Source organism: Kitasatospora sp. NPDC002543 (assembly GCF_053594915.1).
The window spans coordinates 1-52,721 of record NZ_JBSFWR010000054.1; the positions used below are offsets into that span (position 1 = coordinate 1).

Sequence of the window (52,721 nt, forward strand, 5' to 3'; positions counted from 1 at the left end):
CACCCCCCCCCCCCGGGGGGGGGGGGGGGGCCCCCCCCCCCCCCCCCGGCCCGGTGCTCCGCCTGGCCTGCCCGCACCGCCCGTCCGCACCGCCCGTCCGCACCGCCCGTCCGCACCGCCCGTCCGCACCGCCCGTCCGCGGCACCCGTCCGCACCGCCCGTCCGCGGCACCCGTCCGCGGCGCCTGCCCGCGCCGGCCGGCCGCCCGCCCGCCCCGTCCGGGCAGACGGGCATCGGCTCGGTGACGGCACCGGTGATCAGAACCGTCGAACAGGCCGGGAACCGGATTTAGGGAGCGTTTTGCCGTTCCATTGCCAGTTCATGGGTGGCAGCTGTTTTCGGCTGGAGTAAAAGACGCTGATGAAACGGCGTACCGGATATTCCTGAAGCTCCGTCGGACGCCCGTCCGTCCGGCAGCTCGGTGGAATTCCCGCTCGAATCCTTCGCCGGGCGTGTACGTTGTTCGACGTCCGTAAGACTTGGACGCCGGTTCGTGGCATGCGCGGTCGCCGTGCCGCGCTCGTCCGCGATCCGTCAGCACTACCGGCACCGTCAGTACCACGGCATCCGCACCACGCCGGACCTGTTTCCGATGGACGAGGAATCGATCTGATGCGTATCGCTCGATGGACCGTCGCGGCGGCCACCGCCGCCCTGTTCGCCGCCGCTCCGGCCACCGCCCTCGCGGCACCGGCCGAAGGGGCGTCCGCCGTCGCCCCGACGATCACCGCCACCACGGTGGCCTGGGCCGCCTCCTACGGCACCGAGGCCTCGGCCTCCGGGACCCGCTGGGCCGAGCAGAAGCCGTCCGGCTTCGGCACCGACCTGGTGCTCACCGGCACGCTCACCACCACGGGCACCGGCTGCTACGCGGTGTGGACCCAGTTCACCAACGACTTCAGTGCGGGCCCCACCAAGAAGCAGGCCGAGGTCTGCGGCGCGGGCACGGTGGCCGTCAACGCCCGCCAGTCCTACTCGCTGACCACCACCGGCAGCATCGCCATCTGCAAGGCCGGTACCACCTACCCGTCGGACTGCGGTGAGTGGAAGAGCATCACCCACTGGCCCATCGGGGGCTGACCCTCCCGATTCGTTCCGGCGCGTGACGGCCGATCGTTTTTCGGCTGGAACGAAAGATACTGATGAAACGCCTCGGCGAAATACTCCCGGAGCCACGTCGGCTGCCGGTCCGTCCGGCAGCTCGGTGGAATTCCCGCTCGAATCCTTCGCCGGGCGTGTACGTTGTTCGACGTCCGTAAGAATTGGACGCCGGTTCGCGGTACGTGCGGTCGTCATCGCCGCGCTCGTCCGCGATCCGGCAGCACTATCGGCACCGCCAGTACCACGGCATCCGCACCACGCCGGACCTGTTCCCCCATGGACAAGGAATCGATCTGATGCGTACCGCCCGATGGACCGCCGCGGCGGCCACCGCCGCCCTGTTCGCCGCCGTTCCGGCCACCGCCACCGCCGTCGCGGCACCGGCCGAGGCGGCCTCCGCCGCCCCCACGACGGCCGCCACCACGGTGGCCTGGTCCGCCTCCTACGGCACCGCGGCCTCGGCCTCCGGGACCCGCTGGACCGAGACCAGCTCCGGCGGCTTCGGCACCGACCTGGTGCTCACCGGGACCCTCACCAACACGGGCACCGGCTGCTACGCGGTGTGGACCAGGTACACCTTCGACTTCACCCCGGGCCCCACCACCAAGCAGGCGGAGATCTGCGGCGCGGGCAGCGTGGCCGTCAACGCCCGCCAGTACTACAAGTACACCACCACCGGCAGCATCGCCGTCTGCAAGGGCGGCACCACCTCGCCCACGGACTGCGGCACGTGGCAGAGCATCACCCACTGGCCCATCTGAGCCCGACCCTCTCGATCCGGCCGTACCAGGCCCCCGGACCGGCGCACCTCGCCCGGCCCGGGGGCCCGTCCGTGTCCTCGGACTGCCGGACCGGCCGGCCTGCTCAGAGGACCGGACCCGGCGCCCCGAGGACGCGCCAGGAGGGTTCGAGGGGGAGCAGGTGGCCCGTCAGCGCGCGGACGTCGGTGGCGACGGCGGCGCGGGCGAGCAGGGCGGGGAGGTGGTCGGTGGTGTAGGCGTGGTGGGCGGCGGCGGTGGTCCACAGGGTGGTGACGAGGCAGCGGTCGGCGGCGAGCCGGGTGACGGTGCCGCCCAGCATGCCGTCCGCGGCGGCCATGCCCGGTGCCCAGACCTCGCGCTGGACGTCGAGGAAGTGCTCGGCGCGGCCGGGGTGGAGGCGGCAGTCGGCGGCGCGCAGGACGGTGGCCCGGCCTAGGGCCGCGGGCAGGGAGGGGGCCGCGCCCGGCATGGTGAGCACCACCGGGCCGGTGGAGACCTCGATCTCCAGGGAGGAGGAGCGCTGGTCGGCCAGGTCGGCGATCCGGTCGTGGCGCTCGCGCAGGAAACGGGCGTAGGCGGGTTCGTCGGCCCACAGGGCGAGCAGCAGGGCCCGGTCCGCGTCGGGCTGCCAGCCGCCGGTCTGGCCCACCAGGCCCGGCTGGTCGGAGAGCGCCGACCAGTGCCGCTGGCCGGCGGCGAACGCCTCACGTGCTCCGGGCCGCACCCGGCAGTCGATCCATTTGCCGAACATGCGGGCCATCATGCTGCGCCGGGGCGGTGGGGCGTCCATCGGACCTTGGTCCCGGGGCCGCTCGGGCCGGAGGCGTAGGCCGTGGGCGGTGGCCGGATGTTGCAGAGTCCCGTCATTGCCGCCATGGGTGCCGCCGGGCGAGGGTAGGGGCATGAACGACGCACCCCGTGGGCCGGAGAACGCGCACCGTGGCACGGACGACGCGCCCCGCCTGCCGCACCTGGTCGTGATCCCGGTGTTCCCCGGGGTGAACGCGCTGGACGTGACCGGGCCCGCCGAGATCCTCGCGCTGGCCGGGCGGCTGCTGCCGCCCGGGCGGCCCGGGTACGAGGTGCGGGTGTGCGCGGAGCGGGCCGGGCCGGTGGCGACGTTCTCGGGCGTGCCGCTGCACGTGACCGGGACGCTGGCCGGGGCGCGGGTGCGGGCGGACACGGTGCTGGTGCCGGGGCGGGTGGACCCGGGGCCGGACGGGCCGGTGCCGCGGGTGGACCCGGCGGTGGTCGCCTGGCTGCGGGAGGCCGGGCCGCGGGCCGGGCGGGTCGCCTCGGTGTGCGCGGGCGCGCACGTGACGGCCGCGGCCGGGCTGCTGGACGGGCACCGCGCGACCACCCACTGGGCGACCGCCGAGCGGCTGGCCGCCGACCACCCGGCCGTCGAGGTGGACGCCGACCCGGTGTTCATCCGCTCCGGGCGGATGTGGACCAGCGCGGGCCTGACCACCTCGATGGACCTCACCCTCGCCCTGGTCGCCGAGGACCACGGCGACGACCTGGCGCTGGAGATCGCCCGGATCATGGTGATGTACCTCCAACGCCCGGGAGGGCAGAGCCAGTTCAGTGTCCCGCTGGCCCACCGCACGGGCGGCCGGGCGGACCTGCGCGGCCTGCGCCGCTGGGCCGGCGAGCACCTGGCCGCCGATCTGTCGGTGTCCGCGCTCGCCGGGCGACTCGCCATGAGCGAGCGGCACTTCGCGAGGGTCTTCCGCGCCGAGACCGGCACCACCCCGGGGGCGTACGTCGAGGAGCTGCGCCTGGAGGCCGCCCGCCGGCTGCTGGAGCGCAGCGACCACCCGTTGCCGGGCGTGGCCCGGGCCTGCGGTTTCGGCTCGGTGGAGACCCTGCACCGGGTGTTCCGGGACCGGCTCTCCACCACCCCGGCGGACTACCGGCGCCGGTTCCGGATCCCGGACGCGCGAACGACTGACTGATCGTCAATCCTGTGAAAACCAAGGAGAGTTGTGAAGATCAAGGCCATGCACGTCGGAACCGCGACCGTCCTGCTGGAGGTCGGCGGCCTGCGGCTGCTCACCGATCCGGTCTTCGATCCGGCCCCCGCCGAGTACCGGCACGATCCGGTGGTCCTGCGCAGCACCGGTGGCCCGGCCATGGGCCCGGACGAGCTGCCGCCGGTGGACGCCGTACTGCTCAGCCACGACGAGCACCCCGACAACCTGGACGCCACCGGCCGGACCCTGCTCGCCGGCCGCCCGGTGCTGACCACGGTCAGCGGTGCGGCCCGGCTCGGCGGCGGGGCGCTGGGGCTGGCCCCGTGGCAGACCCGCGAGCTCACCGTGGACGGCCGCACCCTGCGGGTGACCGGCACGCCCGGGGTGCACGGACCGGTCGGGGACGTCACCGGGTTCGTGGTCGAGGCGCCCGGCGAGGAGGAGGCGCTGTACGTCTCGGGTGACACCGTCCACACCCCCGAACTGGACGAGGTGGGGCGGAGGTTCAGGATCGGTACGGCCGTGCTGCACCTCGGGGCGGCCCGGATCGAGGCCTTCGGCGGCGGCGGGCTGATCACCATGGACGCGGCGCAGGCCGCCGCGCTGACCGCCTCGCTCGGCGCCCGCCGGGTCGTCCCCGTCCACTACACCTCGTGGGAGCACTTCACCGAGGGGCGGGCGGAGACCACCGAGCGGTTCGCGGCGGCGGGCCTGGCGGACCGGCTGCACTGGCTGACCCCGGGCGTCGCCGAGCTGCTGGACTGACGGGTGGGCGGGCGGCCCCGGCCGGGTCACGGCCGTCCGCGTCCGGCCCGGGTCAGACCGCGGCGACCGGGGGCAGGCGGTCCAGGATGCGCTCCATGCCGCTGGTCCAGTTGGCCTCCAGCGCGGTGACGGCCTGGTCGACGTCGCCGTCCAGCAGGCACTGGGCGATCCGCTCGTGCTCCTCGGCGGCGCGTTCCAGGATCTCGTGGTCGCCGACCACCACCCGTTCGTAGCGGTGCAGGGTGAGCTTCAGCGACTCGATCATCTCGCGCAGCCGGGCGTTGGCACAGCCGGAGAGCAGCAGGGCGTGCCAGGCGTCGTCGTAGCGCTCTATCGTGCCGTGCGGGGCCTGGGGGGCGGAGAAGGCGCGGGCCTCGGCGAGCAGCCGGGGGGCGATCTCGGCCAGGTGTGCCGGGTCGGAGGTGCGCAGGGCCAGTGACTCCAGGGCGATCACGATCGCGGTGAGGTCGAGGAACTCCTGTTTGCCGGTGGGCGCGAAGCGGAAGCCCTTGCCGCGTTCGCTGGTGATGATGCCCTCGCGCTCCAGGCTGATCAGGGCCTCGCGCAGGGGGGTCCGGCTGACGCCCAGTTCCTCGGCGAGCTGGACCTCGTTGATCGACTCGCCGGGGGTGAACCGGCCGTGGCCGAGCTGCTCCAGGAGTTCGTCCTTCACCTGCTCGCGCAGCGGTCGCCGCTCGATCGCCATCGGGCTTCCCTTCTTCCTCGGTCCGTAGCGTACCGGCCGGGCGACGCACGTCGTCGCCCGGCCGCCGTACGGGGGTGCGGTCCGGTACGGTGCGCGGGCGTCAGGCGGTTCCGGCGCCGTCGACGGCGATGACCGCGCCGCTGACGAAGGCGGCGGCGTCGCTGGCCAGGAAGGCCACGGTCTGGGCGATGTCCCGGGGTTGGCCGATGCGGCCGAGCGGGCGGTCGGCGGCGTCGGTGTAGAAGGCTGCCGGGTTCTCGCCGAGCTGGCGGGCCTCCTCGGCGAGCATGCCGGTGTCGGTGTCGCCCGGGCAGACGCAGTTGACCCGGATGTTGTCGGGGCCGTGGTCGATGGCCATCGCCCGGGTCATGTTGACGACGGCGCCCTTGGAGGCGCAGTAGGAGATCGCCCGGCCGCCGCCCTTGATGCCCCAGCCGGAGCCGGTGTTGACGATGCTGCCGCCGCCGTTCGCGGCCATCAGCGGCACCACCAGTCCGCTGAGCAGCATGATCGAGCGGACGTTGACGGCCATCACCAGGTCCCAGTCCTCGTCGGTGATCTCGGTGACGGTGGAGCGGCGGATGATGCCGGCGTTGTTGAACAGCACGTCCACGCCGCCGTGTCGGCCGACGGCGGTGGCCACGGCGTGCTCGCAGTCGGCGCGCCGGGAGACGTCGCAGCGGACGTAGGTGGCGCCGATCTCCTTGGCGGCCCGTTCGCCGCGGTCGGCGTCGAGGTCGAGGAGGACGACGGCGGCGCCGAGTTCGGCGAGCAGGGCGGCGGTGGCCCGGCCGATGCCGGAGGCGGCGCCGGTGACGATCGCGCGCTTGCCGTGCAGGTCGATCATGGTGGCTCCTTCAACTGGCCCGGGGGAGTGGGGCGGTGGGATCGTCAGGAGGGACGGTGGGATCGTCGGGTGGGGCGGTGGGTTCAGCAGGAGAGGCGGTACACGGCGCCGGAGCGGCGGCCGGTGATCACCCGGACGTGGCCGGAGAGGGCGTCGTCCAGGTCGGGGTCGCCGGTGTCCAGCAGCAGGGGCCGCCCGGCCAGCGCGGCGAGCTTCGCCTCGGTGGCGAGCACCAGCAGCCTCTCCCGGCCCGCGGCGCGCAGCAGTTCGGGGGTGAGCTGCTGGTTGCCGCGGCCGAGCAGGAAGCCCTGGCCGCCGATCGGGGAGAGCACGATGTGGGGGGTAGCGGGCAGGGTGCGCAGCTGGTCGGCCCGGGCGTCGCGGATCAGGACCCGGGCGGCGGTGGCGAGGCCGTCGGCGCGGCCGGGTCCGAGCGCGGAGCCGGGGCCGAGCCGCAGCAGGTCGACCCCGGTGAGGCTGGCGCCGCGCGCGCCGAGCGCGGTGGCCACCGCGTAGGTGGTGCTGCCGGGGCCGAGGAGCAGCAGCCCGCCGGGGCCGACCCGTTCGGCGACCTCGGCGGCGATGCCGGCCGGGGTGCCCGGGTCGGGCCCGGAGCTGCCGGTCTTGCGCTGCTGCACGCGGGCGGGCAGCACCGGCACGGTCAGCCGGCCGTACAGCCGGGCGGAGACCCGGCCGGCCCGCAGGGCGGCCTCGTCGCGGTCGACCACCTCGGCGGTCTCCAGCCGTACCCCCCGGCCGGCCGCCCAGGCCGCGGCGACCTCGGCGGCGGCCCGGGGGTGGACGGCGAACACGGCGGAGTGCATCTTGACGCCGGCCGGGATGCCGAGCACCGGCAGGCGGGGTTCGGGGCCGAGGGCGTCGAGCACGTCGCGGGCGGTGCCGTCGCCGCCGCAGAACAGCAGCAGCCCGGCGCCGGCGGTGACGAGGGCGCGGACCGCCGCCCGGGTGTCCGCGGCGCCGGTCCGTGCCGCGGCGGGCCGGTGGACGACCCGCGCGGGCCGGCCGGCCGCCCGTGCGGCGTCGGCGCCCATCGGGCCGTCGGCCGTGATCAGCTCCACGTCCGCGGGGAGGTGGCGCAGCGTCAGCGCGGCCCGGGCGGCGGCCCGCGGCCGGGCCCCGAGCGCCAGGGCCCGCCGCTGGACCTCGGCGCCGTCGCTGCCCTTGAGGCCGACCCGGCCGCCGAGACCGGCGACCGGGTTGACCACGAGCCCGATGCGGGCGCCCGGGGCGGACGTCACGGCCGCTCGCCCAGGACCTTGCGGCGGTACGCGCGCCAGCTGACCGACCAGTGCGCCGGGTCGTCCAGCGGCTCGTGCCGGATCCGGTGCACGGTGGAGTTGTGCGGCGCGGTGCGGACGGTCTCCGGGTCCTCGTACGCCTCGCGGGCGACCTCGGCGAGGATCGCCGCGTACTCGTCCAGGTCGGCCCGGGAGTAGGACTCGGTGGGCTCAAGCGTCATCGGCTCGGGGACGACGTACGGGTGGTGGCTGGTCCAGTAGTGGGTGCCGAAGTCGGCGGCGCGGTAGCCGAGGTCCTCGCTGTGCAGGCCGGTGTCCTCGTTGAGCTGCTGCCAGCTGTAGCGGACCTGTTCGACCCGGGGGCGGCCCTCGGCGTACGGGACGGAGACGCCGCGGATCCGCCGCACCCGGTGCAGCAGGTAGTTGTTGTTGAGTACGGCGGTCTCGGCGGCCTCGCGCAGGCCCTCGGCGCCCAGCGCCATGATCCAGGCGTAGGCGCGCACCAGGTTCGGCACGACGCCCAGGTACGGGCGGATCTTGCCGACGGAGTCCGGCCGGTCGTCGTCCAGGCGGTACCGCTCGCCGTCGAACTCGACGGTGGGGCGCGGCAGGTAGGGCGCGAGTTCGGCGGTGACGCCGCAGGCGCCGGCCGCCGGGCCGCCGCAGGCGTGCGGGGTGGAGAAGGTCTTGTGGAGGTTGAAGTGGCACAGGTCGAAGCCGGCCTCGCGGGCCCGGGTGATGCCGAGGATGCCGTTGGCGTTGGCCTGGTCGTAGGCGCACAGGCCGCCGGCCTCGTGGACGATCCGGACGAACTCGGCGATCCGGGGGTTGTAGATGCCGGTGTCCTCGGGGTTGGTGATGAGCAGCGCGGCGGTGCGCGGGCCGACGGCGGCACGCAGCGCCTCGATGCCGGGGTAGCCGTCGGCGTCGGGGTGCAGGGTGATCACCCGGAAGCCGGCGGTCTTGGCGCAGGCGGCGTTGGAGGGGTGGGAGAAGGCGGTGGTGATGATCTCGTCGCGCTGCTCCAGCTCGCCGCGGGCGGCGTGGTGGGCGCGGATCACCGAGACGTTGGTCCAGATCGCCGCCGAGCCCGCGCCGGGCTGGAGGCTGACCCGGTCCATGCCGGAGATCTCCTTGAGCAACTGCTCCAGGCGGTGGACGAGTTCGAGCACGCCCTGGACGGTGGAGGGGTCCTGCGCCGGGTGCAGGGCGGCGATCCGGGGGTCGCGGACGAAGGTGTCGTTGACCTTGGGGCTGTACTTCATGGTGCAGGTGCCCTGGCCGACGTCCACGTTGAGGTCGGCGCCGAGGTTCTCCTGGGAGAGCCGCAGGTAGTGCCGGAGCACCTGCTGCTGGCCGAGTTCGGGCAGGCCGGGCGGCGTGGTGCGGCGCAGCGCGGCGGGCAGCCGTTCGGCCGGGTCGCCCACGGCGGCGGTGACGGCGGGCTCGGGCAGCGGGGGCAGGACGCCGCGTTCGCCGGGGGTGCCCAGCTCGAAGACGAGCTTCTCGTCCCAGCGGGCCTGGTGGAAGCGGCGCAGGGCGGGCTTGGGGGCGATCCGCGGGTCCACCGCGCCGGTGTTCTGACGGTTCGTCATTTGACGGTCTCCTCAAGCGCTTCGGCGAGGCGGTCGATGTCGGCCGCGGTGTGCAGCTCGGTGACGCAGTAGCGGCCCTCGTGCGACCCGGCCGGGGTGCCGCCGTGCAGGCCGAGGGCGAGCAGCGCCTCGGCGATCTCGGCGGCGGTGCGCTCGCCGGTGTAGCGGACGGTGAAGTCGGCGAAGTGCACGGCCTCGGGGTCGGCGAGCTCCACACCGGGCACGAGCGCGAGGCGCTGCCGGGCGTAGGCGGTGTTGGCGAGGATCGTGGCGCCGATCTCCCGCATGCCGTGCGGTCCCATCAGCGCGAGGTAGACCCCGGCGGCGATGCCGTGCAGGGCGGCGGCGGTGCCGACCCACTCCTTGCCCTCCTCGCGGACCGCGAAGGAGGTGCGCTCGTAGGCGACGTCGCCGAAGCCGTACTCGCCGGGGACGTCGGTGGGGGCGAGGCCGAAGAGCCGGCTCGGGTACTCGGCGACGAGGCGCTCGTCGTCGGCGCTGCCGATGAACCCCGCGTTGCCGCCGCCGAAGCTCGGGTGGATGCCGAGCGGCTGGAGGTCGCCGCAGGTGAGGTCGGCGCCGAGCTCGGCGGGCGGGGTGAGCACGCCGAGGCTCAGCGGGTTGGCGTGGGCGACCGCCAGGGCCCCGGCCCGGTGGGCGAGTTCGACGTACCGGGGCAGGGCGGTGTCCACCCGGCCGCGGTGGTCGGTGAGCTGGGCGTAGACGGCGGCGACGTCGCCCTCGGCGAGCGCGGCCTCGACGGCGGCCGGGTCGGCGGGGACGGACACCAGCTCGTGGACGCCGCGCACGTAGTCGCGGATCCGGGAGAGCCGGTCCGGGTCGATCGCGCCGACCAGCACCAGCCGGCGCCGCCCGGTGGCCCGCCCGGCCATCCGCAGCGCCGTCGCGGCGGCCTGGAATCCGTCGTACGTCGGCACGTTGACGACCTCGACGGCGAGCAGCTCGGCCATCAGGGACTGGTACTCCCACAGCGCCTGGAACCGGCCGTGGTCCTCGTACGGCTCGCCCGCGTAGGCGGTGAGGAACTCGCTGCGGTTGACGATCTCGTCCACCACGGCGGGCACGTGGTGGCGGTAGCAGCCGGCGCCGAGGAAGCTGCGGCCCGGCGGCACGGCCGTGTTGCGGGAGAGCAGTTCCTCCATGTGGGCGACCAGCCGGGCCTCGGAGCCGAGCGGCTCGGGCAGCCGCAGCGGGCGGTCCAGCCGCAGGGCGGCGGGGATGTCGGCGTAGAACTCCTCGACGTCCTGGGCGCCGACCGCCGCCAGCATCGCTTTCCTCACCTGGGGCGCGGAGTTGGGGATGTACGGGTGGGTTCGGGGGACGCGTGTGCTCATCCTGGCACCTTCCGCGATTTCAGTCACAAGCCTTGACGGGGTTGTGAATGCTGAGTTCTGTATACAGCATTCGGCATTCACCAGTCGGGAGGCAAGATGTCCGCAGAAACCCGGCACGAAAAACATCCCCAACTACCCGGCGACCAGGGAGGATTCACCGACGGCCCGTCCCGCCGCCGGTTCCTCTCCGCCGGACTCGCGGGCGGCGCACTGCTGTTGGCCGGCGCCACCGGGTGCGCGACCGGAGGAGCCGGCGGCAGCGGCGGCACCGGCGCCAAGCAGCTCGCCGGCAGCCCGGGCGCCGCCCTCACGGGAAAGGTCACCATCTGGTCCTGGGACGTCGCCGCCAAGGCGATGCAGCGGCTCGGCAAGGCCTTCGAACAGGCCCACCCCGGCACGACCGTCGACGTGGTGGACATCGGCTACGACAACGCCTACGACAAGATCACCGTCGGATTCGGCGCCGGCAGCGGACTGCCCGACATCCTCACCGTCGAGGGCCACAAACTGCCCACCTACATCGGCAACTTCCCCAACGGCCTGGTCGACCTCACCAGCCGGGCCGGGAACCTTAAGGAGCAGTACGCCGAGTCCGCCTGGCGCACCGTCACGGACACCAAGGGCAAGGTCTTCGCCCTGCCCTGGGACAGCGGACCGTGCGCCCTGTTCTACCGGCGCGACCTCTTCCAACAGGCCGGGATCGACCCGGCGGGCCTGAACACCTGGGACGACTACCTCACCGCCGGAACCACCCTCAAGGCTGCCACCGGCAAGAGGCTGATCACCCTGGACACCAAGCGGGACAGCTTCTTCGCCCTGCTGCTCCAGCAACAGGGCCAGCGCTGGTTCACCGGCGGCAAGGTGGCCGTCGCCACCCCCGCCGCCGAACGCGCGCTCACCCTGATGAAACAGCTCGTCGACCGCGACCTGGTGGACTTCGAGAGCGGCTGGGACGGCCTGGTCTCCGCCACCCACGACGGCAAGAGCGCCACCAACCCCACCGCCGCCTGGTGGGACGGCACCCTCACCACCGACCTGGCCGACCTCGGCGGCAAGTTCGGTGTCGTCCCGCTGCCCGCCTTCACCCCCGGCGGCACCCGCACCTCCAACAGCGGCGGCTCCGCCCTGTGCGTCACCGCGCAGAGCCGCAACCCGGAGACGGCCTGGGCCTTCCTCTCCTTCCTGCTCGCCGACAAGGCCAACCAGGCCTCGATGATGCGGCACGAAGGCCTCTTCCCCGCCTACCTGCCCGCCCTGGACGACCCCTACTTCCAGCAGCCCGCGCCCTACTACGACGGCCAGCCCGCCATGCGGCTGTTCGCCGACCTCACCCGGAGCATCCCCACCGTCGAGTTCACCTCCGAGGACTCCAAGGCCGGCGACATCGTCACCACCGCCGTCAACCAGGTGCTGCACAACGGCGCCGACCCGGGCACCGTGCTGCGCTCCGCCGCCCGCCAGATCGCCACCGCCACCGGCCGCCAAGCGGTCGGGTAGGGGCCGGCCCGATGACCAGTCCTCCGGCGTCCCTGCGCAAACCGGCGGCCGCCGCCCAGGCCGCCCCCGCCCGCCGCAGGCGCTCCCCACGCACCGCCGCCTGGCTGTTCGCCGGGCCCACCACCGCCCTCTTCGTCGCCTTCTTCGCCTACCCGCTCGGCGCCAGCCTCTTCCAGAGCTTCACCGCCCGCCGGGACGGCGCCGACGTCTGGGTCGGCCTGGACCAGTACCGCCGGATGCTCCACGACCCGGCCTTCCTGCACTCCCTGGTCAACACCGGCCTGATCCTCGCCGTCCAGGTGCCCGTGATGATCGGCCTCGCCCTGGTGCTCGCCGTCCTGCTCAACCAGTCCTGGCTGCGCTTCCGGGCCGGCTGGCGGGCGGTCTTCTTCCTGCCCGCCGTCACCACCCTGGTCGCCTACGCCGTGGTCTTCCAGGTCCTGCTGCGCACCGACGGCGGCCTCGCCAACCAGCTCCTCCAGGCCCTCGGCCTCGGCCCCGTCGACTGGCTCAACTCGCCCACCTGGGCCAGGATCTCGCTGATCGGCTCGGTCACCTGGCGGTGGACCGGCTACAACGCCGTGATCCTGCTCGCCGGACTGCACGCCATCGGCCGCGACCAGTACGAGGCCGCCGCCCTGGACGGCGCCGGCGCCGTCCGCACCTACACCGGCGTGATCCTGCCGCAGCTGCGCCCGGTGGTGCTGTTCTGTGTCATCACCTCCACCATCGGCACCCTGCAACTCTTCGACGAGAACTACGTGCTGACCCGCGGCGGCCCCGGCGACGCCACGCTCACCCCGGTGGTCTACCTCTACAAGGTCGGCTTCCAGCAGCTCGACTTCGGCTACGCGGCCGCCATCGCCTGGGTGGTCGTCCTGATCATCGCGGCGATCTCGCTGCTCCAGTTCCGCCTCTACGGAAGGGACCGCCGCCGATGACCGCCACCGTGCCGCTCCGGCGCGGCCGCACCCCGCTGCCCGCCCGGCTCGGGCGCCTCGCCGCCCTCGCCGCCCTCGTCCTCGGCGCCGTGATCAGCCTGGTGCCCTTCGCCTGGATGCTGATCGCCAGCACCCACAGCAGCTCCGAACTGTTCCACTCCCCACCGCCGTTCCTGCCCGGTGGCAACCTGCTGCGCAACCTCGCGCACCTCCAGGAGACCATCGGCTTCGGCCGGGTGCTGCTCAACAGCCTGGGCACCGCCGTCGTCTACACCGCGCTCAGCTCGCTGCTCTCCGCGATGTGCGGCTACGGCCTGGCCAAGTACCGCTTCCGGGGCCGCGGACTGCTGCTCGGCCTGGTGCTGGCGACCATGATGATCCCGCTGCAGGTGCTGCTGGTCCCGCTGTTCCAGATGATGGCCAGCCTCGGCTGGATCGACACCTACCAGGCCGTGATCGTGCCCTTCCTGGCCAACTCCTTCGGCATCCTGCTGATGCGCCAGGGCTTCCTGGACTTCCCCGACGAACTGCTGGAGTCGGCCCGGATCGACGGCTCCGGCGAGCTGCGCACCTTTTACCGGGTCGTCCTGCCGTGCGTGCGGCCGCAGTTGGGCGCACTGGTGATCTTCACCTTCATGGGCCAGTGGAACGGCTTCATCTGGCCGCTGCTGATGCTCAACACCGAGGACAAGTACACCGTGCCGGTGGCGCTCAACACGCTGACCGGACTGACCCACGTCGACTACTCCGGCCTGATGCTCGGCTCCTTCCTGGCCACGCTCCCGCTGATGGTGCTCTTCCTGCTCTTCCAGCGGCAGTTCGTGGCCGGCCTGCTGGGCGGAGCCCTGAAAGGATGACGATGGACCGCCTCACCCGGGTGCCCGGCCTGCTGTACGGCGGGGACTGGAACCCCGAGCAGTGGCCCGAACAGGTGTGGGCCGAGGACGTGAAACTGATGGCCGAGGCCGGGGTCAACCTGGTCACCGTCGGCGTCTTCTCCTGGGCCCGGCTCCAACCCGACGCCGAGAGCTGGGACTTCGGCTGGCTGGACCGCCTGCTCGACCTCGTCCACCGGCACGGCGTCGCCGTCGACCTGGCCACCGCCACCGCCTCCCCGCCCGCCTGGCTGGTACGCGCCCACCCCGAACTGCTGCCCGTCACCGCCGACGGCGTACGGCTGGAGTTCGGCTCCCGCCAGCACTACTGCCCCTCCTCGCCGGCCTACCGGCAGGCCGCCGTCCGGCTCACCCGGGCCCTGGCCGAACGCTACCGCCACCACCCGGCACTCGCCCTGTGGCACATCCACAACGAGTACGGCGACCACGTCCAGGAGTGCTTCTGCCCCGCCTCGGCCGCCGACTTCCGCCACTGGCTGCGCGAACGCCACGGCGGCATCGAGGAGTTGAACCGATCCTGGGGCACCGCCTTCTGGTCCCAGCACTACAACTCCTTCGAGCAGATCGAACCGCCGCGCACCGCGCCCGGGCCCGTCAACCCCACCCAACTGCTCGACTGGCGCCGGTTCTGCTCGGACGCGCTGCTCGCCCTGCACCACGCCGAGAAGGCCGTCCTGGACGAGGTCTCACCCGGCGTGCCGGTCACCACCAACTTCATGTCGATGCTCAAGGCACTGGACTACTGGGAGTGGAGCCGGCACGAGGACCTCGTCTCCGACGACGCCTACCCCGACCCGGCCGACCCCCGCGCCCACGTCAACGCCGCGATGAACTACGACCTGATGCGCTCGCTCAAGGGCGGCCGGCCCTGGCTGCTGATGGAACAGGCCCCCTCCGCGGTCAGCTGGCGCCCGGTCAACGTGCCCAAACGCCCCGGCCTGCACCGCCTCTGGTCGCTCCAGGCCCTGGCCCGCGGCGCCGACGGCGTCCTGCACTTCCAGTGGCGCGCCTCGGTGGCCGGAGCCGAGAAGTTCCACAGCGCGATGCTCCCGCACCGGGGCACCGCCTCGCGCGGCTGGCAGGACACCCTGCGCCTCGGCACCGACCTGCGCCGCCTCGGCGCGATCGCCGGCAGCCGGCTGCGCGCGCGGGCCGCCGTCCTGCTCGACTGGGACAGCTGGTGGGCGCTCGAACTGGACGACCACCCCTCCGCCCGGATGCGCTGGCTCGACCTGCTCCGCCCCTGGTACGCGGCCCTGTACGAGCGCGGCGTCACCGTCGACTTCCTCCCGCCCGGCGCCGAACCCGACGGCTACCCGCTGCTGCTCGCCCCCAACCTCTACCTGCTCGACACCGCCACCGCCGACCGGCTCACCGCGTACGTGCGGAACGGCGGCCGGCTCGTCTGCGGCCCCTTCAGCGGCATCGTCGACCGGCACGACCACATCCACCCCGGCGGCCACCCCGGCCCGCTGCGCGAACTGCTCGGCATCGTGGTCGACGAGCACTGGCCGATCCCGGACGGCGAGACCACCGGCCTCGCCCTGGACACCACCGGCCCGGTCCCCGACGCCACCGGCCTCGCCCCGGACGCCACCGGCCTCGCCCTGGACGCCGCCGCGCTGCGCGCCGAACGCTGGAGCGAGTGGATCGAGACCGAGGGCGCCGCCGAGACCCTCGCCCGCTACACCTCCGGCCCGCTGGCCGGCCGGCCCGCCGTCACCCGCAACCCCCTGGGCGCCGGCAGCGCCTGGTACCTGAGCGCCCACCTCGGCGCCGACACCGGCCCGGTGCTCGACCTCGCGCTCGCCGAGGCCGGCGTGGGCGCCGAACTGCCCGGCCTGCCGGAGGGGGTCGAGGCCACCCGCCGCCACGCCGCCGACGGCAGCCAGTACCTCTTCCTGCTCAACCACGGCCCCGTCGAACGCCGGGTGCCACTCGACACGCCCGGCACCGGCCTGCTCACCGCCACCGACCTGCTCACCGGCACCGCCCCCGGCGACACCCTCATCCTCGCGCCGCTCGGCGCCGCCGTCCTCCGACTCCCCGCCACCGAGGAGCGCGCATGAACCCGCTGACCCGCCGCCACGTCCTGGCCGGCTCCGCCGCCCTCGCCGCCGGAGCCCTCGCCGGGGCCCCGGCCGCCGCCGCGCCGCCTCCGGACCCGGCAGGCCCCCTGGACCGCTACGCCGACCTCCTCGACCTGCACGGCACCCCCGCCCAGGCCTACCCCGGCGACGCCCGCGGCAACAACCCGATCAACGTCTTCGCCGACCTCGGCGCCTGGCACGCCTACGCCCTGCCCCGCCCCACCGACCCGCAGGGCGGCTTCACCGGCCCGCTGCACCTTGCCCAGGAGTACCCCTGGTGGCTCAGCGACGGCCTGACCCGCCTCGCACTCACCGAACGGGGCCGCCCCCTCGACCTCACCGCCGGCGCCCCCGCGCGCGCCACCTCGCTGCCCGGCCTGCTGAGGCTCACCCACGACCTCGGCGGCGGCCTCGCCCTCACCCTCGAACTGCGCTTCGCCGGCGACCGCACCGCCCTGCTCCGGGCCCGGCTCACCAACACCGGCCCCGCCGTACGGATCCTCGCCGCCGCGTGGACCGGCCGGCTGCTGCGCCCCGCCACCGGACCGCAGCACGACGCACCGCGACTGGCCGCCGCCGAACGCGGCGTGGAGGTGCGCTTCGCGAAGGTCCGGCAGACCTGGGACTACCTCACCGACGGCACCGAGCGCTTCGCCGTCCGCCACGCCCGGCCCGTCCGGGTCGTACTGAGCGCCGACGGCGAGAGCCACCGCACCGAGCTCGCCGAGCCCGTACGGCTGGCACCGGGGGAGAGCCGCGGCCTGGACTGGACCGAGAGCTACACCTTCACCGAGGCCGAGTACGCCCGCGCCGCGCAGGACGCCGACGCCGCGCTGCGCGCCCCCGAGCGGGTCGCGGCCGAGGGCACCGCCCGCTGGCACGGGTACCTGACCCGGGCCACCGAGGGCGTCCCGGCCGCCCGCCGCCGCACCGCCGCCAAGTGCGTGCAGACCCTGGTCACCAACTGGCGCAGCCCGGCCGGCCGGATCCGGCACGACGCCGTCACCCCCACGCTCTCCTACAAGTGGTTCAGCGGCGTCTGGGCCTGGGACACCTGGAAGCAGGCCGTCGGCACCGCCGCCTTCGCCCCCGGCCTCGCCGCCGACCAGATCCGGGCCGTGTTCGACCACCAGGTCCCGCCCGGCTCCGCCGAGCGCCCGCAGGACGCCGGGATGGTCCCGGACTGCGTCTTCTACAACGACCCGACGACCGGCGGCGGCAACTGGAACGAACGCAACTCCAAGCCCCCGCTGGCCTCCTGGGCGGTCTGGGAGGTGTACCGGCGCAGCGGCGACCGGGCCTTCCTGCGCGAGCTGCTGCCCCGGCTGACCGCCTACCAGGACTGGTGGTACCGCACCCGGGACCACCACGGCGAGGGCCTGTGCGAGTACGGCGCCACCGTGGACCCGGCCAACGCCACCGCCCAGGACCGCGTCGAGGCGGCCGCCTGGGAGTCCGGCATGGACAACGCCCCGCGCTTCGACACCGCCGGCGTGGTCCCCAACCGGGACGCGAACGGGACGCTGCTCGGCTGGTCGCTCGACCAGCGCTCGGTCGACCTCAACGCCTACCTCGCCGCCGACCACCGCCACCTGGCGCTGATCGCCGCCGAACTCGGCGACCGGCCCGCCGCCGAACGCCTGCGGGCCCGCGCCGACCGGATCGACACCGCCGTGCGCGACACCATGTACGACCCGGCCGACGGCTGGTTCCACGACACCGACCTGGCCACCGGAGCCCGGCTCACCGACCGGGGCCGCGGCATCGAGGGCGCGATCCCGCTCTGGTCCGGCACCGCCACCGCCGCCCAGGCCCGCACCGTCCGCCGGCTGCTGCTCGACCCGGCGGAGTTCGGCACCGCCATGCCGTTCCCGACGGTCGCCCGCAGCTCGCCCGCCTTCGACCCGGCCGGATACTGGCGCGGCCTGGCCTGGCTCGACCAGACCTACTTCGCGATCGAGGGCCTGCGCCGGTACGGCTGGGAGCAGGACGCCCGGCGCACGGTCGAGCGGCTGCTGGCCACCGCCGCGGGGCTGGCCGGGGACGGCCCGGTCCGGGAGAACTACCACCCGCTGACCGGGGAGGGGCACAGCTCGACCAACTTCAGCTGGTCGGCGGCGCTGCTGCTGCCCCTGCTGCGCGTCTGAGCGGCTTTGGCTCCAAGGCCCCCGACCAGGCATGATCGGGGCATGGTCGAACGAGTCATTGCAGCGTGTGACGGAGCAGCCAAGGGCAACCCCGGTCCGGCGGGCTGGGCGTACGTGGTCGCGGACGCCGCCGGGGCGCCCCAGCGCTGGCAGGCCGGCGCGCTCGGGCACAGCACCAACAACGTGGGCGAGCTGACGGCGCTGCGGGAGCTGCTCGCCTCCACGGACCCGGCGGTGCCGCTGGAGGTGCGGCTGGACAGCACCTACACCCGCGACTCGGTGACCAAGTGGCTCAAGGGCTGGAAGCGCAACGGCTGGAAGACGGCCGCGGGCAAGCCGGTCGCCAACCAGGAGCTGATCCAGGCGATCGACGCCCTGCTGGAGGGCCGGGACGTCACCTTCGTGTACGTGCCGGCCCACCAGGTCGATGGGGACCCGCTCAACGCCATCGCCGACAAGGCCGCCAGCGATGCCGCCCGCACCCAGCAGGACGCCTCCGGCACCGCCGCCGACCTGCCCGTGCCCGACCCGGCCGCCGCCACCAAGGCCCCCAGGGCGCGCGCCGGCCGGCCCGCCGCCGGTGCCGGCACCGGTTCTGGTACCGGCTCTGGCACCGCCGCCAAGCGGAGCGGCGGCTCGCGCACTCTGAACGCCCGCTTCCCCGGCACCTGCCCGTGCAGCCGCCCGTACGCCAAGGGCGACAAGATCACCAAGGTGGGCGGCTCCTGGGGCCACCCGGAGTGCGCCGCCGCCCACGCCTGACCCGGGGACGGGTACGCCGAGCGCAAGCCGACGGATACGCCGACGGATACGCCGACGGATACGCCGTCGGGTACGCCGACGCCGCCGGGTGAGCAGCTCTGCTCACCCGGCGGCGCAGGTCGGTCACCGGTGCCGGCCCGGGACCGGGGTCAGGTATCGGGCCGGGGCGGAGGTCAGACCTTGGACGGGGTGGCCCGCTGGGCGACCCGCTTGATGTCCTCGAAGGACAGGCCCATCTCGTTGTAGGCGCGCGCCATGCTCTCCGGGACGCCGAGGGCGGCGAGCTCCTTGAGCTGGGGGTCGTTCAGCGGCACCGTGGTCGGGACCAGGTCCCCCTCCGAGTCCTCGAGGTCGACGCCGCCCGCGCCGCGCGCGGTGGCCAGGCCCGCGACCGCGCCCACCAGCTGGTCGCCGGTCAGCTTGACGGCGTCGGCCGGGGCCTGGACGTTCGGGGCGGCCTGGTCGAAGGCGAGCTTCACCGGGAACTCGACGCCCGGCTCCACCGTCTCGGCCAGCTGGGCGAGGTCGAAGGTGGCGGAGGAGAAGGCGCCGTTCTTCAGGTAGAGGTCGACGCCGATCCGGCGGTCCGGCACGTCGCTCGGGGCCTGGTCCGGGAAGTCGCCCAACTGCTTGGGGAACTTGGCGGACAGCGGCTTGACGGCCTTGTACATCTCGTCCACCAGCTGCCGGGCCGGGGCACTGACCCAGAGGTGCTCGGCGCCGTCCTTCTTGCCCTTGTCCTCGTACGTGACGGTGCGGCCGAGCGCGTCCTTGATCGAGCCGAGCAGCTGGTCGGTGAACTCCGGGTCGGCGGTGGGCGCGGCGCTCGGGTCGGCCTTCCCGGCGTCGGACTGCTTCGCCTGGTCGGCGAGCGCCTGGAGGTCGAAGGAGACCCACTTGCCGTCCAGCACGTCGCCGAGCGGCTTCAGCTCGGCCGGCAGCCCGTTGCGGAGCCGGTCCACCTCGGACGGGTCCTGGCCGAGCAGCTTCACCAGGCCCTTGGTGTCGGCGTGCAGGTACCCCGTGGCCTCGACCTGGCGGTACTCCAGCAGCGCGGTGCCGCTGCGGTCGGTGAGCCGGTAGGAGACGCGCAGCGACTTGTCCAGCGCCAGGTCGGTGTTCTTGTCGCCCTTGCCGGCGTTCTTGCCGGCGTTCTTGAAGGCCTCGACCTCCTTGAGCGGCTTGTCGGCGGAGACCGCGACCGACACGGAGAGGCCGGAGACCGCCTTCGCGGTCGCCTCGTCCATCTCGTGCTCCCGGGCCGAGCCGACCAGGCCCTTGCCGACGCCGTTCTCGGTGGACCTGGCGAACGCGGCGACCTGCTCGGGAGTGGCGGCGATGGAGAGGGTGAAGCCGGCCGACTTGCCGTCACCGACCTTGTCGAAGGCCTTGGACACCTTCTGCGCGGCGGACAGCTGCTCGACGGTTCCGCAGGCGGTGAGGCCCGCGGCGAGCACGGAGGCGGTGACGGCGACGGGCATCGCCCCGCGGGCGGCCCTGCGGATGGTGGTGTTGATGGCGCGACTCCCCTTGATCGGGCCCGCTCGGTGAAGCGGGCCGGTCCCTCCCCTGCGACGCGCAACGCCACAGTGCCTATACATGTGATCACATTATCGGCAAGAGGTCACCCGGGTTTTTGGCCGGGGCTTTAGACAGATCGGCCAAAACCACGACCAACGGCCGTACCCCGCCCGGTGCGCGCTGGTCTGCCCTGCCCTGCCCTGCTCTGCCCCGCCATCTCCTGTCTTCCCGGCGGCCCGGCGTCGGCTGCTCTGCCGACGGCGAAGTCCGGCCCGCACGGGGCCCGGTCCTCACTACAGTCCGTCCCATGACGACGGTGACCACACGTACGGTCGAGTACCCGGCCGACGGACTCACGATGATCGGGCACCTCGCCCTGCCCGCAGGAACCGGCCGCCGACCGGCCGTCCTGGTCGGCCCCGAGGGGCCGGGCCTGAACGACTTCCAGCGCAGCCTGGCCGACGCCCTCGCCGAACTCGGCTACGTCGCCCTGGCCTTCGACCTCCACGGCGGACACTGGTTCACCGACCCCCAGGAGATGCTGGCCCGGGTGATGCCGCTGCTCGCCGACCCCGACCGGATGCGGGACATCGGCCACGCGGCCCTCGACGTGCTGCGCGCCGAACCCCGGACCGACCCCGAGCGGATCGCCGCCATCGGCTACGGCACCGGAGGCGCGATCGCCGTGGAACTCGGGCGCGCCGGCGTCGACCTGCGGGCGATCGGCACGGTCAACGGCCTGATCACGGGCCGCCCCGGCGAGGCGGCCCGGATCCGCTGCCCCGTCTGGGCCGGCGTCGGGTCGGAGGACCCGATCATGTCCGCCGCCCAGCGGGACGCCTTCACCGCCGAGATGCAGGCCGGCGGCGTCGACTGGCGCCTGGTGGTCTACGGCGGGGCCCAACACGCCTTCCACCACCCGACGATCGACGACCCCCGGCAGACGCTGCTCCCCGGCGTCGCCCACCACCCACGGCATGCCCGGCGCGCCTGGCAGGACGTCCTCGCCCTCCTCGCCGAGTGCCTCCCCACGTCCGGCAACCCGGCGCCGGCACCAGCCGCCGAGCCCCGCTGGGAGGCCTGACCGACCCGCGCCGACCGCCGACCCGCGCCGACCGCCGACCCGCGCGTCCGTCAGGAGGCCGGGCCGGGGGTCGAAGCGGGTGCGGCTGACGACCTGGCAGCCGTAGTGCCGACCCGCGGGCGATCACCCGCTGGCACTTGAGCCTGATCAACAGGACGTCGTCGGAAGGCGCGTCCAGGTGCCCGCCGATGCGGTGTCGGTAGTGCCACCCGTCATCACCAGGAGGGCAGGTCTCCCGGTCCTCGCGGAGAGCGTGGACCGGCGTGGTTCCGCCCTCGATCCACCAGCCGTCGAGCGTGAGAAGGCCGGGTTGCCGCGAGCTACCGTCGGCCGTGCCCGTCAGGGGCCGCGGCGAGGCGGCCGAGCATCGCCATGACGGTGATCCGCGCGTCCTTGTCGTTCGTCACCGCACAGTGGGCATCGACGACTCGCTCGTCCGGTTCCTCGTCGGGGTCGGTCAAGCCCAGGCCGATCAGGTCGACGGCGTACTCACGGCACTGGGAGTAGCCCGCAGCGGCGGTCATCGCTTCGACGTGGTCGATCCCGCCGGGATCCGTGGCCCGCAGCCGTGCCGGGGTGGGGAGCGGGCCCTCCGTCTCCTCGACCCACGCCGAGACGGCCTCTCGGGAGCAGCCCTGCTCCAGCTTCGAATCGCTTGCCGCGGTGAGCGCCAGGTGGATGATGAGCGACCCGAACCAGGCGGTGGCCTCGGCCGGAGGCGTTTCCGTGCCCGCCGGCGGCATCACGGCCCGGTACAGCCCGGCCAGGTCCCCGGTGTGCGCGGCGGCGATGACCGCCTTCACCGCGCCGCCGAGGGCGGCCTGATCGATCGTCATGTCGGTCAACCTCTCCAGAGTTGGCAGCCGCCAACCTATCGCTCCGGAGCGGAGCGCGCCTCCGTCACGAGCGGCCCGGAGGCGTCTGGCCGCAGGTCGGACCGATTTCCTGCCCCCGTTGTCCGACCACGGCGGAACGCGTTCCGGGAACCGCCCACTTCTGGCCGGATCTGCGCGGGCCCGTCGGGCGACAAGGCCGCCACGACGTTCTCCACACGGCGACTTGGACGACGAGCGCGGGGCAGGGATCCACGGTCGGAGTCGGATCGACGTCGGATCCGGCACCGACCGTGGATTCGCAGGCCGGCACGGAGATCCTCTGTGCCGCACGCCTGCCGGGTGGGCCCCGGCGGAGTCGCCGCACGGAGTGTGAGCTGCCGGGCCGTGCGACCGCGTCGGAAGCGGCTCAGATGACCAGGACTCGGCGCCCGCGCGTGTGACCGGCGTGGCTGTCGATGTGGGCTGCCGCGGCCTCGGCGAGCGGGTACGACTTCTCGACCGGGATGCGGAGCTCGCCCCGCGAGATGAGGTCGACGGCTGTGGCGAGCGCGTCCGGCACGCTCCGCTGCGCCGCGAGATCCACGCCTTGGTGCGGCATTGCACGGCCGACGGCGTCGCCCCGATCTGGCGCATGATCGACGAGTCGCCCGCCCTGCGGGAGTACGAGCAGTCGATGCGGCTGCGCCACGCGGAGTCGTTGGCGGCGGTCCTCCTCGCCGCCCCCGACCTGCCGCAGAGCGCGACGGCCTGCCGCGCGGTCGCGAGGTTCGTGGTCGACGCCTATTCGGTGGCCCGAGAGTCGGCCGATCTGCAGGCCGCGGTGGACGAGATCTTCCACATGATCGAGGCGGCCTGGAAGGCCACCTGACCGACCAGCCGGGGCCACCCCCCGTACGGGCGGAGCACAGCCGTCGTGGTCGTTTCGCGCGGTCCCGGCCCGACCACCCGTCGGACGGCCGGAGGTCCCGAATTTCCCGTACACCCCGGCTTGTACGCTTGCTCGCCTGGAAGGTCCGCGGTTCCTGGTAGGAGGTCCGGTGCGCGTCCGTCGGTGGATATGTGGGGTCGCGGGAGCAGTCGCGCTGAGCAGCCCGACGGTCGCCCATGCCCGCGGCGGGGGCGGCGGTCACGGGTTCGGGGGCGGCGGAGGCGGCGGTGGCAGCCATGGCGGTGGTGGCGGCTTCCACGGGTCGACCGGCGGCGGCTTCGGAACCGGTTTCGTGGCCGGTAGCGGTGGGCTCGTCGCCCTGCTGGTGATCGTGGCCGTGGTCCTGCTGATCCTGTGGCTCAGATCCCGGCGCCGCAAGGCGGCGATGGCGGGCGAGCTGAACACGGTCTCGGACCGCACCGCGCACCGCGCGGACGCACAGGCCCGCGAGCGCTCCGCCCAGGTCTCCGCCCGGGTCGATGCCATCGCCGACACCGACGCGACCTTCGACCGCGCGGCGCTCGAGCGCCGCGCCGTGTGGCTGTACGAGACCGCCCAGCGGGCCTGGACCGGCCACGACCACGCCACGCTGCGGCAGATCCTGTCCCCGGTGCTGTACGGCAAGTGGGCCGAGGAACTGCGCGACTACGAGTCGCGCGGCGAGGTCAACGTCGTGGAGATCGTCGAGGGTCCGGTGGTCGAGCTGGTCGACGTCGCCAACCGGGCCGGTGAGGTGAACGACACCGTCACCTTCCGGATCACCGCGACGCTCCGTGACTACGTTCGCGGCGGAGACGGCGGGCAGGCCGTGCGCAAGGACGGCTCGACGCGCCCGGTCGAGTACTGGACGCTGCGCAAGAGCGCGGCCGGCGAATGGATCGTTTCCTCGCTCGAACAGGCCGCCGAGGGCGCGCACCACCTGAGCAACGCCATCGAGACCGACGGCTGGGACCAGAAGGAGGTCGCCCGGGACGCGGTCCTCGAGGTCGCGCACAAGAGCACGGTCACCGGGGCGAGCGACGTCCTCTCCCTCACCAACATCTCGTGGAGCACGGACGCCGACACCGCGGCGGGCGATCTGAGCGTCCTCGACGGCCGGTTCGACAGGGCGGTTCTCGAGGTCGCCGTCGAGCGGTTCCTCGAGGAGTGGATCATGAACGACGGCAGCCTCGACTTCACCCCCGTCCGCACGCCCCGCCGGACCGTCCTGCGCCAGGCCGCCGTCACGTCGGTCACGGTGCGCTCGCTGGTCTCACGCGACCCGGTCGTCTTCCGCGTCGCGGTCGACGCGCAGGGCGTCTACTACGAAGTCGACCGCCGCACCGAACAGGTACTCCGCGGCGACCCGCGCAAGCGCAGGCCGCTCGCCTTCACCTTCGACCTGCGGCTGGACGACACCTCCACCAAGGCCTGGACCGTGATCGCCACCGACACGCGATAACCACACCTCCCCACCACCAGGACCACCTCCCGCGCCGACGACCCACCCCCACCCCGACCTACGGGCCACCCCCCGCACGGGCAAGGCGCACCCCTTCCCGACCTGCGCCGCAGCAACGCCTTTGCCGTTTCCTACGGATGCTTGACCTCGGGAGGGCTCTGGGACAGCTGCGTCTCGTCATGGCGGGCCTGTATGCGAGCGATGACGCGCTCCCGTCCCAGCCTCTTCGCCTGGCGGAGCTTGGCTTCGGCGACAAGCAAGGGAGCCCAGAACAACCAGCCCCACAGGCTGAAGTCCAGCACTCCACTCCACACCAGCGCCTTGTTCGTGCCGAACGATGCCGCGAACGTCAGCACGTACGCTTCGACCCGGTGTGCGAGAAGCAGGCGCAGTGGTGCGTTCCGGGCCCCCTGCAACAGCTCGACCGCCGCGGCGAGTTCAGCGGCCTGGAGGTCTTCGCCCGTGTCCTCACCGGACTCGCCACGAGCGGCTCGCTGCAGCGCGTCGGTCACCAGCACGCTCTGCGCCGCCCTGGCCGTCTGCTGAGCCTGCCCTTGAACAGCGGCCGCCTTCAGGTCGTCCCAATAGCCCCGTCCGGCCCAGCCCGTCGCATCGTCGACCTGCCGGCGCTCGGCCGACCCGGGCGGGGCCAGCTCTTCGATCCTGTCCCGCAGAGCCGCAGCACGGCGCGCCCGCCCCGGGTATTCGAAGGAGTCCGATCGAAGGCACAGCTCCAGGTACGACACCAGGAGTCCGAGGTCATCTGCTGCCAGCGCGAGGCCATCGCGATATGCGGCCTCGGCCTCGCGGTCATGGTCGTCCTCGTCTTCTGCGGCATGTGCCTGTCCGAGCCAGCGGAAGAGGACCGGATCGGGTCCGCATTCCTTGAGCCCCGCCTGTGCCGCAGCTCTCACAGCCTCATAGCCACCCACGGCGAAGAGCTCCGAGCATCTCTCCAGGTACTGCTGCCGTTCCACGTTCCCACCCCAGCCGTCCGAAGCCATCACCTTCTGATGTGATCGGTAGGCTACTCGTCGCCGACAGGGCTACTCGACGCGGAGACCGCCCGGAGCGCTCTCCGGTGGCGTCGGCGGTCACCGGCCGGGCCGGGCGGGGTGATCACGCATGGGGCAGGTGGTGGGGCGGTCCGCAGGGTGGGGATCCCCAAGGGATGGAGAGGGAGATGGCGGGTAGTCAGATAGCGCACACCGTGGTGTCCGGCCTGCTGGCGGACGGTGAGCCACCGCCTCCAGGGGAGAACCCCGGCGGGGACGGGCTGGTAGGGCTGATCATCACGGTGATGGAGTGGGTGGGCCGGCCCGCCGGCATGGTAGTGCTGGGAGTGCTGGCCTTCCTCGCCGGGGGCGCGTGGATGTGGGGCCGGGTGCCGAAGGCCGTTGGACAGGAGAGGCGCCGGGTCCGCTAGAACTCGTTGTAGCCCCGTGCGTCCATTGCCCGCTCCAGGAATCGTTCGGACAACTTGTCCACCACGTTTCCGGTGAACGGGTCGAAGGAGGCGAGGAGAATCTCCGGCAGGTTGCCGAGGACCTGGTGATCGGTGGCCATGATGTGCAGGTGGATTTGATTCGCGAAAGGACCCCGCGGCGCGGGGTCTATGGAGAATCTCGCCTGGAAGTGGTGCGGATCCTGCTGCGCCCACTGAAGGATCCGGTTCTCCCACGGGATCATCGCCGAGTTCGCGGCGTAGACGCCCGCCACGAGGTTGCCGCCCTCGGTCCGTCCGCCCAGCTGCGCGCCCCGGATGTGCAGCCACTCCCAGTTGCTCGTCAGCGGAAGGCTGGCGTTGAGGAACTTATTGGTGTACGCGGCTGCGGCCAGCGCGTTCCAGTTCCCCATCGCGGAGTCCTGGCCGTTGCCGCGGTCCACGGCCGCGATGTTCGTTCCAAGGATCCAGCCGGTCGACTCCGTCGGGCGCGTCAGGGCGCTGAACTGCCGGTGGAGGTCCTCGGCCTGGGGGCTGTTCGGGTCGATGGCAGCGAACTGCTCGTCCGACCATGTGACGTTGCCGGTCCGGACGCGGTGCGACTGCGCGTTTCGGACTTGTTCGACCAGTGAGGCGTAGAAGAGCTGCTCGCCGCCGGGAGCGGTGTAGTTGTAGTGGTTTGGTGTTTCGTTCGACATCACGCCCACGAAATGCTGATACCGGCTCTCGGTCGCGAACTGCTGGAATTGGACGTTCTCGTAGCTCCCTTGTTCCGCCGGCGGGATGCCGAGTATTTCGAACGACCTCTCCCGGCTCAGCCCGAAACTGAACATGATGCCGTTGGGGTCCGGCAGCCGTGACCCGCCTCCGGTTTGGTAGAGCTGCGGTCCGGTACGGAGAGCGGAACCGAGGAGCCCTCGGTAGGCGCGGCCCATTTCCGCTGGTTCCAGGATGTTCAGCTGCTGTTGTTGAGTGTCGTAGGCGTAGAAGGCCCCGAGCAGCGCGGCGTTCCCGGTCTGGCGGTAGGTCTCCAGTTTGTTGAAATCGACGTAGATCGCGCCCAGGTCCGGTTGGAGGCTGAGGAAGGCGTACGAGCTGTCCGGATCACCTTCGTTCTTGTAGATGCGCCTGTCGTGGTTATCCAGATACATCGCCCGCTGGATCGCGGCGCCGGGTCCAGCGGGCTCCAGGTCGGCCCTCGGCTGGTCTGTCGGTTCGGTGGTCATAAGTCGGGCCGGCGCCGGCCCGGCGAGTGCATGGGTAGCGTTCGCCTCGGCCTCGCGCTCGAACCGGTCGGAGGGGTCCGAGACGCGCGGTCCGTCGCCGTTGTCGGTGCCGGCGATGGGGCCCTGGCGCTGCTGGATGACGTGGGTGAGCTCGTGGGCGAGGGTGTGCCGGTCGTGGCCGCCGTCGCCGATGACGACGTGGCTGCCGCTGGTGTAGGCACGGGCGCCCAACTCGGCGGCGGACCTCCGGGCGGCGCTGTCGTCGTGAACCCGTACGTCGGAGAAGTCCGCGCCGAGGCGGGACTCCATGTCGGCCCGAGTGGCGCTGTTGAGGGGGCGGCCGCCTGAACGCAGGACGTCCGGCACGGCGGTGCGCTGCACAGCCGGGCCTCCTGGTTGCGGGTGCCCGTGGCCGGCACCGTGCCGGTGCGGCGCCTCGAGGTGCCCGGTCCGACGCAGGAGCCGCACCACGGCCGCGTTGCCCGCGCTCCTTTGCAGAGCGAGCAGACCCTGCGCGCCCAACAGTGGCCCTGCGGCGGGCCTTTCGCTGTGGGAGGTGGGCTGCTTCGGGTGGTCCGCAACCCTCTGCTGGTCATGGTCCTGCGCTCGCACGGGTGCTCCCGTAGTCGTGAGGCGGATCCGTGCCAAGCAAGCCACGGCCTTCTTCCGATCACACTCGCTGGGGCCACTGTGTGCCACGGTATGAACGGAACCATGCCCTTTCGGGTATAGAACTCTGCCCAATACGACGTGGGGAAGCCGAACTGGGGGCACAGCCGGGTACTGTGCGGCGTCGGCGAGGGCCGGGCGTGGCGGGGGAAGCGAGTAGGACGGTAGTAGGCGATGAGTGATGGCGGGCCTACTGGCCGGTGCCGGCACTGTCCTGCGGGTGGTAGAGCTCCTGGGCGCGAGCCAGGTTGATGGGCCCGTCCTGGTGCAGGTGCAGGAAGAAGCCCAGTTGCCACGCCTGCGTACGGCTGGCCTGGCGGTTGGTAGGAGTCGCCCAGGGCGGGTAGACGCGAAAGGCTCGCTTCCCACCTGAACCGTTCGCCGATACGACGCCGTGCCGGCGGAGCGTGTCCATGGGAAAGACGAACTGGCCGAAGTTGTGATCGTCGCGGGTGCTGATGACGAAGAGGTCGACGGGGTCTGTGGCATCGAAGGGCTGGATGGGCCCGGCCGGGGACCTCTTCCAGACGGTGACGAACTGGCCGGCCTTGGTGGGGGTCGTCCTGGCGGCGCGAAACCGAACGGCGAGGCCGTTGAGGGTGAACTCGTAGGCGGCGTACTCGGCGCTCTCGGCTTCGGGGACTGGCCGAGAGCAGGCAAATCCGCAGCGGTCGTAGACGAGCGCCTTCGCCGCGATGAGGTCTCCGTAGACCTGGGCGGTGCCCAGCCAAGGGTCCGGGTAGAGATCGGCCGAGTGGTCGCGGTTCGTTGCCATATGTCCACTCTGTCATGCCGCCCCAGCCGTCGGAGGACCCTGCCCCGCTCACCACGACTCGCGGCCGAGCCGGGGCACCTCCACGTTGGTGGAGCGGACTTGACCACGGGCCACCGCGTCGGGTTTCGGCTCGTCAGCCGTCGCCGAGCACCGTGTGTGTGCGTGTCGGGTGGCGGGTGCTCGGCGACGGCTGGGGTTGTCGATCAGTCGATGCCTTCGATGATGCGGAAGTCGCGCTGGAAGCCGTCGGGGAGGGCCGTCAGCGCTTTCTGGTAGGCCTCGCTCTCGTAGGCGGCGACCGCCTGTTCGAGGCTGTCGAACTCGATCAGGACGGCGCGGTGCGTGGTTCCGGCCTCGCGGGCGACGACTCGGGTGCCGCGGGACAGGAGGCGCCCGCCCGCGGCGCGGACGGCCTGGCCTGCCAGCTGGTCGTAGGCGGTCAGCTTCTCGAGGTCGGTGGTGGCGGGGTAGACACTGACCCAGTAGCCCTTGGCCATGGGAAACCTCCTGAGTTCGGCCGGACATGTCCGGCGTCGAATGGGTGCTCGGATCGATCGATGCCTCGATCCTTGCCGTTCGGGTCGGCCCCGGCCATGGCGGGAAGGTCAGTCTTCGATACATTCGCGCCATGTCCGTTCACCATGCCGCCCCTGGTGCGTCCGGATCCCGTGATGTGGCCGGTCGTGCCGCCGAAGCGGATCGCGTGGTACGTCCCGAACCGCGGCCCGGCGTCCACAAGGTGGTCGTCCTGGTGCTCGACGGGATCTATCCCTTCGAACTGGGCATACCTCAGCACGTCCTGGGCGCCGCCGGTGGCCGCTACGAGGTGGTGACCGCGGGCGTGGACGGGAAGCCGGTGCGCACCGTCGCGGACCTGACGGTCACCCCCGGGCACGGGCCCGAGGTGCTGGCCGAGGCGGACACCGTGATCGTCCCCGGGTACGCGATACCCCGGGGATCGGCCGCCACGACGAACGCGAAGGCCCTGGATGCGCTTTCCGGTCTGCGGCCCGGCACCCGGCTGGTGTCGATCTGCAGCGGTGCCTTCCTGCTGGCCGGTGCCGGTCTCCTCGACGGGCGTCGGGCCACCACCCACTGGGCGCTCGGCGACCGCTTCCGGGAGCAGTTCCCCCGGGTCGAGCTCGACGCCGGCGTTCTCTTCGTCGACCACGGTGACGTGTTGACCTCGGCGGGGGCGGCCAGCGGCTTCGACGTCTGCCTGCACCTGCTGCGCCAGGACCACGGCATCGAGGTCGCCAACCAGGCCGCCCGCTTCTGCGTCATGCCGCCGTACCGGGACGGTGGGCAGGCCCAGTACATCGAGCGGCCACTGCCGCCGACGGGCGCGACCGGCACCGGGCCGACCCGTGACTGGGCCCTGCTGCGGCTCGAACTTCCGCTGACGCTGGATGAGTTGGCCGAGCACGCGGCGATGAGCACCCGTACCTTCGCCCGGCGCTTCAAGGAGGAGACCGGTCTGAGCCCCGGCCGGTGGCTGACCTCGCAGCGGGTGCGGCGGGCCCGGCACCTGCTGGAGTCCAGCGATCTGCCGGTGGAACGTGTCGCCCACGAGGTCGGGTTCGCCACCGCCACCTCGTTGCGGCGGCACCTCGCGGCGGAGGCGGGAGTCGCGCCGTCGGCGTACCGCCGCACCTTCCGTGCCCCGGATCCGGCCGCCGGCGGTGCGGGCTCCGGTCCCTCCTGTAGCTTGTCGCGGAAGGTCGGGTGACAGTGGCCCGGTGTCCGTTCCGACCTGCGGGCCACCCCACCCACGACGGCCCGCACCGGACCTTCCGCGACGAGCTTCACCCCTTGGAGGAGCCCGAGTTGGCGCCGCGGACGAAGTGGCGCTGGAAGCAGAAGAACAGCACGGCCACCGGGACGGTGGAGACGAGGGCCGCCGCCAGTTTGAGCGGGTACTGGGTGCCGGAGCCGAGGCCGCCGGCGACGAAGTGGGCGAGGCCGGTGGTGAGGGTGTCGTGGTCGCTGGACTGGGTGGAGACGAGGAAGTGGGTGAACTCGTTCCAGGAGCCCTGGAAGGAGAGCACCGTGAGGGTGATCAGCGAGGGCCGGGACATGGGCAGCACGACGGACCAGAAGATCCGGAAGGTTCCGGCGCCGTCGATCCGCGCGGCCTCCTCGATCTCGCGCGGCACCGACTCGAAGAACTGCTTCATGATGAAGATCCCGGCGGCGTCGACCAGCAGGGGCAGGACCATTCCGCTGTAGGTGTCGAACATGCCGAAGCTCTTCAGCACCAGGAACTTCGGGATCAGCAGCACCACGCCGGGCACGGCCATCACGGCCAGGACGAAGGCGAAGAGCAGCCGGCGGCCGGGGAACCTGATCCGGGCCAGCGCGTAGCCCGCCATCGAGTCGAACAGCACCCGGCCGGCCGTGACCAGGACGGTCACCACCACGCTGTTGCCCAGCCAGCGCAGGAACGGGACGTTCTCCACGCCGTCGGCCAGGCCGAACAGCCGCCGGTAGGAGGCGAGGGTGCCGCCGTCCGGCAGCAGGGACATCGGGTGGGCGGCCGCGTCCGGGTCGGTCTTGACGCTGTTCACCAGCTGCAGCAGGAACGGCAGCAGGTAGAGCAGCGCGAAGCCGGCCAGCGCCGCGTAGCCGAGGTACCGCAGCGGTCGGGGGAAGCGGCCGAGGACCGGCCGCTCCTCGGCCCGCGGGCCGGCAGCACGCGGGGCATCGGTACCCGGGGCATCGGCACGCGGGGTGTCAGTGCGCGGCACGGCGGGCTCCCTTCCGGCCGCCTCGCGGCTTGCCGTCCCGTTCCCGCAGCACCCACCGCTGGGCGGCGGTGAGCAGCAGGATCAGGCCGAGCAGGACGAACGCGATGGCGGCGCCCTGCCCGTAGTCGGCGTTGTCGAAGCCGGCCGAGTAGGACAGGTAGGCGGGGGTGAGGGTGGTGTTGCCGGGGGCGCCCTTGCCCATCACGTAGATCTGGTCGAAGACCTGCCAGGTGGAGATCAGCCCGAGGGTGAGGACCAGGAACAGGACGGGCCGCAGCGCGGGCAGGGTGACGTAGCGCAGCAGTTGGCGGCGGTTGACGCCGTCCAGGGCGGCGGCTTCCTCCAGTTCGCGCGGGATGTCCTGGAGGGCGGCGAGGAAGATCAGCATGAAGGTGCCGGAGGTGGTCCAGACCGCCATCAGGATCAGGGTGCACATGGCGACGGAGGGGCCGGCGAACCACTCGGACCACGAGAGTCCGAGCGGCCCGCCCGGGCCGGGGGCGGGCTGGTCGACGCCGAGCCGGCCGAGGACCAGCCAGACCAGTCCGCGTGGGTCGGCGAACCAGTTCGGCCCCTGGACGCCGAGCCGGCCGAGTATCCGGTTGACGGCGCCGCTGCCCTGGAAGAGGAACAGGAAGACCGTGGAGACGGCGATCGAGCTGGTGACGGACGGGAAGTAGAACACCGTGCGCAGGGCGCCGCGGCCGCGCAGCAGCCGCTGGTTGACGGTGATGGCGAGGACGAGGGCCAGCGCCGTCTGGAGCGGGACGGTCAGCAGGACGTAGTAGAGGGTGTTGCGCATCGAGGTGGCGAAGAGCGTGCGGTCCAGGCCGTCCTCGGCGAACAGCCGCCGGTAGTTGTCCAGGCCGACGAAGTCCGCGCTGCCGCTGAAGGGGTCGGACTGCCCGTCCCAGTGCAGCAGGCTGACCCACAGGGCCATCGCGATGGGCAGGACCAGGAAGAGGCCGAGGACGAGGACCATGGGGCCGGTGAACAGCCAGCCCCAGGCCCCTTCGCGCAGGCCGCGCCCGGTGCGGGTGCGGGTGGTGAGTGTGCGGGTGGCCCGTATGGCCCGTATGGTGCCCATGGTGCGCCTACCTGGCATTCTTCAGGGCCTGCTCGCCGTTGCGCTGGAGGGTGCCCAGGATGGTGGCCGGGTCCCCGGTCCTCAGCGACTGGAGGTCGGTGTTGAACTGGGTGAGGACCTGGTTGAAGCCGGCGATGGTGACCGGCGGCTGGGAGGTGGCGACGCCGTCCACCCACGCCTTGGAGTCCGGGTACTGCTGGGCGTACGTGGCGAGCGCGCTGGTGCGCGAGGGCATGACGCCGAAGGCCTTGGAGAACTCCAGCTGCTGCTCGGCGGAGGTGAGGTGCTTGACGAGGTCGACTCCGGCGGCCTGGTGGGTGCTCCTGGCGGCGATGCCCCAGCAGTTGCTGAAGGCGAGGGTGCCGGGGCCGGCCGGGCCGGCGGGCAGCGGGAGCACCTTGTAGCCGACGTCCGGGTAGTCCTTGGCCATCGCGCCCTTCAGCCAGTTGCCCTCGATGGTCATCGCGGCCCTGCCCTTGCCGAGCGCCTCGCCGCCCCAGCCGGCGTCCACCTCGGCGACGTACTTGGCGGACCCGGCCTTCATCATGGTCTGGAGGTACTCCAGGGCCTGCTTGTTGGCCGGGTTGTCGGCGGTCATCGCGTTCTGCTCGGGGTTGGTGATCCAGCCGCCGGCCTCCTTCATCAGGGCGCCCAGCCGCTGGTAGTCGGGGGCGGTGACCAGGCCGGTGACGCCGTCTTTGGTGAGCTTGGCGGCGTCGTCGGAGAGCTGCTGCCAGGTGGTGGGGTAGTCGGCCTCGGTGAGGCCGGCCTGCTGCCACATGGCGGTGTTGATCGCCAGGCCCAGGGTGGAGCTGTCCTTGGGCAGGCAGGTGAGCTTGCCGTCGTGGCTGAAGGCCCTGCGCAGCTGCTCGGAGAAGTCCGCGGCGTCCGGGACCAGGTCCCCGTACGCGTAGAGGGAGCCGCCCTTGGCGTAGTTGGCGAACTGGTCGGAGTTGACGTAGAAGAGGTCCGGCGGGTTGCCGCCGGCGAAGGCCTGGCCGAGCTGCTGGTTGATGTTGCTCGCGATCTGCACGGTGACGGTGTTTCCGGTCTTCTGCGCCCAGGCGGCGGTGGCCGCCTTGACCGCCGCGGTCTCGGCCTCGCCGGAGGTGGCGATCAGCACCGTCAGGTCCTGCTTGCCGCCGGAGGCCTGCTTGGCCGTCGAGTCGCCGAAGCCGCCGGAGGAGGAGCAGCCGGTGACGGCGCCGAGGGCGACGGCCGCGCAGACGGCGGCCGCGGCGAGGGTGCGGGAGGTGGCCATGCGGATCTCCTTGCGAGGGTTGGTGCGGTGGGCGCAGATGGCTCGGGGGAGTGGCGTCACACGCTTTCGCGGAGCACCAACTCGGGTTTCAGGAGGACGTGTTCGGTCGGCCGCCGGCGGTCGCCGAGGCGTTCCAGCAGCAGCCGCATGCAGGCGCGGCCGACGGCGTCGAGCGGCTGGGAGAGGCTGGACAGCGAGGGGTGCAGGAGCGGGGCGATCGGGGAGTCGTCGAAGCCGATGACGGCGGCGTCCGGCCCCGGGGTGCGCCCGGCCCGGCGCAGCGCCTGGTACCAGCCGAGGGCGAGGGTGTCGCTGGCGGCGACGACGGCGGTGGCGCCGGCGGCGAGGAGCCGCTCGGCGGCCTCGGTGGCGTGTGCGGGGTCGTCGGGGCTCTCGGCCCGGCGGCCCCGGGTGGTCAGTCCGAGCTCGCGCATCGTGCTCTGCCAGCCGCGGGCGCGGTCGTCGCCGACGCCGGAGCCCTTGGGCCAGCCGAGGAAACCGATCTTGCGGTGGCCGAGCCCGGCCAGGTGCCGGACGGCGGCCGACGTCCCGGCGGCGCCGTCGACGTCGACCCAGTCGCCGACGTCCCGGCCGGTCCAGGTGCGGCCGAAGGCGACGTAGGGGACGCCCTGTTCGTGCAGCCAGCCCTGGCGGCGGTCGCCGCGGTCGGTGCCGCTGAGCACGAAGCCGTCCGCGCCGTGTTCGTCGAGCAGTTGGCGGTAGCTGGTGAGTTCGTCGTCCCCGGGGGCGACGGCGAACAGCACCACCCGGTAGCCGGCCCGGTCGGCGGCCTCGGAGAGCGAGTGCAGGAACTGGTCGAGGACGGGGGTGGGGACGCCGGTGCTGCTGGAGCGGAGGCCGTAGCCGATCAGTCGGCTGGCCCTGGTCTTCAGCGCCTGGGCGGCCCGGTGGGGCCGGTAGCCGAGTTCGTCGATGGCGCGCCGGACCCGTTCCAGGGTCTGCGGGCGCAGCAGGTCGGGCGAGTTGAGCGCGTTGGACACCGTCTGACGGCCCACGCCGGCCCGGGCGGCGACCATTTCGAGGGTCACGGCGGACCCTGCCCGGGGCCGGGGCGATGAGTGTGCATTCATGACGGCGATCCTAGGTTCTGTCCTCGTCGACCAGGTGTTGGAGCGTTCCAATCGGGGGTTCCATCATCCCCACCAGCGGGGTTAATGTCTTGGAACGCTCCAACGGCAGAAAGGTTGCGCCCGGGTGGAAGCAACTGTCAAGCCCCCAGCAGAGGATGAAGACACCATGTCAGCGACAGAGCTGCAGCCGTTCCTCCACGACACCCGGCTCTCCGTGGCCGCCCCGAGCTTCTGCGCCTCGCGCCCAGACGGCCGGATCGGCGAAGGCGCGGACGGATTCTTCCACGGGGACCGGCGGATCCTCTCCCGCCTGGAGGCCATCGTCGCCGGCATCCCCGACGCGCACGTCGCCACCGCCGAAGCCCCGGACGGCACCACCACCTTCGTCACCGTGCTGCGCGGCCTCGCCGAGGCCACCGCCGACCCCGCCGTCACCCTGGAGCGCCGCCGCGAACTGCGGCCCGGCCGCCTCGTCGAACACCTCACCGTCCGCAACGCCGGCGACCTCACCGCCCGGCTGCGCCTGGACCTGCGCGCCGAGAGCGACTTCGCCGCCATGGACGCCGTCAAGGCCGGCCGCACCGGCACCCCCCGCACCCCCGGCGCCGAACCCGACGGGCTGCGCTGGAACGACGGCCCGCTCACCGCCGTCCTCGCCCTCGACCCGGCCCCCGACCACCTCGACGCCGCCACCGGCACCCTCGGCTACGACCTGGAACTCGCCCCCGGCCAGGCCTGGCAGGCCGTCCTGGAGTGCACCGCCGAACACCGCGAGGGCGACCTCTTCCCAGCCCCGCCCGCCGACGCCGCCCCCTGGCGCACCCCCGCCGTCACCGGCCGCGACCACGACCTCGGCCACTGGCTCGCCCGCTCCCACCAGGACCTGCGCGGCCTGCTGCTCACCGACCCGCTCAGCCCCGCCGACACCTTCCTCGGCGCCGGCGCGCCCTGGTTCCTCACCCTGTTCGGCCGCGACTCGCTCTGGGCGGCCCGGATGCTGCTCCCGCTCGGCACCGAGCTCGCCGCCGGCACCCTGCGCACCCTCGCCCGCCGCCAGGGCCGCACCACCGACCCGGCCACCGAGGAGCAGCCCGGCAAGATCCTCCACGAGGTCCGCCGCGCCGAACAGCACCTCGACACCGGATCCCACCTGCCGCCCCGCTACTTCGGCACCGCCGACGCCACCCCGCTCTGGCTCGTCCTGCTGCACGACGCCTGGCGCTGGGGCCTGCCCGCCGACCGGGTCGAGGAGCTCCTCCCGCACGCCGAGGCCGCCCTCGGCTGGCTGGAACGGTACGCCGACGCCGACGGCGACGGCTTCCTGGAGTACCTGGACAGCACCGGCCGCGGCCTGTCCAACCAGGGCTGGAAGGACTCCTCCGACAGCATCCGGTTCCGCGACGGCCGGATCGCCGACGCCCCGATCGCCCTCAGCGAGGTCCAGGCGTACGCCCACGAGGCCGCGCTCGCCGCGGCCGAGCTGCTGGAGGCCTTCGACCGCCCCGGCGCCGAGCACTGGCGGGAGTGGGCCGAGCGGCTGCGCGAACGCTTCCGGGCCCACTTCTGGACCGAGGACGAGGACGGCCGCTACCCGGTGGTGGCCCTCGACGGCGCCAAGCGGAGGGTGGACTCGATCGCCTCCAACATGGGCCACCTGCTCGGCACCGGGCTGCTGGACGCCGAGGAGAGCGCACTCGTGGCCCGCCGGCTCACCGGCCCCGGCATGGCGAGCGGCTTCGGGCTGCGCACCCTGGACGCGACCGCCGCCGGCTTCAACCCGCTCGGCTACCACACGGGTTCGGTATGGCCGCACGACAGCGCCATCGCCGTCCACGGCCTCGCCCGGGCCGGGCTGCACGAGGCGGCCGCCCCGCTGGCCGCCGGGCTGGTGCGGGCCGCCGCGGCCTTCGACCACCGTCTGCCCGAACTGTTCGGCGGCCACCCGCGCGAGCACTACGCCCGGCCCGTTCCGTACCCGGCGTCCTGCCGGCCGCAGGCCTGGTCCGCGGCCTCCGCCGTCACCGTCCTCCAGTCGGTGCTCGGCCTGGCGGCGGACGCGCCGGGCCGCCGGCTGACGGTCCGGGCCCGGGTGCCCGCCGGGTACGAGTCGCTGCGGTTCGACGGGCTGACCGTGGCCGGACTGCCGATCGGGGTGACGACCGACCACACGGGCCGGGTCGAGCTGCGGGCGCCGGAGGGGTTCACCGTCACGGTGGCCGACTGACCGGCACCGTACGTCCGGTGATCAGCCGTCAGCAGGTCCGGACGCACGTCGGCCCCGACTCCCACCCGGGAGCCGGGGCCGATCCGACGCGGCGGCGGCCGGTGCTACCGCATCACGGAGACGATGACGACGACCAGCGGAAGCGTGACGAGGCCGAGCCCCAGCCCGACCGCCACGGGCGTCACCCGGTCGCGGAACCGCCGCCGCGGCAGGACACGCTGCTCCGGCGGCGTGCTGTACTCCCACCAGTTGACGACCCGGCGGTAGTCCGTGTCGAAGCCCTTGTTGGGGAACCTCGTGCTGGAGCCGAGGCCCGGCAGCGAGCGGCGCCGGCCGGAGGCGAGGTGGATCCGGGCCGAACGCGTGCTCATGCCGTTGCCGTTGAACTCCCGGACGTCCAGCCAGCGCACCTCCTCCCAGGCGTAGGTGCGGCCGCCGCCGATGCCCCAGCAGACGGTGATGCCGTCGGCGCCGACCCGGCTCCAGGATCGGAGCGTCAGGATCCAGGCCGGGACGGCGACCAGGACGGTCGCGGCTGTCAACAGGCCGGTGCCGAGGGCGCCGAGCTCCCGGAAACCGAGGACGGCGAGCGCCGCGAGGGCGAGCAGCGGGACCGCGAAGGTGGACCAGGAGGGGCGGAACAGGTCTTTCCCCCGGAAGATCAGTTCGTTCACGGGGCGCACACTACGCCCCGGGCGGCCGGGCCCCGACAGGGGGTCGCGTGAGCCCGGGGCGCAGCGCCTCACGGCAGGTAGTACGTCAACAGGTCCGCCGTCAGCGGCGGGAACAGCGCCCGGTACGCCTCGTCCTCCCCGCGGACGTACACGTCCGGCCGCAGCCGGCTCAACCCCTCGATCCCGTACGGCCCGAAGAGCAGCGCCGCCAGCTGGTCCGGGGCCACGCACAGGCAGTCCTCCTCGCCCGGGCCCCGCATCGTGGCGCCCGTGACCACCTCGCCCGGCCCCTGCTCGCCGACCGGGATCCGGTAGTGCGCGCGGTAGGTGGAGAGCAGCAGGTCGCGGCCGGTGCGGTCCACGCCGGCGGCGGTGAGGCGCTGCCCCAGCAGTGGGCGCAGCCGGTCGAGCAGCGCGGCCGGATCGGGGATGCGGACGTAGTACTGCTCCGCACCGGGGCGCGGCGTGTGGTCGAGGAGGTCGTGCCAGACGGTGGCCGGCAGGGTGCCGGGCCGGTGCACCACGTGGAGCCGTGCGCCGGGTTCCGACGCGGCCACGCCGGCCAGGAGTTCGCGTGCCGCCCGGTCGTCCGCGGCGGCCGCCTCGGCGAGGTGGAACTCCCCGTCGTCCACCGGGGTGGTGCGTCCCACGGCCACCGCCTCGCCGGCGCGCTCGATCACCCGCAGCGTGCTCGCGTCGTGCGCCAGCAGCCAGCGCCAGCGGGCGGGGGAGTGGGCCATCGTGAGGTCGAAGCCGCGCTGCGTCCGCTCCTGGAGCGCGGCCAGGGCGGGCAGGTCCGCGGCCCGGGCGGTGCGCAGGGCGGGCTCCCCGCCCTCGAAGGCCGGGGTGCCGTGCACGGGCCGCGAGACCGGGATGTCGATCGCGTACTCGTAGCCGAACTGCCGGTAGAAGTACGGGATTCCGATCATCACCTGGACCACGTGCCCGCGGGCGGCGGAGCGGGCGTGCGCCCACCGCAGCAGTGCCCGGACCAGGCCGCGGCCCTCGTACTCCTCGTCGGTGGCGACCAGTTCGACCTGCCCGGCGGGCAGCCGGACGTCGCCGAGGCGCAGTTCCTCGTCGAGCAGGGTGGCGGTGGACACCACCCGGTCGCCGTCGACCACCACGGCGCAGGCCGACCAGCCGGCGTCCGGGTCCTCGACCACCAGGCGGTGGTCGAGCGCGTCCTGCGGCGCGAGGCGCTCCGCGAGCAGCGCGCCGATCTGCTCCAGGTCGGCCGGTCCGGGCTCGCGCAGCAGCAGGCCGCCGGGCAGGGGGAGGGGAAGGGCGAATGGTTCGTCGACGGTCATGACCGGACCCTCGCACCGGCGGCCGGCCGTGTCCAGGGGGTTTCGCCGCTCCGGCAAACGACGGCTGGGGGCGGGGCCGGCTCCCGGGCAGGGCCCCTGCGGCCCGGGCCGCAAGGGCCCCCGGGCCTACACGGTGCTCGCGATCCAGCCGACCGTCTCGGAGGTGTGCGGCCCGTCGGACAACGCCCGCCCGCTGCCCACGAGTTCGTTCATGCGGATCTTGAAGCCGGTGCTGGTGACGTCGGCGATCCGCAGCCCCGGGGTGTCCGGGCCGTTGAACGTCTGGACGAACGGGACGACGACCACCGTCGCGGTGTCGGGGAACGGCGAGGGGAAGGTGACCTGGGTGAAGGTCGACGTGGCTCCGCCGGTCAGCTCCGTGGCACTGCTGGAGCTCAACTGCAGCTTGCCGGTCTGGATCATGCTCATCGCTTCTGCCTTTCGTTCGACGGCGCGGGCGTTGCCTCGGCGAGCAACGCATGGGTGAAATGCCCGCGTTGCTTCGGGTTTAGCGCGAGTGTCGCCGGTTCGGGGCATCTCCCGGCTCGGCCGGTGTGGGCGGTGCGTGCCCACTGTGTACGGGACTTGGCGAAATCGTGCCCATCGCGGGGAGGTCCGGGTTGACCGCGGCCACGACGGACGGTTGGCTCGGCCGGAGCCAGGGGCCAGGCCCTGAGGGAGGGGAACCCATGAGGACGACGACGCTGCGGGTGGCCTGCGGGCTGGCGGCCGCGCTGCTCGCGGGCACCGGGGCACCGGCGGCGCACGCCCGCCCCGCGCCCGCGAACGCACCCGTGTCCACGCCCGGGTTCGCGCCCGCGCCCGCGGCACCGGGCGGGGTCCCGGTGCGGGTGAACGTGAGCCCCGACGGCGCCGCCGCCGACGACTGGTCCGAGCCGCTCGGGCTGAGCGCCGACGGCCGGTACGCCCTGTTCACCTCGCTGGCCTCGAACCTGGTGCCCGGCGACACCAACCGCCTCTACGACGTCTTCGTCCGCGACCTGTGGACGCGGCACACCGAGCGGGTCAGCCTCGCCGATGGCGGCGGCCAGCTGGACGGCTCCAGCAGCCAGGCGGCGATCAGCGCCGACGGCCGGTATGTCGCCTTCAGCAGCGACGCCTCCGACGCCGTCCCTGGGCACGGCGGCGAGCGCACCGACGTGTACGTCCGCGACCGCGCCACCGGGCACACCGAGCTGGTCACCGCCGGCACCGGCGTGGGGAACTCCGTCACCCCCGCGATCAGCGCCGACGGCCGCTTCGTCGCCTACTCCTCGGACCGCGCCGACCTCGCCCCCGGAGCGCGGCCGGGCACCGCCAACATCTACCTGACGGACCGCCGGACCGGCACCACCCGGCTGGTGACCACCGGGCAGGGCGGAGCCCCCGCCGACGGCGGTTCGGTGGAGCCCTCGCTCAGCGCCGACGGCCGCACCGTCGCCTTCCGTTCGAAGGCGGCCAACCTGCTCGCCCCCGCCGCGAAGACCCTGAAGCCGCCGCCCGCCCGGCAGCTGTTCCCGCTCTACGTCTTCGACGCGGGCACCGGCCGGATCGAGGGCGCGAGCGTCGACGCGGCCGGCACCCTGCGCGACGCCGCCCGCGAGGGCCGGCTGAGCCCCGACGGCCACTACGCGCTGTTCCGGGTGTTCGAGCCGGTGCCGGACGGCAGCCGGGTCGCGCTCCACGCCCGCGACCTGCGCACCGGGACGGTCACGGAGGTGGCGCCGGTCGGCACCCACCCGGCCGTCATGACGGCGGACGACCGCTGGGTCTACTTCGCCTCGGACGACGCGGGCTTGGTCCCCGGCGGCACCGGCGCGGTTCCGGCCGTCTTCCGGCGGGAGCTGCGGACGGGCCTGGTCGAGCGGGTCGCCGACGGGGCCGGCCCGGCCTCGGCGACCGCCGTGGACGCGCTCGGCACCACCCTGCTGTACGGCGCCCTGGACGGCACCCGCGCCGACGTCCTGGTGCGCCACCCGCTCGCCTTCTGAGCGGCCGCGGCGCCCGCCTCCCGCGGGTGCGCCGCGCCGCGGCCCGGGCGATCGGGCCCCGCGTCAGTTCCGTCCGAGGGCGGCCTGTTCCAGGTCGAGGTCACGCTGCAGCACCCGCAGCGTGGTGTCGCTGATCCGGTGCTCCTCGTAGAGCCGGCGCAGCCGGTCGTTCTGCACCGCGATCACCTCCTGGCGCAACTGGCGGTAGGCGGCGTCGGCGGTGCTGCCGCCGGGGGTCTCGGGGGTGCGGTCGAGGCGGGCGGTGAGAGCGCGGCGGACCCGGTCGAGGGCGGTGTCGGGGACGGCCTCCAGCTCGCTCAGGCCCTCGACGTGGTCGAGCGCGGCACGGTTGAGCTCGTCGCGGGCCCCGTCCTCCTCGCGGGCGGTGTGCTCGGGCTCCAGGGCGAGCCCGGAGCGGTGGACCACGGCGGCGAGGGTGAGGCCCTGGACGACCAGGGTGAGCACCACGACCGAGGTGGTGAGCACCAGCACCAGCGGCCGCCCGGTGAGCGGTCCGCCGTCGTGGCCGGGCAGCGGGATGGACAGCGCGGCGGCGAGCGGCATCACGCCCCGGGTGCCGGCCCAGGTGACCACCCCGGCGACCCGCCAGGACAGCCTTCCCCGGCTGGGCTTGACGGCGCGGGTCAGCGGCAGCGTCCAGAGCACCCGGACGGCGATCAGCACCGCCGCCAGCGCGAGCGCCTGGAGCGGCCACCAGCCGGTGCCGGCCGGCAGCTCGCGGACCAGGGCGGGCAGTTCGAGGCCGACGATCGCGAACACGACGCTCTCCAGCAGGAACACCACGACCGCGGAGACGGCGTGCAGCTGGAGCCGGATGCGGGCGTCGGTGAGCCGGTGGCCGGAGCGGCCGAGCAGCACCCCGGCGACGACCACCGAGGTGACGCCGGAGGCCTGCGCGGACTCCGCCAGGACGTACGCCGCGTACGGGGTGACCAGGGCGATCACCGTCTCCAGCACCGGGTCGGTGGTGCGTCGGCGCAGCAGGGCGGCCAGCGCGGCGACGAGGACGCCGACCAGGCTGCCGCCCCCGCCGAGCAGCAGCAGCCGGCCGCCGGCCCCCGGGAGGTCGACGGTGCCGCCGACGCCGACGGCTATCCCGACGGCGACCTTGAACAGCACCAGTGAGGTCGCGTCGTTGAACAGGCTCTCCGCCTGCACCAGCGCCTGGACCCGCCCGGGCAGCGCCAGGCGGCGGCCGAGCGCGGTGACGGCCACCGGGTCGGTGCTGGAGAGCACCGCGCCGAGCACGAAGGCCATCGCGGGCGGCAGTCCGGCCACGCTGACGGCGACGAAGCCGACCGCGGCGGCGGAGGCGAAGACCAGCCCGAAGGACAGGATCGTGACCGGCCGCCAGACCGCGCGCAGGTCGCGCAGCGAGAGCTCCTCGGCGGAGGAGTGGAGCAGCGGCGGCAGCACCACCGTGCCGATCAGCTCCGGGGGCACGTGCAGCGCGGGCACCCCGGGGACGAGGGCGACGGCGAGCCCGGCGAGGACCAGCAGGGAGGGCGCGGGCACCCGCCACCGCCGGGCGAAGGTGGCCACCCCGGTGGCCAGGACGACGAGGACGAGAACGATCCCCACGGCGTGCATCTGCCTCAAGACCCATCGCGACAGCGGGGTCGCGCGGCACGGACCGCCGCGTCGTCCCCCGAGCCGACCAGACTTCCCGGCACACCGGCGGTCATCTTATCGGCCCTTTTGCGGGCTTCGGCAGGGTGCCTTTGCCGTGCCGGGGCGGTGACCGCCCGTCAGGCTCGCGCCGACGGTGTTACCGATGAGTTCACCGATTGCTCGCCCGATGTCTTGCGCGTCGTGCGGAGGGCCAAGTTGGATACACAACATCCCTCGACCCGACGGGTCCACGACAACGCCCCCACGGAGGCCCGATGCCCCTGTCGTCCGTCCGCCGCGCCCTCGCCGCCGGCGCCGCCGCCACCGTCCTCGCCGTGCTCGGCGCCGCCCCGGCCTCGGCCGAGACCGCCCCGGCGAGCGCACCGCCGCTCGACGTGCTGACCTACAACACGTTCCTGATGAGCACCAACCTCTACCCCAACTGGGGCCAGCAGTACCGGGCGCAGGCCATCGCCTCGGCGGACTTCTTCCAGGGCCACGACGTGGTCGTCCTGGAGGAGGCCTTCGACAACGCGGCCTCCGACGCGCTGACCGCCAAGGCCTCGGCCGCCTACCCATACCACACGCCGGTGGTCGGCCGCTCCACCGCCGGCTGGGACGCCACCTCCGGCAGCTTCAGCTCCGCCACCCCCGAGGACGGCGGCGTCACCCTGCTCAGCAAGTGGCCGATCCTGCGCAAGGAGCAGTACGTCTACAAGGACGCCTGCGGCTCGGACTGGTTCTCCAACAAGGGCTTCGTCTACGCGGTGCTGGACGTCGGCGGCCGCCGCACCCACGTGGTCGGCACCCACCTGCAGTCCACCGACTCGGGCTGCGCGAGCGGTCAGGCGGCGGACATCCGGGCCAAGCAGCTCACCGCGATGCGCTCCTTCCTGGACGCCAAGCGGATCCCGGCCGACGAGCCGGTCCTGCTCGCGGGCGACCTCAACATCGACTCGCACGGCTCCGAGTACCAGGCGCTGCTGACCAACGGCAACCTCGCCCCGGCCTCCGCCCGCACCGGCTGGCCGTACTCCTTCGACACCGTCGACAACTCCGTCGCCGCCTACCGCTACCCGGGCGAGCCCAAGGAGGACCTCGACTACGTCCTCTACCGGGCCGACCACGCGCGCCCGCAGCAGTACACCAACCAGGTGGTCCGGGTGCACAGCGCGCCCTGGACGGTGAGCAGTTGGGGCAAGAGCTACACCTACACCGACCTCTCCGACCACTACCCGCTCGTCGCGCACTGACGGTCCGGCTCCTGCGGCGGTGTGGGATGCGTCACGCGTGACGCCGCACGGGCGGTTCGGCCCCTTACGATCCTGAACGCCGAGGTCGGGCGCCGTCGCACCACGGCGGCGCCCTCCCGGCAGCCAGCGATCCGGCCCGAGGAGAAGCGCACGTGACCACCCCCACCGCCGCGCCCGACAGCTACTACCAGCGCACCGGCGAGCACAGCTACAAGCCCACCGCGCACGCGCAGGGCGCCTGGCACGCGGACGAGCAGCACTTCAGCCCGCTCGGCGGCCTGATCGTGCACGCCATCGACCGCCACCGGGCCGACCGCCCCGCCGACGGCCTGGCGCTGGCCCGGATCAGCTACGACATACTCGGCCTGATCGCCCTCGAGGAGTTCGAGATCACGGTGGAGACCGTCCGGCCCGGGCGCACCATCGAGCTGGTCGAGGCCACCGTGGTGATCGGCGGGCGCGCCGTGGTCCGGGCCCGCGCCTGGTTCCTCGCCGAGCTGGACACCGCCGCCGTCGCCGGCACCCACGACGCGCCGCTGCCCGCGCCCGCGGAGTTCGAGCCCTGGACGATGGCCGGGGTGTGGGGCGGCGGCTACATCGCCTCGATCGACGTCCGCCGCCGGGAGACCGCCCCGGGCCGCGCCGCCGCCTGGCTGGCGAGCCCGGTCGAGCTGGTCGCGGGGGAGCCCAGCGGCCCGCACGCCTCCTTCGTCAGGCTGGTGGACACCGCCAACGGCATCGCCGTGCGGCAGGACCCCACCGCGTGGATGTTCCCCAACACGGACCTGACGATCCACTTCCACCGCCGTCCCGAGGGCCCCTGGACGGGCCTGGACACCAGCGTCAGCTTCGGCCCGGCCGGGCACGGCGTCACCAGCACCGTGCTGCACGACGTCCACGGGCCGCTGGGCCGGGCCGAGCAGATCCTCACCGTCCGCCCGATGCCGTCGGCGGGCCGAACGGCCTGAGCGGCCTGAGCGGCCTGAACGGCTCGACCGCCTGCACGGAAGCGGGCGGATCCCGGTGGCGCCGGCCCTCCCGGCCGGCGCCACCGGGCGGCCTCAGCCGGTCAGCGAGTCCATGAAGGAGCTCACCGAGAACACCGCGCGGCCCGGTCCGGCCGGGCCGTAGCCGGGCGGGGAGGAGAGGCCGAACTCCTCCAGGGTCGCCCGGTAGGTCCGCAGCAGCCGGATGTGGTACTCCAGCGGCGCGCCCTGCGGGTTGGCCTTGCCGAGCGGGGTGGTGGGCTCGGGGCACCAGGTGGTGAAGCGCGGCACCACGCCGTGGGACATGAAGAAGCGCAGGCCCTCCTCGGTGGAGGCGATCGCCTCGTCCACCGTGGTGAAGCCGAACGGCTCGGCCATCTCCACGCCGGCGACGAAGTTGGGGATCACGTTCTCCGCGCCGAACACCTCGGTGGAGTCGAGGATCCGGCGGTGCCACTCGTCCCGGCCGACGTAGCGCTCCTTGCCGGGGCAGTAGAGCTCGAACAGCCGCTTGTCCCAGACCTCGAAGTTGGGGTGGTAGATCTTCACGCCGTAGTCGTGGAAGCGCTGGACGTCGTCGCGCGGCAGCGCCTGGGCGACCACCTTGCCGATCCAGCGGTCGGGGAAGCGCTCCTCGATGGCCTTGGCGTACTGCCCGTAGAAGTCGGCCTCGTCCCGGCCGCCGATGTGCGAGGTGATCGCCCCGCCGGTGAGGGTGTACGCCTGCGAGGCGCGGGCGGTGTCGTGCTCGTCGATCAGCGCCAGCGCCTCCAGCACCTCCTCGACCGGCTTGACCCCGGTGTACGGGCGGCCGGCGGCCTTGTGCTGGCGCCAGTTGTGGTTGATGTCGCAGTACTGGCACTCCTCCTTGGCGCCGAAGTACTGGCAGACCCGGAACACCGTGAGGTAGATCAGGTAGCCCCACTGGATGGTCGGGGCGACCTCCATCACCGACTTTCCGTTGGCCAGCGTGTGCCGGTAGTAGTCGGGCATCGGCGGCAGGCCGACGTCGGCGATCCGCGTGCCGTCCAGGTAGAGGCCGAGGGCGCCGTCCTCCCCGGCGCCGACCCGGTACGGCGAGTCCGGGTTCACCCGCACCGACACCACCGTGCGGCGCAGCCCGTACGGCCCGCCGGTCAGCACGATCTCCTCCGGCGGCCGGTTGAGCGCGGCGGCGCCGAGCTCGGGCAGGGTGCGGTGGTCGAAGGAGAAGATGAAGTACGACTTCGGCTTGACCTCGCCGCCCCCGTCGGCACCGGCACTGCCGCTGAGCGCCGACTCGTCGAAGGCCATGCCGCCGCGCAGCAGGTCCTCCTTGATCACCGCCTCCCGGGGCACGTCGGGATAGCGCTCCATGAGCTCCTCAACAAGTGCGGTGCGGCTGCGTGCCTGGCTCTCCATGCGGTGGTCTTCCTTCCTGGCCCCCGTCCTCACGGGCGCCCCGCCCATTCTGGTCCCCCTTACGGACCGGGCCGCGCACCGGGCCCGGCCGGAGGCGCCCGACCGCCCCGCGGGGCGGTCGGGGCCGGCGCGCCCCGGGCCGGCGTCCCGGGCCGCGGAGAACGCGGAGAACGCGGCGGACGTCGCCTGGGGCAAGGTGCCGAAGCACTGGGGCCGGCCGTCGGCCGGGGCCGCCGGTGCTCCGGCGGGGCCCCGGGGGAGCGGCGTCCGCTCCTCCGGTGCGACCGGTACGGGCAGGCGGGCGGCCGTCCGTCGTTCGTTTCGTAGTCGAATGGCCCCTGTGGCGAGCGGCGCCACGCGGTCGGGCGGCCCGGGACGCGCGCTGACGTCAGCGGGTTGACGCGGGGGCGGGGCGTGGGCCCGGTGAGTACGGGCGTGATCGATGCACGACCGGGCGCGCTCAAACGCCATCAGCACAAACGTTCACCCTATCGGGTGAGGAAGATCGTCCGTTGCGATGCGGAACGCGCCTTCGCGCCTACGGTGGTGAACCGAGCGGGACGGGGGCGGAAGTCGGAGTTCCCGTTCGAGGCAGGCGGGCTGATGGCCCGTCATATTGTGCGACCCCTTTCCCAGAGGAGGCTCCATGCCCCTGCGTGCCAGACCGGAGACACCATCCGGGCCCGTCACCGCCCCGGCGGTGGGCCCATGAGCTCCCCGGCGATCGAACGGATCCTGCGGGGGCCCAGCGGACTGGGCACCTCCGGGCTGCAGTTCCGGCCGCAGGTGCCGGCACCCGAGGCCGAGGCGCCTTCGGCCCGGGTGTCCGAGGCCGGGGTGCCCGCCGCGGAGGTGCCCGCGGTCTCGGCTGCGGAGACCGCCGTCCCCGACGCTCCCGTGGTCGAGGTGCCGGCCCCCGAGGCCCCCGCGGCCGGGGCGGCGGCGACCCCCGGGTTCCAGCTGCCCTCCGTCCACGTCCTGCCCGTCCCCCCGGCCCTGGCCGCGGCCGTCGCGGCCCCGGCCGCCGCCGGCTCCGCCGCCCAGGCGCCGACCGGCGGCAAGCCCAGCCCCGGCGACCCGATCCCCGGCCTCTACCACCACCCGATCGCCGAACCCGACCCGGTGCGGGTGGAGGCGCTCAGCGCCGCGCTCAAGGTCTGGGCGATGGAGGAGATCGAGCTCTACCCGCCGGAGTGGGAGAAGGACTTCGACGGGTTCTCCACCGGGCGCTACATGGTGGCCTGCCACCCGGACGCGCCGAGCGTCGACCACCTGATGCTCGCGGCCCGCCTGATGGTGGCCGAGAACGCGGTCGACGACTGCTACTGCGAGGACCTCGGCGGCTCGCCGATCGGCCTGGGCAGCCGCCTGCTGCTCGCGCACACCGCGCTCGACCCGCTGCACACCACGCCGGAGTACCACCCGGCGTGGGAGGAGTCGCTGTCCTCGGACGCGCCCCGGCGCTCCTACCACTCCGCGATGGAGTACTTCACCCGGGCCGCCACGCCCTCCCAGTCGGACCGGTTCCGGCACGACATGGCGCGGCTGCACCTCGGGTACCTGGCCGAGGCCTCCTGGGACCAGGCGGACCACGTCCCGGAGGTGTGGGAGTACCTGGCCATGCGCCAGTTCAACAACTTCCGCCCTTGCCCGACGATCACGGACACCGTCGGCGGCTACGAGCTGCCCGCCGAGCTGCACGCGCTGCCCGCCATGCAGCGGGTGATCGCCCTGGCCTCCAACGCGACCACCATCGTCAACGACCTGTACTCGTACATGAAGGAGCTGAACAGCCCCGGACTGCACCTGAACCTGCCGGTGGTGATCTCCGAGCGCGAGGGCGTCTCCCGCAAGGAGGGCTACCTGAAGGCGGTCGAGGTGCACAACGAGCTGATGCTGGCCTTCGAGGCGGAGGCGGCGGCCCTGGCGGTGTCCTGCCCGGTGCCCACGCTCGTACGGTTCCTGCGCGGTGTGGCCGCGTGGGTCGACGGCAACCACTACTGGCACCAGACCAACACCTACCGCTACACCCTGCCCGACTTCTGGTGACGCCGTCCGCCGCGGTGGAACCGGCCGTCTTGGTGGAACCGGCTGTCTTGGTGGAACCGGCCGCCGCCGGCGGTGTTCGCCCCTGTCGGGCACCCATTGACCAACTCTGATCATTCCTGACCAGACCTGACCATTCCGTTGACATCCGCTAGGAGCTGTCCCATGTCCGTGACCGACGACATCACCACCCCCGGCAACACCATCCCCGGCCCGGCGACTCCGTACCAGGGCGACATCGCACGCTACTGGGACCACGAGGCCCGCCCGGTCAACCTTCGCCTGGGTGACGTCGACGGCCTCTACCACCACCACTACGGCATCGGCGAGATCGACCACGCCGCGATCGGCGACCCGACCGACAGCGAGCGCGAGAAGAAGGTGATCGCCGAGCTGCACCGGCTGGAGTCCGCCCAGACCGACCTGCTGCTCGACAACCTCGGCGAGATCCGTGCCGACCACACCCTGGTCGACGCCGGCTGCGGCCGCGGCGGCTCGATGGTGATGGCCCACCAGCGCTTCGGCTGCCGGGTCGAGGGCCTGACCCTCTCCACCCAGCAGGCCGACTTCGGCAACAAGCGCGCCGCCGAGCTGGGCATCGGCGAGTACGTCCGCTCCCGGGTCGCCAACATGCTGGACATGCCCGTCGCGACCGGTTCGGCCGCGGGCTCCTGGAACAACGAGTCCAGCATGTACGTCGACCTGCACGACCTGTTCGCCGAGCACTCCCGGGTGCTGAGCGTCGGCGGCCGGTACGTGACCATCACCGGCTGCTGGAACCCGCGCTACGGCCAGCCGTCGAAGTGGGTCTCGCAGATCAACGCCCACTTCGAGTGCAACATCCACTCGCGCCGCGAGTACCTGCGGGCGATGGCCGACAACCGCCTGGTGCCCCAGGCCGTGATCGACCTGACCCCGGACACCCTGCCCTACTGGGAGCTGCGGAACACCACCTCGCTGGTGACCGGCATCGAGGAGGCGTTCATCGAGTCCTACAAGGACGGCTCCTTCCAGTACGTGCTGATCGCGGCCGACCGCGTCTGATCCGCAGGCCCCGATCCGACCGGCCCTGATCCGGTAGCCGTCCGGCACCGGCGGGCAGCAGGACACGACGGCGGCCTCCCCGCACCCGCGGGGAGGCCGCCGTCGTCCGTACCGGTCCCGGCCCTCGGACTCCGGGGCGGCGGCTACGGCCGGGTGAGGGTGAGGTGGGTGACGCCGCTCGGACTGGACACCGCCTCGGTGCGGAAGCGCTGCTCCAGCCCTTCCAGCCCGTCCCAGAGCCGCTCGCCCCGGCCGAGCACGATCGGCACCACGACCAGGTGCAGGTGGTCGACCAGATCGGCCTCCAGGAAGGCCCGGACGGTGCTCGGACCGCCGCCGATCCGCACGTCCAGGCCGCCGGCCGCCTCCCGGGCCCGGCGCAGCGCCTCCTCGGGGGAGGCGTCGAGGAAGTGGAAGACCGTCCCGCCCTCCATCTCCAGCGAGGGGCGAGGGTGGTGGGTGAGCACGAAGACCGGGGTGTGGAACGGCGGGTTGGGTCCCCACCAGCCGCGCCAGTCCTCGTCCTGCCAGGGGCCGCGCTGCGGGCCGAACTTGTTGCGGCCCATGATCTCCGCGCCGATGCCGTCGCTCCAGGTGCGGGCCATCGCGTCGTCCACGCCGGTGGCACCGCCCTCCTTGCCGCTCATCCGACGGAACGTCCGGGTGCCGAAGAACCATTCGTGCAGCCGGTGGGCGGCATGGCCGAAGGGCTCGTCGAGGCTCTGCCCCTCGCCCGTGCCGTAGCCGTCCAGGGAGATCGAGAAGTTGTGGACCCGGACCAGGGACATCGGCTTCCTCCGCTGCTGGCGCCTCGGTACGGGCCGGCCGCCCGCACCCCGTCGCGGGCCACGCTAACCCAGGGCTCCGGCGCCCTGACGCTCCGTCAACGCCCCGGGCGTGGCGGCTGCGACGGGTGTGGGGCGGGTGGAGGAAGGGGAGGGGAGTCGGGGAGAAGCGGTGCAGCCGTCACGCTATTGTCGTGCCTTCTTCATCCTGAGCACGCCCGGGCGGGCGATGCTTCGTCAGGCTGCCCGGGAACAGGGCGGCCGGCATCCCACGACTTGGGGGGACCGTTCCGATGACCGTACGCCGCACCCTGACCGGATTCCTGGCCGCCGGACTGATCGCCGCCGCGGCGGCGCTGGTCCCGACCTCCCCGGCGGACGCGACCCCGGGCGGGCCGGGCGACCTGCCGTTCGGCTCCGCGACCACCGTCGGCCTCCACAACACCTACGACCCGGCCGCCTTCCCGTACCTCGCCCAGGGCCTGGACACCGGCACCGGGATGATCGAGCTGGACCTCTGGCCGAACATCGTGACCAAGCAGTGGCAGGTCAGCCACTCCAACCCGTTCGGCAACTCCAACAACTGCACGGCCGCCACCACCCCCGCCCAGCTCTACGCCGGCAGCACCGACCAGAACCTGGAGAGCTGCCTGGACGACGTCCGGGTCTGGCTCGCCGCGCACCCGGGTGCCGGGCCGCTGGTGATCAAGCTGGAGCTCAAGCCGGGCTACTCGGCCAACCTCGGGATGGGCCCGGACCAGCTGGACGCGCTGATCGCCCAGCACCTGGGCCCCGCCGTGCTGCGCCCCGCCGACCTGCTGGCCAAGCCCGGCGGCGGCACGTACGCGAGCGTGGACGAGGCGGTGCGGGCGGGCAACTGGCCGAGCCGCTCGGCGCTGGCCGGCAGGGTGCTGCTGTACGCGATCCCGGGCACCGTCGAGCTCGGCAACCCCTTCGACACCCTGCACACCGACGTCGAGCAGGGCCGGCACCTGCGGGACCTGGCGGCGGCCGGCCGGATCGGCCAGGCGCAGGTCTTCCCGTCCGTGCTCGGCGCGGCCACCGGCGACCCGCGCGGGCAGTACACCGGCGCGGACGCCTCGATCCGGCCCTGGTTCGTGGTCTTCGACGGCGACGCCTCGACCTACGTCAGGACCATCGACACCGCCTGGTACGACAGCGCCCACTACCTGCTGGTGATGACGGACTCCCACCTGGTCGCCCCGGAGATCAGCGCCACCGACCCGACGGCCGACCAGGCGCGGGCCCGCACCGAGCAGTTGGCGAAGGCGCACGCGAGCATCGTCTCCAGCGACTGGCGCAGGCTCCCGTCGGTGCAGTCGCTGGTGCTGTCCCGCGGCTGAGCCCGGGTGGGCCGCTGACCAGGTCAAGGCACCCGAGGGTACGTCGAGTTGACCGGAGGTGAAGAGTTGGAACGGGGCTTCCGGTGGCACCCGGGGGCGGCCATCCTGGTTGTCATGACCCGAACTCTACGCGCGTGGAAGACCCGCGTCGCCGCCACCGCCGCCGTCGCCCTGGTGACCCTCGCGCCGATCGCCGTCGCCACCGAGGCGCACGCCGCGGTGAGCGGCTCGGTGTGCCTCTCGGCCCTGCCCTCCCAGGCCCACACCACCCTCGACCTGATCGCCTCCGGCGGTCCCTTCCCGTACAGCCAGGACGGCGTCGTCTTCCAGAACAGGGAGCGCGTGCTGCCCGCGCAGTCGACCGGTTACTACCACGAGTACACCGTGGTCACCCCGGGCTCGCCGACCCGCGGCGCCCGGCGGGTCGTCACCGGCAAGCAGTACCACGAGGACTACTACACCGCCGACCACTACGCGACCTTCCGCAAGATCGACTTCGGCTGCTGACCCGGCCACCCGTTCCCTCGGAACCCCCGGGGCCCCGGCGCCGCACCCCGCGCCGGGGCCCCGGGCGCGTCCGGGAGCGCCGGCGGCGTCCGGTAGCGTCGGGGGGTCCGGTAGCGTCGGGGGGTCCGACGACACTCTCCCGGAGGTTCCCGTGCCGCAGATCCTGGTCGACCACTCGGCCGAACTCGACTTCGACCGCTCGGCCCTGGCCGCCGAGGTCCACCGGGCGATCACCGAGGTGATCGACACCACGGTGGCGGACTGCAAGACCGTCTTCCGCGCGGCCGACCACCACCGCGTCGGCGACGGGGCGAGCGGCGAGGCCGCGGTGCTGGTGGAGGTGAAGATCCTGGCGGGCCGCAGCGTCGAGCAGCGCGCCGCGCTGAGCGACCGGGTGCTCGCCGCGCTGCGCGCCCGGATCGCCGGGCCCGCCGCGATCGGCGTCCAGGTCACCGAACTCGACCGGGACACCTACCGGTTCGTCCACCACGTCGGCCAGTAGGGGCCTGCCGTCCCGCGCGGCAGCGGGGCCGAACGGCGAGGCGGGTCGAACGGCGAGCCGCAGCGAACGGCGAGCCGCACCGAACGGAGAGGCGGGGGGGGGCGGCGCGGGCCCGCCCCGCCCCCCCCCGCCCCCCCCCCCCTCGCCCGAGGGGGCGGTGGTGAGCGCCCAAAAAAAAGTGAAGTCACCAAAAA

At 73.1% G+C, this 52,721-nt stretch carries 45 protein-coding genes and 2 pseudogenes; 24 read left to right on the forward strand and 23 right to left on the reverse strand.

All coding sequences use genetic code 11. The features are described 5' to 3' along the window. The first annotated feature begins 612 nt into the window (after window positions 1-612). Together ACWD4P_RS22415 and ACWD4P_RS22420 are read left to right on the forward strand one after the other, a co-directional pair. Window positions 613-1,080 carry a hypothetical protein gene (locus ACWD4P_RS22415; RefSeq protein ID WP_449780774.1) on the forward strand — a complete coding sequence of 156 codons (468 nt, stop codon included), beginning with the start codon at window positions 613-615 and terminating at the stop codon, window positions 1,078-1,080. A gap of 317 nt (window positions 1,081-1,397) precedes the next feature. Beyond that, the gene (locus ACWD4P_RS22420) at window positions 1,398-1,862 is read left to right on the forward strand and encodes a hypothetical protein (protein WP_449780775.1); all 465 of its coding nucleotides are present in this window, start codon (window positions 1,398-1,400) and stop codon (window positions 1,860-1,862) included. A gap of 103 nt (window positions 1,863-1,965) precedes the next feature. Here ACWD4P_RS22420 and ACWD4P_RS22425 read toward each other — a convergent pair whose 3' ends face one another. After that, entirely contained in the window at window positions 1,966-2,613 is a 648-nt protein-coding gene (locus tag ACWD4P_RS22425) for a DUF4937 domain-containing protein (protein ID WP_449780776.1), read from the reverse strand. A gap of 151 nt (window positions 2,614-2,764) precedes the next feature. On the opposite strand from ACWD4P_RS22425, the gene ACWD4P_RS22430 reads away from it, so the two are divergent. After that, window positions 2,765-3,820, forward strand: coding sequence for a GlxA family transcriptional regulator (locus ACWD4P_RS22430; protein WP_449780777.1), 1,056 nt, complete (start codon window positions 2,765-2,767; stop codon window positions 3,818-3,820). A gap of 45 nt (window positions 3,821-3,865) precedes the next feature. Next, a complete protein-coding gene (locus tag ACWD4P_RS22435) occupies window positions 3,866-4,603 on the forward strand; it encodes an MBL fold metallo-hydrolase (protein ID WP_449780778.1) in 738 nt (245 codons plus the stop codon). A 52-nt stretch (window positions 4,604-4,655) separates the two neighbouring features. Here the strand turns inward: ACWD4P_RS22435 and ACWD4P_RS22440 are convergent, their stop codons facing one another. The 5 genes from ACWD4P_RS22440 to gcvPA all read right to left on the reverse strand — a co-directional run bounded on the left by ACWD4P_RS22440 (window position 4,656) and on the right by gcvPA (window position 10,365). Then, the gene (locus ACWD4P_RS22440) at window positions 4,656-5,309 is read right to left on the reverse strand and encodes a GntR family transcriptional regulator (RefSeq protein WP_449780779.1); all 654 of its coding nucleotides are present in this window, start codon (window positions 5,307-5,309) and stop codon (window positions 4,656-4,658) included. Window positions 5,310-5,409: 100 nt separating this feature from the next. Continuing rightward, window positions 5,410-6,156 (reverse strand): SDR family NAD(P)-dependent oxidoreductase, encoded by a 747-nt coding sequence (locus tag ACWD4P_RS22445; RefSeq protein WP_449780780.1) that lies wholly within the window; start codon window positions 6,154-6,156, stop codon window positions 5,410-5,412. An 83-nt stretch (window positions 6,157-6,239) separates the two neighbouring features. Beyond that, entirely contained in the window at window positions 6,240-7,415 is a 1,176-nt protein-coding gene (locus ACWD4P_RS22450) for an ATP-NAD kinase family protein (protein WP_449780781.1), read from the reverse strand. Further along, window positions 7,412-9,010, reverse strand: coding sequence for an aminomethyl-transferring glycine dehydrogenase subunit GcvPB (gene gcvPB, locus ACWD4P_RS22455; RefSeq protein WP_449780782.1), 1,599 nt, complete (start codon window positions 9,008-9,010; stop codon window positions 7,412-7,414). The genes ACWD4P_RS22450 and gcvPB overlap by 4 nt, the downstream gene beginning before the upstream one ends. Next, entirely contained in the window at window positions 9,007-10,365 is a 1,359-nt protein-coding gene (gene gcvPA / locus ACWD4P_RS22460; RefSeq protein ID WP_449780783.1) for an aminomethyl-transferring glycine dehydrogenase subunit GcvPA, read from the reverse strand. Before gcvPA ends, gcvPB begins: the two co-directional genes overlap by 4 nt. A gap of 96 nt (window positions 10,366-10,461) precedes the next feature. Between gcvPA and ACWD4P_RS22465 the strand changes: the two genes are divergently transcribed. The 6 genes from ACWD4P_RS22465 to ACWD4P_RS22490 are packed head-to-tail and all read left to right on the forward strand — an operon-like array spanning window position 10,462 to window position 18,698. After that, the gene (locus ACWD4P_RS22465) at window positions 10,462-11,862 is read left to right on the forward strand and encodes an ABC transporter substrate-binding protein (RefSeq protein WP_449780784.1); all 1,401 of its coding nucleotides are present in this window, start codon (window positions 10,462-10,464) and stop codon (window positions 11,860-11,862) included. An 11-nt stretch (window positions 11,863-11,873) separates the two neighbouring features. Continuing rightward, window positions 11,874-12,803: a carbohydrate ABC transporter permease gene (locus tag ACWD4P_RS22470; RefSeq protein ID WP_449780785.1), complete on the forward strand. Its 930-nt coding sequence runs from the start codon at window positions 11,874-11,876 to the stop codon at window positions 12,801-12,803. Further along, window positions 12,800-13,660 carry a carbohydrate ABC transporter permease gene (locus ACWD4P_RS22475; RefSeq protein WP_359820103.1) on the forward strand — a complete coding sequence of 287 codons (861 nt, stop codon included), beginning with the start codon at window positions 12,800-12,802 and terminating at the stop codon, window positions 13,658-13,660. The genes ACWD4P_RS22470 and ACWD4P_RS22475 overlap by 4 nt, the downstream gene beginning before the upstream one ends. Before the next feature lie 2 nt (window positions 13,661-13,662). After that, window positions 13,663-15,768 (forward strand): beta-galactosidase, encoded by a 2,106-nt coding sequence (locus ACWD4P_RS22480; RefSeq protein ID WP_449780786.1) that lies wholly within the window; start codon window positions 13,663-13,665, stop codon window positions 15,766-15,768. Next, window positions 15,765-17,936: an MGH1-like glycoside hydrolase domain-containing protein gene (locus ACWD4P_RS22485; protein WP_449780787.1), complete on the forward strand. Its 2,172-nt coding sequence runs from the start codon at window positions 15,765-15,767 to the stop codon at window positions 17,934-17,936. Before ACWD4P_RS22480 ends, ACWD4P_RS22485 begins: the two co-directional genes overlap by 4 nt. Window positions 17,937-17,978: 42 nt before the next feature. Continuing rightward, complete coding sequence (locus tag ACWD4P_RS22490) at window positions 17,979-18,698, forward strand: ribonuclease H family protein (RefSeq protein WP_449780788.1); 720 nt, start codon at window positions 17,979-17,981, stop codon at window positions 18,696-18,698. Window positions 18,699-18,871: 173 nt separating this feature from the next. On the opposite strand, the gene ACWD4P_RS22495 is transcribed toward ACWD4P_RS22490, so the two are convergent. Beyond that, window positions 18,872-20,179 carry a hypothetical protein gene (locus tag ACWD4P_RS22495; RefSeq protein ID WP_449780789.1) on the reverse strand — a complete coding sequence of 436 codons (1,308 nt, stop codon included), beginning with the start codon at window positions 20,177-20,179 and terminating at the stop codon, window positions 18,872-18,874. Between the two features lie 347 nt (window positions 20,180-20,526). Here ACWD4P_RS22495 and ACWD4P_RS22500 point away from each other — a divergent pair, with 347 nt between their 5' ends. Continuing rightward, the gene (locus ACWD4P_RS22500; protein WP_449780790.1) at window positions 20,527-21,303 is read left to right on the forward strand and encodes a dienelactone hydrolase family protein; all 777 of its coding nucleotides are present in this window, start codon (window positions 20,527-20,529) and stop codon (window positions 21,301-21,303) included. 320 nt (window positions 21,304-21,623) lie between these two features. Here the strand turns inward: ACWD4P_RS22500 and ACWD4P_RS22505 are convergent, their stop codons facing one another. Together ACWD4P_RS22505 and ACWD4P_RS22510 are read right to left on the reverse strand one after the other, a co-directional pair. Beyond that, window positions 21,624-22,139, reverse strand: a complete 516-nt coding sequence (locus ACWD4P_RS22505; protein ID WP_359820118.1) for a hypothetical protein — start codon at window positions 22,137-22,139, stop codon at window positions 21,624-21,626. 406 nt (window positions 22,140-22,545) lie between these two features. Further along, a pseudogene (locus ACWD4P_RS22510) lies at window positions 22,546-22,782 on the reverse strand (zinc-binding dehydrogenase); the annotation flags it as partial. Here ACWD4P_RS22510 and ACWD4P_RS22515 point away from each other — a divergent pair. After that, window positions 22,702-23,007 (forward strand): annotated as a pseudogene (locus ACWD4P_RS22515) (TetR/AcrR family transcriptional regulator); the annotation flags it as partial. The pseudogenes ACWD4P_RS22510 and ACWD4P_RS22515 sit on opposite strands and share 81 nt — an antisense overlap. Before the next feature lie 352 nt (window positions 23,008-23,359). Beyond that, window positions 23,360-24,508 carry a Tim44 domain-containing protein gene (locus ACWD4P_RS22520; protein WP_449780791.1) on the forward strand — a complete coding sequence of 383 codons (1,149 nt, stop codon included), beginning with the start codon at window positions 23,360-23,362 and terminating at the stop codon, window positions 24,506-24,508. A gap of 131 nt (window positions 24,509-24,639) precedes the next feature. Here the strand turns inward: ACWD4P_RS22520 and ACWD4P_RS22525 are convergent, their stop codons facing one another. Next, window positions 24,640-25,485, reverse strand: coding sequence for a hypothetical protein (locus ACWD4P_RS22525; RefSeq protein ID WP_449780792.1), 846 nt, complete (start codon window positions 25,483-25,485; stop codon window positions 24,640-24,642). Window positions 25,486-25,691: 206 nt separating this feature from the next. Between ACWD4P_RS22525 and ACWD4P_RS22530 the strand changes: the two genes are divergently transcribed. Further along, entirely contained in the window at window positions 25,692-25,934 is a 243-nt protein-coding gene (locus tag ACWD4P_RS22530) for a hypothetical protein (RefSeq protein WP_449780793.1), read from the forward strand. On the opposite strand, the gene ACWD4P_RS22535 is transcribed toward ACWD4P_RS22530, so the two are convergent. The 3 genes from ACWD4P_RS22535 to ACWD4P_RS22545 form a co-directional block, all read right to left on the reverse strand. Next, the gene (locus ACWD4P_RS22535; protein ID WP_449780794.1) at window positions 25,931-27,559 is read right to left on the reverse strand and encodes an eCIS core domain-containing protein; all 1,629 of its coding nucleotides are present in this window, start codon (window positions 27,557-27,559) and stop codon (window positions 25,931-25,933) included. The two genes, ACWD4P_RS22530 and ACWD4P_RS22535, sit on opposite strands and share 4 nt — an antisense overlap. A 478-nt stretch (window positions 27,560-28,037) precedes the next feature. Beyond that, window positions 28,038-28,622, reverse strand: coding sequence for a MepB family protein (locus tag ACWD4P_RS22540; protein WP_449780795.1), 585 nt, complete (start codon window positions 28,620-28,622; stop codon window positions 28,038-28,040). A 203-nt stretch (window positions 28,623-28,825) separates the two neighbouring features. Continuing rightward, complete coding sequence (locus ACWD4P_RS22545; protein ID WP_449780796.1) at window positions 28,826-29,119, reverse strand: DUF1330 domain-containing protein; 294 nt, start codon at window positions 29,117-29,119, stop codon at window positions 28,826-28,828. A 68-nt stretch (window positions 29,120-29,187) separates the two neighbouring features. Here ACWD4P_RS22545 and ACWD4P_RS22550 point away from each other — a divergent pair, with 68 nt between their 5' ends. After that, window positions 29,188-30,351: a GlxA family transcriptional regulator gene (locus ACWD4P_RS22550; RefSeq protein WP_449780810.1), complete on the forward strand. Its 1,164-nt coding sequence runs from the start codon at window positions 29,188-29,190 to the stop codon at window positions 30,349-30,351. A gap of 76 nt (window positions 30,352-30,427) precedes the next feature. Here the strand turns inward: ACWD4P_RS22550 and ACWD4P_RS22555 are convergent, their stop codons facing one another. The 4 genes from ACWD4P_RS22555 to ACWD4P_RS22570 are packed head-to-tail and all read right to left on the reverse strand — an operon-like array spanning window position 30,428 to window position 34,766. After that, window positions 30,428-31,369 (reverse strand): carbohydrate ABC transporter permease, encoded by a 942-nt coding sequence (locus ACWD4P_RS22555; protein ID WP_449780797.1) that lies wholly within the window; start codon window positions 31,367-31,369, stop codon window positions 30,428-30,430. Further along, on the reverse strand, window positions 31,356-32,456 hold the full coding sequence (locus tag ACWD4P_RS22560) for a carbohydrate ABC transporter permease (protein WP_449780798.1): 1,101 nt from the start codon (window positions 32,454-32,456) through the stop codon (window positions 31,356-31,358). Before ACWD4P_RS22560 ends, ACWD4P_RS22555 begins: the two co-directional genes overlap by 14 nt. A 7-nt stretch (window positions 32,457-32,463) precedes the next feature. Further along, on the reverse strand, window positions 32,464-33,717 hold the full coding sequence (locus tag ACWD4P_RS22565; protein ID WP_449780799.1) for an extracellular solute-binding protein: 1,254 nt from the start codon (window positions 33,715-33,717) through the stop codon (window positions 32,464-32,466). A gap of 56 nt (window positions 33,718-33,773) precedes the next feature. Continuing rightward, window positions 33,774-34,766 (reverse strand): LacI family DNA-binding transcriptional regulator, encoded by a 993-nt coding sequence (locus ACWD4P_RS22570; RefSeq protein ID WP_359820154.1) that lies wholly within the window; start codon window positions 34,764-34,766, stop codon window positions 33,774-33,776. 208 nt (window positions 34,767-34,974) lie between these two features. Between ACWD4P_RS22570 and ACWD4P_RS22575 the strand changes: the two genes are divergently transcribed. Beyond that, complete coding sequence (locus ACWD4P_RS22575) at window positions 34,975-37,032, forward strand: amylo-alpha-1,6-glucosidase (RefSeq protein WP_449780800.1); 2,058 nt, start codon at window positions 34,975-34,977, stop codon at window positions 37,030-37,032. Between the two features lie 104 nt (window positions 37,033-37,136). Here ACWD4P_RS22575 and ACWD4P_RS22580 read toward each other — a convergent pair whose 3' ends face one another. The 3 genes from ACWD4P_RS22580 to ACWD4P_RS22590 form a co-directional block, all read right to left on the reverse strand. Beyond that, the gene (locus tag ACWD4P_RS22580; protein WP_359820160.1) at window positions 37,137-37,706 is read right to left on the reverse strand and encodes a hypothetical protein; all 570 of its coding nucleotides are present in this window, start codon (window positions 37,704-37,706) and stop codon (window positions 37,137-37,139) included. 68 nt (window positions 37,707-37,774) lie between these two features. Beyond that, window positions 37,775-39,016, reverse strand: a complete 1,242-nt coding sequence (locus tag ACWD4P_RS22585; RefSeq protein ID WP_449780801.1) for a GNAT family N-acetyltransferase — start codon at window positions 39,014-39,016, stop codon at window positions 37,775-37,777. Between the two features lie 126 nt (window positions 39,017-39,142). Next, entirely contained in the window at window positions 39,143-39,445 is a 303-nt protein-coding gene (locus ACWD4P_RS22590) for a hypothetical protein (RefSeq protein WP_359820164.1), read from the reverse strand. A 260-nt stretch (window positions 39,446-39,705) separates the two neighbouring features. Between ACWD4P_RS22590 and ACWD4P_RS22595 the strand changes: the two genes are divergently transcribed. Further along, window positions 39,706-41,007 (forward strand): hypothetical protein, encoded by a 1,302-nt coding sequence (locus ACWD4P_RS22595; protein ID WP_449780802.1) that lies wholly within the window; start codon window positions 39,706-39,708, stop codon window positions 41,005-41,007. Window positions 41,008-41,070: 63 nt separating this feature from the next. On the opposite strand, the gene ACWD4P_RS22600 is transcribed toward ACWD4P_RS22595, so the two are convergent. After that, the gene (locus ACWD4P_RS22600) at window positions 41,071-42,618 is read right to left on the reverse strand and encodes a Na+/H+ antiporter (protein ID WP_449780803.1); all 1,548 of its coding nucleotides are present in this window, start codon (window positions 42,616-42,618) and stop codon (window positions 41,071-41,073) included. A 296-nt stretch (window positions 42,619-42,914) separates the two neighbouring features. Between ACWD4P_RS22600 and sph the strand changes: the two genes are divergently transcribed. After that, the gene (gene sph / locus ACWD4P_RS22605; RefSeq protein WP_359830423.1) at window positions 42,915-43,892 is read left to right on the forward strand and encodes a sphingomyelin phosphodiesterase; all 978 of its coding nucleotides are present in this window, start codon (window positions 42,915-42,917) and stop codon (window positions 43,890-43,892) included. A gap of 152 nt (window positions 43,893-44,044) precedes the next feature. Then, window positions 44,045-44,860 carry a thioesterase family protein gene (locus ACWD4P_RS22610; RefSeq protein ID WP_449780804.1) on the forward strand — a complete coding sequence of 272 codons (816 nt, stop codon included), beginning with the start codon at window positions 44,045-44,047 and terminating at the stop codon, window positions 44,858-44,860. A gap of 93 nt (window positions 44,861-44,953) precedes the next feature. Here the strand turns inward: ACWD4P_RS22610 and ACWD4P_RS22615 are convergent, their stop codons facing one another. Then, a complete protein-coding gene (locus tag ACWD4P_RS22615; RefSeq protein WP_449780805.1) occupies window positions 44,954-46,279 on the reverse strand; it encodes a radical SAM protein in 1,326 nt (441 codons plus the stop codon). 708 nt (window positions 46,280-46,987) lie between these two features. Here ACWD4P_RS22615 and ACWD4P_RS22620 point away from each other — a divergent pair. Together ACWD4P_RS22620 and ACWD4P_RS22625 are read left to right on the forward strand one after the other, a co-directional pair. After that, complete coding sequence (locus ACWD4P_RS22620; protein ID WP_449780806.1) at window positions 46,988-48,328, forward strand: family 2 encapsulin nanocompartment cargo protein terpene cyclase; 1,341 nt, start codon at window positions 46,988-46,990, stop codon at window positions 48,326-48,328. Between the two features lie 162 nt (window positions 48,329-48,490). Further along, a complete protein-coding gene (locus ACWD4P_RS22625) occupies window positions 48,491-49,369 on the forward strand; it encodes a geranyl diphosphate 2-C-methyltransferase (protein ID WP_359830860.1) in 879 nt (292 codons plus the stop codon). A gap of 143 nt (window positions 49,370-49,512) precedes the next feature. On the opposite strand, the gene ACWD4P_RS22630 is transcribed toward ACWD4P_RS22625, so the two are convergent. Beyond that, a complete protein-coding gene (locus ACWD4P_RS22630) occupies window positions 49,513-50,157 on the reverse strand; it encodes a dihydrofolate reductase family protein (protein ID WP_449780807.1) in 645 nt (214 codons plus the stop codon). A 290-nt stretch (window positions 50,158-50,447) separates the two neighbouring features. Here ACWD4P_RS22630 and ACWD4P_RS22635 point away from each other — a divergent pair, with 290 nt between their 5' ends. From ACWD4P_RS22635 to ACWD4P_RS22645, 3 genes are all read left to right on the forward strand, one after another. Then, entirely contained in the window at window positions 50,448-51,518 is a 1,071-nt protein-coding gene (locus ACWD4P_RS22635; protein ID WP_449780808.1) for a phosphatidylinositol-specific phospholipase C domain-containing protein, read from the forward strand. A gap of 114 nt (window positions 51,519-51,632) precedes the next feature. Beyond that, window positions 51,633-52,025, forward strand: coding sequence for a ribonuclease (locus tag ACWD4P_RS22640; protein WP_359830867.1), 393 nt, complete (start codon window positions 51,633-51,635; stop codon window positions 52,023-52,025). Window positions 52,026-52,176: 151 nt separating this feature from the next. Then, on the forward strand, window positions 52,177-52,527 hold the full coding sequence (locus ACWD4P_RS22645) for a 5-carboxymethyl-2-hydroxymuconate Delta-isomerase (RefSeq protein WP_449780809.1): 351 nt from the start codon (window positions 52,177-52,179) through the stop codon (window positions 52,525-52,527). Window positions 52,528-52,721 lie beyond the last annotated feature (194 nt).

What these genes read in the sequence shown, in the direction of transcription:
- ACWD4P_RS22415 (WP_449780774.1), top strand. Translation starts at nt 613, where the DNA reads ATGCGTATCGCTCGATGGACCGTCGCGGCGGCCACCGCCGCCCTGTTC.
- ACWD4P_RS22420 (WP_449780775.1), top strand. Translation starts at nt 1,398, where the DNA reads ATGCGTACCGCCCGATGGACCGCCGCGGCGGCCACCGCCGCCCTGTTC.
- ACWD4P_RS22425 (WP_449780776.1), bottom strand. Translation starts at nt 2,613, where the DNA reads ATGTTCGGCAAATGGATCGACTGCCGGGTGCGGCCCGGAGCACGTGAG.
- ACWD4P_RS22430 (WP_449780777.1), top strand. Translation starts at nt 2,765, where the DNA reads ATGAACGACGCACCCCGTGGGCCGGAGAACGCGCACCGTGGCACGGAC.
- ACWD4P_RS22435 (WP_449780778.1), top strand. Translation starts at nt 3,866, where the DNA reads ATGCACGTCGGAACCGCGACCGTCCTGCTGGAGGTCGGCGGCCTGCGG.
- ACWD4P_RS22440 (WP_449780779.1), bottom strand. Translation starts at nt 5,309, where the DNA reads ATGGCGATCGAGCGGCGACCGCTGCGCGAGCAGGTGAAGGACGAACTC.
- ACWD4P_RS22445 (WP_449780780.1), bottom strand. Translation starts at nt 6,156, where the DNA reads ATGATCGACCTGCACGGCAAGCGCGCGATCGTCACCGGCGCCGCCTCC.
- gcvPB (WP_449780782.1), bottom strand. Translation starts at nt 9,010, where the DNA reads ATGACGAACCGTCAGAACACCGGCGCGGTGGACCCGCGGATCGCCCCC.
- gcvPA (WP_449780783.1), bottom strand. Translation starts at nt 10,365, where the DNA reads ATGAGCACACGCGTCCCCCGAACCCACCCGTACATCCCCAACTCCGCG.
- ACWD4P_RS22465 (WP_449780784.1), top strand. Translation starts at nt 10,462, where the DNA reads ATGTCCGCAGAAACCCGGCACGAAAAACATCCCCAACTACCCGGCGAC.
- ACWD4P_RS22470 (WP_449780785.1), top strand. Translation starts at nt 11,874, where the DNA reads ATGACCAGTCCTCCGGCGTCCCTGCGCAAACCGGCGGCCGCCGCCCAG.
- ACWD4P_RS22475 (WP_359820103.1), top strand. Translation starts at nt 12,800, where the DNA reads ATGACCGCCACCGTGCCGCTCCGGCGCGGCCGCACCCCGCTGCCCGCC.
- ACWD4P_RS22480 (WP_449780786.1), top strand. Translation starts at nt 13,663, where the DNA reads ATGGACCGCCTCACCCGGGTGCCCGGCCTGCTGTACGGCGGGGACTGG.
- ACWD4P_RS22485 (WP_449780787.1), top strand. Translation starts at nt 15,765, where the DNA reads ATGAACCCGCTGACCCGCCGCCACGTCCTGGCCGGCTCCGCCGCCCTC.
- ACWD4P_RS22490 (WP_449780788.1), top strand. Translation starts at nt 17,979, where the DNA reads ATGGTCGAACGAGTCATTGCAGCGTGTGACGGAGCAGCCAAGGGCAAC.
- ACWD4P_RS22495 (WP_449780789.1), bottom strand. Translation starts at nt 20,179, where the DNA reads ATGCCCGTCGCCGTCACCGCCTCCGTGCTCGCCGCGGGCCTCACCGCC.
- ACWD4P_RS22500 (WP_449780790.1), top strand. Translation starts at nt 20,527, where the DNA reads ATGACGACGGTGACCACACGTACGGTCGAGTACCCGGCCGACGGACTC.
- ACWD4P_RS22505 (WP_359820118.1), bottom strand. Translation starts at nt 22,139, where the DNA reads ATGACGATCGATCAGGCCGCCCTCGGCGGCGCGGTGAAGGCGGTCATC.
- ACWD4P_RS22530 (WP_449780793.1), top strand. Translation starts at nt 25,692, where the DNA reads ATGGCGGGTAGTCAGATAGCGCACACCGTGGTGTCCGGCCTGCTGGCG.
- ACWD4P_RS22540 (WP_449780795.1), bottom strand. Translation starts at nt 28,622, where the DNA reads ATGGCAACGAACCGCGACCACTCGGCCGATCTCTACCCGGACCCTTGG.
- ACWD4P_RS22545 (WP_449780796.1), bottom strand. Translation starts at nt 29,119, where the DNA reads ATGGCCAAGGGCTACTGGGTCAGTGTCTACCCCGCCACCACCGACCTC.
- ACWD4P_RS22560 (WP_449780798.1), bottom strand. Translation starts at nt 32,456, where the DNA reads ATGGGCACCATACGGGCCATACGGGCCACCCGCACACTCACCACCCGC.
- ACWD4P_RS22565 (WP_449780799.1), bottom strand. Translation starts at nt 33,717, where the DNA reads ATGGCCACCTCCCGCACCCTCGCCGCGGCCGCCGTCTGCGCGGCCGTC.
- ACWD4P_RS22575 (WP_449780800.1), top strand. Translation starts at nt 34,975, where the DNA reads ATGTCAGCGACAGAGCTGCAGCCGTTCCTCCACGACACCCGGCTCTCC.
- ACWD4P_RS22585 (WP_449780801.1), bottom strand. Translation starts at nt 39,016, where the DNA reads ATGACCGTCGACGAACCATTCGCCCTTCCCCTCCCCCTGCCCGGCGGC.
- ACWD4P_RS22590 (WP_359820164.1), bottom strand. Translation starts at nt 39,445, where the DNA reads ATGAGCATGATCCAGACCGGCAAGCTGCAGTTGAGCTCCAGCAGTGCC.
- ACWD4P_RS22595 (WP_449780802.1), top strand. Translation starts at nt 39,706, where the DNA reads ATGAGGACGACGACGCTGCGGGTGGCCTGCGGGCTGGCGGCCGCGCTG.
- ACWD4P_RS22600 (WP_449780803.1), bottom strand. Translation starts at nt 42,618, where the DNA reads ATGCACGCCGTGGGGATCGTTCTCGTCCTCGTCGTCCTGGCCACCGGG.
- sph (WP_359830423.1), top strand. Translation starts at nt 42,915, where the DNA reads ATGCCCCTGTCGTCCGTCCGCCGCGCCCTCGCCGCCGGCGCCGCCGCC.
- ACWD4P_RS22615 (WP_449780805.1), bottom strand. Translation starts at nt 46,279, where the DNA reads ATGGAGAGCCAGGCACGCAGCCGCACCGCACTTGTTGAGGAGCTCATG.
- ACWD4P_RS22620 (WP_449780806.1), top strand. Translation starts at nt 46,988, where the DNA reads ATGAGCTCCCCGGCGATCGAACGGATCCTGCGGGGGCCCAGCGGACTG.
- ACWD4P_RS22625 (WP_359830860.1), top strand. Translation starts at nt 48,491, where the DNA reads ATGTCCGTGACCGACGACATCACCACCCCCGGCAACACCATCCCCGGC.
- ACWD4P_RS22630 (WP_449780807.1), bottom strand. Translation starts at nt 50,157, where the DNA reads ATGTCCCTGGTCCGGGTCCACAACTTCTCGATCTCCCTGGACGGCTAC.
- ACWD4P_RS22635 (WP_449780808.1), top strand. Translation starts at nt 50,448, where the DNA reads ATGACCGTACGCCGCACCCTGACCGGATTCCTGGCCGCCGGACTGATC.
- ACWD4P_RS22640 (WP_359830867.1), top strand. Translation starts at nt 51,633, where the DNA reads ATGACCCGAACTCTACGCGCGTGGAAGACCCGCGTCGCCGCCACCGCC.